The organism is Arcobacter vandammei, from assembly GCF_016106035.1.
Classification (GTDB): Bacteria; Campylobacterota; Campylobacteria; order Campylobacterales; family Arcobacteraceae; genus Aliarcobacter; species Aliarcobacter vandammei.
Genome location: NZ_JADKPZ010000016.1, coordinates 1 through 47325 on the forward strand (window position 1 = coordinate 1; position 47325 = coordinate 47325).

Annotated in this window: 47 protein-coding genes and 1 pseudogene; 14 read left to right on the plus strand and 34 right to left on the minus strand. The window is 28.1% G+C overall.

Annotation, left to right across the window (positions count from 1 at the left end; translation table 11 throughout):
• Positions 1-108: 108 nt before the first annotated feature.
• The 4 genes and pseudogenes from IQC44_RS11570 to IQC44_RS09215 form a co-directional block, all read right to left on the minus strand.
• A pseudogene (locus IQC44_RS11570) lies at positions 109-835 on the minus strand (IS256 family transposase); the annotation flags it as partial.
• Between the two features lie 117 nt (positions 836-952).
• Positions 953-2458 carry a pyruvate kinase gene (gene pyk, locus IQC44_RS09205; RefSeq protein ID WP_198306071.1) on the minus strand — a complete coding sequence of 502 codons (1506 nt, stop codon included), beginning with the start codon at positions 2456-2458 and terminating at the stop codon, positions 953-955.
• A 206-nt stretch (positions 2459-2664) separates the two neighbouring features.
• Positions 2665-3774, minus strand: a complete 1110-nt coding sequence (locus IQC44_RS09210; RefSeq protein WP_198306072.1) for a hypothetical protein — start codon at positions 3772-3774, stop codon at positions 2665-2667.
• 9 nt (positions 3775-3783) lie between these two features.
• On the minus strand, positions 3784-5241 hold the full coding sequence (locus IQC44_RS09215; protein ID WP_198306073.1) for an MBOAT family O-acyltransferase: 1458 nt from the start codon (positions 5239-5241) through the stop codon (positions 3784-3786).
• A gap of 200 nt (positions 5242-5441) precedes the next feature.
• On the opposite strand from IQC44_RS09215, the gene IQC44_RS09220 reads away from it, so the two are divergent.
• Positions 5442-5897 carry a hypothetical protein gene (locus IQC44_RS09220; RefSeq protein WP_198306074.1) on the plus strand — a complete coding sequence of 152 codons (456 nt, stop codon included), beginning with the start codon at positions 5442-5444 and terminating at the stop codon, positions 5895-5897.
• On the opposite strand, the gene IQC44_RS09225 is transcribed toward IQC44_RS09220, so the two are convergent.
• From IQC44_RS09225 to serB, 4 genes are read right to left on the minus strand one after another with little or no spacing between them, the layout of a single operon-like run.
• Positions 5894-6748 carry a nucleoside-specific channel-forming Tsx family protein gene (locus tag IQC44_RS09225; protein ID WP_198306116.1) on the minus strand — a complete coding sequence of 285 codons (855 nt, stop codon included), beginning with the start codon at positions 6746-6748 and terminating at the stop codon, positions 5894-5896. The two genes, IQC44_RS09220 and IQC44_RS09225, sit on opposite strands and share 4 nt — an antisense overlap.
• A 31-nt stretch (positions 6749-6779) precedes the next feature.
• Entirely contained in the window at positions 6780-8132 is a 1353-nt protein-coding gene (locus tag IQC44_RS09230; protein ID WP_198306075.1) for a class II 3-deoxy-7-phosphoheptulonate synthase, read from the minus strand.
• Between the two features lie 58 nt (positions 8133-8190).
• Entirely contained in the window at positions 8191-9183 is a 993-nt protein-coding gene (locus IQC44_RS09235) for a transaldolase (RefSeq protein WP_198306076.1), read from the minus strand.
• A 3-nt stretch (positions 9184-9186) separates the two neighbouring features.
• On the minus strand, positions 9187-9813 hold the full coding sequence (gene serB, locus IQC44_RS09240; RefSeq protein WP_198306077.1) for a phosphoserine phosphatase SerB: 627 nt from the start codon (positions 9811-9813) through the stop codon (positions 9187-9189).
• A gap of 79 nt (positions 9814-9892) precedes the next feature.
• Here serB and IQC44_RS09245 point away from each other — a divergent pair, with 79 nt between their 5' ends.
• From IQC44_RS09245 to gltS, 3 genes are read left to right on the plus strand one after another with little or no spacing between them, the layout of a single operon-like run.
• Entirely contained in the window at positions 9893-10807 is a 915-nt protein-coding gene (locus tag IQC44_RS09245; protein ID WP_198306078.1) for a methylenetetrahydrofolate reductase, read from the plus strand.
• A gap of 8 nt (positions 10808-10815) precedes the next feature.
• A complete protein-coding gene (gene ruvX / locus IQC44_RS09250) occupies positions 10816-11205 on the plus strand; it encodes a Holliday junction resolvase RuvX (protein WP_198306079.1) in 390 nt (129 codons plus the stop codon).
• A gap of 21 nt (positions 11206-11226) precedes the next feature.
• Positions 11227-12456 (plus strand): sodium/glutamate symporter, encoded by a 1230-nt coding sequence (gene gltS, locus IQC44_RS09255; RefSeq protein ID WP_198306080.1) that lies wholly within the window; start codon positions 11227-11229, stop codon positions 12454-12456.
• A gap of 26 nt (positions 12457-12482) precedes the next feature.
• Here gltS and IQC44_RS09260 read toward each other — a convergent pair whose 3' ends face one another.
• The 4 genes from IQC44_RS09260 to IQC44_RS09275 all read right to left on the minus strand — a co-directional run bounded on the left by IQC44_RS09260 (position 12483) and on the right by IQC44_RS09275 (position 14821).
• Positions 12483-12836 carry a DsrE family protein gene (locus tag IQC44_RS09260; RefSeq protein WP_198306081.1) on the minus strand — a complete coding sequence of 118 codons (354 nt, stop codon included), beginning with the start codon at positions 12834-12836 and terminating at the stop codon, positions 12483-12485.
• A gap of 20 nt (positions 12837-12856) precedes the next feature.
• Complete coding sequence (locus IQC44_RS09265) at positions 12857-13447, minus strand: FmdE family protein (RefSeq protein ID WP_198306082.1); 591 nt, start codon at positions 13445-13447, stop codon at positions 12857-12859.
• Between the two features lie 151 nt (positions 13448-13598).
• The gene (gene acpS, locus IQC44_RS09270; protein WP_198306083.1) at positions 13599-13952 is read right to left on the minus strand and encodes a holo-ACP synthase; all 354 of its coding nucleotides are present in this window, start codon (positions 13950-13952) and stop codon (positions 13599-13601) included.
• Positions 13949-14821, minus strand: a complete 873-nt coding sequence (locus tag IQC44_RS09275) for an Abi family protein (RefSeq protein ID WP_198306084.1) — start codon at positions 14819-14821, stop codon at positions 13949-13951. Before IQC44_RS09275 ends, acpS begins: the two co-directional genes overlap by 4 nt.
• A 184-nt stretch (positions 14822-15005) precedes the next feature.
• Here IQC44_RS09275 and IQC44_RS09280 point away from each other — a divergent pair, with 184 nt between their 5' ends.
• Together IQC44_RS09280 and panC are read left to right on the plus strand one after the other, a co-directional pair.
• Positions 15006-15965 carry an ABC transporter permease gene (locus IQC44_RS09280; RefSeq protein WP_198306085.1) on the plus strand — a complete coding sequence of 320 codons (960 nt, stop codon included), beginning with the start codon at positions 15006-15008 and terminating at the stop codon, positions 15963-15965.
• Between the two features lie 36 nt (positions 15966-16001).
• The gene (gene panC, locus IQC44_RS09285; RefSeq protein WP_198306086.1) at positions 16002-16820 is read left to right on the plus strand and encodes a pantoate--beta-alanine ligase; all 819 of its coding nucleotides are present in this window, start codon (positions 16002-16004) and stop codon (positions 16818-16820) included.
• Positions 16821-16838: 18 nt separating this feature from the next.
• Here panC and IQC44_RS09290 read toward each other — a convergent pair whose 3' ends face one another.
• From IQC44_RS09290 to IQC44_RS09300, 3 genes are read right to left on the minus strand one after another with little or no spacing between them, the layout of a single operon-like run.
• Positions 16839-17282 carry an META domain-containing protein gene (locus tag IQC44_RS09290; RefSeq protein WP_198306087.1) on the minus strand — a complete coding sequence of 148 codons (444 nt, stop codon included), beginning with the start codon at positions 17280-17282 and terminating at the stop codon, positions 16839-16841.
• A complete protein-coding gene (locus IQC44_RS09295) occupies positions 17279-17836 on the minus strand; it encodes a type II toxin-antitoxin system VapC family toxin (protein ID WP_198306088.1) in 558 nt (185 codons plus the stop codon). The genes IQC44_RS09290 and IQC44_RS09295 overlap by 4 nt, the downstream gene beginning before the upstream one ends.
• Positions 17826-18143: a hypothetical protein gene (locus tag IQC44_RS09300; protein WP_198306089.1), complete on the minus strand. Its 318-nt coding sequence runs from the start codon at positions 18141-18143 to the stop codon at positions 17826-17828. Before IQC44_RS09300 ends, IQC44_RS09295 begins: the two co-directional genes overlap by 11 nt.
• Before the next feature lie 204 nt (positions 18144-18347).
• Between IQC44_RS09300 and rimO the strand changes: the two genes are divergently transcribed.
• Both rimO and tilS read left to right on the plus strand, forming a co-directional pair.
• Positions 18348-19688, plus strand: a complete 1341-nt coding sequence (rimO, locus tag IQC44_RS09305) for a 30S ribosomal protein S12 methylthiotransferase RimO (RefSeq protein ID WP_198306090.1) — start codon at positions 18348-18350, stop codon at positions 19686-19688.
• Positions 19688-20665, plus strand: coding sequence for a tRNA lysidine(34) synthetase TilS (gene tilS, locus IQC44_RS09310; protein WP_198306091.1), 978 nt, complete (start codon positions 19688-19690; stop codon positions 20663-20665). The genes rimO and tilS overlap by 1 nt, the downstream gene beginning before the upstream one ends.
• Here tilS and pyrC read toward each other — a convergent pair.
• From pyrC to IQC44_RS09325, 3 genes are read right to left on the minus strand one after another with little or no spacing between them, the layout of a single operon-like run.
• Entirely contained in the window at positions 20655-21677 is a 1023-nt protein-coding gene (gene pyrC / locus IQC44_RS09315; RefSeq protein ID WP_198306092.1) for a dihydroorotase, read from the minus strand. The two genes, tilS and pyrC, sit on opposite strands and share 11 nt — an antisense overlap.
• Positions 21678-22016: a P-II family nitrogen regulator gene (locus IQC44_RS09320; RefSeq protein WP_198306093.1), complete on the minus strand. Its 339-nt coding sequence runs from the start codon at positions 22014-22016 to the stop codon at positions 21678-21680. It lies immediately after the preceding gene.
• Positions 22017-22069: 53 nt separating this feature from the next.
• Complete coding sequence (locus tag IQC44_RS09325; protein WP_198306094.1) at positions 22070-23254, minus strand: ammonium transporter; 1185 nt, start codon at positions 23252-23254, stop codon at positions 22070-22072.
• 222 nt (positions 23255-23476) lie between these two features.
• On the opposite strand from IQC44_RS09325, the gene IQC44_RS09330 reads away from it, so the two are divergent.
• From IQC44_RS09330 to IQC44_RS09340, 3 genes are all read left to right on the plus strand, one after another.
• A complete protein-coding gene (locus tag IQC44_RS09330; RefSeq protein WP_198306095.1) occupies positions 23477-25405 on the plus strand; it encodes an ankyrin repeat domain-containing protein in 1929 nt (642 codons plus the stop codon).
• Positions 25395-27848 carry a [protein-PII] uridylyltransferase family protein gene (locus tag IQC44_RS09335; protein ID WP_198306096.1) on the plus strand — a complete coding sequence of 818 codons (2454 nt, stop codon included), beginning with the start codon at positions 25395-25397 and terminating at the stop codon, positions 27846-27848. Before IQC44_RS09330 ends, IQC44_RS09335 begins: the two co-directional genes overlap by 11 nt.
• Positions 27849-27940: 92 nt before the next feature.
• The gene (locus IQC44_RS09340) at positions 27941-29257 is read left to right on the plus strand and encodes a cation:dicarboxylate symporter family transporter (protein WP_198306097.1); all 1317 of its coding nucleotides are present in this window, start codon (positions 27941-27943) and stop codon (positions 29255-29257) included.
• 37 nt (positions 29258-29294) lie between these two features.
• Here IQC44_RS09340 and IQC44_RS09345 read toward each other — a convergent pair whose 3' ends face one another.
• From IQC44_RS09345 to panB, 4 genes are all read right to left on the minus strand, one after another.
• Positions 29295-29765: an ion transporter gene (locus IQC44_RS09345; protein WP_198306098.1), complete on the minus strand. Its 471-nt coding sequence runs from the start codon at positions 29763-29765 to the stop codon at positions 29295-29297.
• Positions 29766-29863: 98 nt separating this feature from the next.
• Positions 29864-30898: an AI-2E family transporter gene (locus tag IQC44_RS09350; protein ID WP_198306099.1), complete on the minus strand. Its 1035-nt coding sequence runs from the start codon at positions 30896-30898 to the stop codon at positions 29864-29866.
• Positions 30895-31923, minus strand: coding sequence for a Holliday junction branch migration DNA helicase RuvB (gene ruvB / locus IQC44_RS09355; protein WP_198306100.1), 1029 nt, complete (start codon positions 31921-31923; stop codon positions 30895-30897). Before ruvB ends, IQC44_RS09350 begins: the two co-directional genes overlap by 4 nt.
• Positions 31923-32732, minus strand: coding sequence for a 3-methyl-2-oxobutanoate hydroxymethyltransferase (gene panB / locus IQC44_RS09360; RefSeq protein ID WP_198306101.1), 810 nt, complete (start codon positions 32730-32732; stop codon positions 31923-31925). The genes ruvB and panB overlap by 1 nt, the downstream gene beginning before the upstream one ends.
• Before the next feature lie 101 nt (positions 32733-32833).
• Between panB and trpA the strand changes: the two genes are divergently transcribed.
• The 3 genes from trpA to IQC44_RS09375 all read left to right on the plus strand — a co-directional run bounded on the left by trpA (position 32834) and on the right by IQC44_RS09375 (position 34742).
• Positions 32834-33574: a tryptophan synthase subunit alpha gene (trpA, locus tag IQC44_RS09365; RefSeq protein WP_198306102.1), complete on the plus strand. Its 741-nt coding sequence runs from the start codon at positions 32834-32836 to the stop codon at positions 33572-33574.
• Positions 33575-34312, plus strand: coding sequence for an arginyltransferase (locus IQC44_RS09370; protein ID WP_198306103.1), 738 nt, complete (start codon positions 33575-33577; stop codon positions 34310-34312).
• An 85-nt stretch (positions 34313-34397) separates the two neighbouring features.
• On the plus strand, positions 34398-34742 hold the full coding sequence (locus IQC44_RS09375; RefSeq protein WP_198306104.1) for a hypothetical protein: 345 nt from the start codon (positions 34398-34400) through the stop codon (positions 34740-34742).
• 3 nt (positions 34743-34745) lie between these two features.
• Here the strand turns inward: IQC44_RS09375 and IQC44_RS09380 are convergent, their stop codons facing one another.
• From IQC44_RS09380 to IQC44_RS09435, 12 genes are all read right to left on the minus strand, one after another.
• Positions 34746-35075: a YnfA family protein gene (locus IQC44_RS09380; protein WP_198306105.1), complete on the minus strand. Its 330-nt coding sequence runs from the start codon at positions 35073-35075 to the stop codon at positions 34746-34748.
• Positions 35076-35084: 9 nt separating this feature from the next.
• Positions 35085-36335 carry an arsenic transporter gene (locus tag IQC44_RS09385; protein ID WP_198306106.1) on the minus strand — a complete coding sequence of 417 codons (1251 nt, stop codon included), beginning with the start codon at positions 36333-36335 and terminating at the stop codon, positions 35085-35087.
• Positions 36332-36640 (minus strand): metalloregulator ArsR/SmtB family transcription factor, encoded by a 309-nt coding sequence (locus IQC44_RS09390; RefSeq protein ID WP_198306107.1) that lies wholly within the window; start codon positions 36638-36640, stop codon positions 36332-36334. The genes IQC44_RS09385 and IQC44_RS09390 overlap by 4 nt, the downstream gene beginning before the upstream one ends.
• The gene (locus tag IQC44_RS09395) at positions 36640-36876 is read right to left on the minus strand and encodes a thioredoxin family protein (RefSeq protein WP_198306108.1); all 237 of its coding nucleotides are present in this window, start codon (positions 36874-36876) and stop codon (positions 36640-36642) included. Before IQC44_RS09395 ends, IQC44_RS09390 begins: the two co-directional genes overlap by 1 nt.
• A gap of 8 nt (positions 36877-36884) precedes the next feature.
• The gene (locus tag IQC44_RS09400) at positions 36885-37211 is read right to left on the minus strand and encodes a YnfA family protein (RefSeq protein WP_105915742.1); all 327 of its coding nucleotides are present in this window, start codon (positions 37209-37211) and stop codon (positions 36885-36887) included.
• A gap of 1 nt (position 37212) precedes the next feature.
• Positions 37213-38172, minus strand: coding sequence for a permease (locus tag IQC44_RS09405; protein ID WP_198306109.1), 960 nt, complete (start codon positions 38170-38172; stop codon positions 37213-37215).
• On the minus strand, positions 38165-39310 hold the full coding sequence (gene chrA / locus IQC44_RS09410) for a chromate efflux transporter (protein ID WP_198306110.1): 1146 nt from the start codon (positions 39308-39310) through the stop codon (positions 38165-38167). The genes IQC44_RS09405 and chrA overlap by 8 nt, the downstream gene beginning before the upstream one ends.
• Positions 39311-39312: 2 nt before the next feature.
• Positions 39313-39711, minus strand: a complete 399-nt coding sequence (locus IQC44_RS09415; RefSeq protein WP_198306111.1) for an arsenate reductase ArsC — start codon at positions 39709-39711, stop codon at positions 39313-39315.
• 108 nt (positions 39712-39819) lie between these two features.
• A complete protein-coding gene (locus IQC44_RS09420) occupies positions 39820-40179 on the minus strand; it encodes a gamma-glutamylcyclotransferase family protein (protein ID WP_198306112.1) in 360 nt (119 codons plus the stop codon).
• A gap of 61 nt (positions 40180-40240) precedes the next feature.
• The gene (gene tkt / locus IQC44_RS09425) at positions 40241-42163 is read right to left on the minus strand and encodes a transketolase (RefSeq protein ID WP_198306113.1); all 1923 of its coding nucleotides are present in this window, start codon (positions 42161-42163) and stop codon (positions 40241-40243) included.
• Between the two features lie 67 nt (positions 42164-42230).
• The gene (locus tag IQC44_RS09430; RefSeq protein WP_198306114.1) at positions 42231-43010 is read right to left on the minus strand and encodes a sensor histidine kinase; all 780 of its coding nucleotides are present in this window, start codon (positions 43008-43010) and stop codon (positions 42231-42233) included.
• A 48-nt stretch (positions 43011-43058) separates the two neighbouring features.
• Positions 43059-47325, minus strand: a 4267-nt coding sequence (locus IQC44_RS09435; RefSeq protein ID WP_198306115.1) for a VWA domain-containing protein, incomplete at its 5' end; no start/stop codon positions are given.

A 47325-nucleotide genomic window follows, 5' to 3' on the forward strand; every position in this document is an offset into this window, starting at 1 on the left:
TTTAATAACTATCTTTCGTTTCTCTGATAATTCTCTTGGTGTTAATTTTCTAGCATCTATTTTTTCCATAAAACATTATACTATAATTAAGATTATTTATCGGTGAAGTAACAATATATCTTGTACTCCACGATTGTTTAAATCTGTAAGTACACTAAGCCAGAAGTTTGCACCTTCACTTTCACTAAGGTACAAACCTAATATCTCTTTTTTACCTTCCATGTTAACTCCAAGAACAGTGTAAACTGCTTTACTTACATATTTTCCACCATCTTTGATTTTATAATGAATAGCATCAAGCCAAACAAATGGATATAAGGTTTCAAGAGGACGATTCTGCCAAGCTTTTACTTTTTCAATAATCTTATCTGTAATAGCACTTATTGTTGCAGTTGAGATAGATACTTGATATATCTCTTCAATATGAGAAGAAATATCTATATAACTCATTCCAAGTCCATACATAGAAAGTATTTTTTCTTCTATTTCATCAGAGATTGTAGTTTGATGTTTTTTTACTATTACTGGTTCCTTAGCTTGCTGTAGCGACCAAAGGGAGATAAAATGTTCCATTTCTATCTCTTGGAGTATCTAGTTCAAAACTACCATCTGAAGTACCTTTTATAGTTTTAGAATTAAAACCATTTCTTCTATTTGTTTTACCAGCTAAAACATCATTTGCAATATGTGATTCAACTTCTGCTTCAAGTGCAGCTTCTGTTAGTTGTTTTATAAGTGGAGCTAAAAGTACATCTTTACCTGTAAGTCTTTTTCCATTTCTAAATTGATTTAATATTTCATTAAAATCAAAATTTATCTCTTTTTCTTGTTCCATAATCAATCCTTAAAAATTGTATTTTATCAGATTGACACGAAATTTCTAACACTCCCATACTTGTTTAAATTTAAGGATTTACACAGTTATTTTTATACTACCGAAATTCCGTTTATTTTATAGTCCCAAATCTTCTACTGTAGTTGTAATTTTTTGTTTCTTCTCTTGTTTTGTTTTTTCTCTATTCTCTTTAAAGTTTAGATAGAACTCTATTTCACTAGGAGTTAAAATTTTGATAGTATTTGTACTTCCAGGAATTCCAACAGGATAACCAACTGTACAAATATACAATCCATTTTTATTTAATAACTCCCTTTTTTCCAAACTTCTCAACATCTTTTGAATCATTTTAGAAGCTTGAGCCTCTTTTACAGTAGTTACTGGTTCAACTCCCCAAAGAGCAGTTAAGCTTGTAAGTGTCTCTTTATTGTGTGCAAAAGTGTATAAAGGTGTTTTTGGTCTATATCTTGACATTTTTCTAGCAGAATTTCCACTACTCGTAAGTGATAAAATACCATCTGCATTTAAATCATCTGCTAGTTTTGTAACTGTTGCTTGAATTACATCAAACTCATCTAAGTATGTGAAGTTATATCTTTTATCGTGATTATATATTTTTTCTGTTTGGCTTATGATATTGTGCATTGTTTCAACAACATTTGTAGGATTTTCACCAACTGCACTCTCTTCACTTAACATTACAATATCAGTTCCATCTAAAACAGCATTTGCAACATCTGAAATTTCAGCTCTTGTTGCTCTTTCATTTTGTGTCATTGATAAAAGCATTTGAGTTGCTGTAATTACTGGAATTCCTTTTGCATTTGATTTTTTTATTAGCATTTTTTGAATAGTTGGAACATCATAATATGGAACTTCAATTCCCAAATCTCCCCTTGCAACCATTATTCCATCACTTGTTTCAATTATCTCATCAATATTTGAAACAGCATCAAATTTCTCAATTTTTGCTATTAATTTACCTTTATAATCTCCTAAAAGGCTTCTTGCTCTTCTCATATCTTTTGCACTTTGAACAAATGATATAGCAAAATAATCTACTCTATTTTTAACTCCCCAAGCAATATCAGCCTCATCTTTTTTTGTAATAACTTCAATATCAATAACTGTATTTGGGAAGTTCACCCCTTTTCTACTTGATAGTGTTCCATTATTCTCAATTTGGGCTTTTACATTTGGTTTTGTCTCTATTACTCTTGCTCTTATTATTCCATCATATAAATAGATATATTCATCAACTTTGATTTTTTCCAAAATATCTGGATAATTTATTGATACTACATACTCTTTAGGAGCTTTTTTGTACCCAATAATCTCCTCTTTTTCAAAAGTTACAATATCTCCACTTTCAAGAACAAAAGGTTCTTTTAACTCTCCAACTCTTATTTTTGGTCCTGAAATATCTTGTAGAATTCCTACAAGTTTTTTCTTATTTTCCATAGCTTGTCTTATATTGTCCAAAGTCTCTTGATGATACTCGTGGCTTCCGTGAGAGAAGTTAAGCCTAAACATATTTGCACCTGCATCAATTAACTTTTCAATCATCTCTAAACTATTACTAGCAGGTCCTAGTGTTGCTAAAATTTTTGTTTTTTTATCCATAAAATATCTCCTATTTTTTTCAATGGCAAATTATAGCCTATAATAGTTTCTATTTGGTTACAAGGTTTAATTTAAAAAATATAATATAAATTTTCTTTTATTTACAAATTATTTTGTAGTATAGAATTGAGAACTTATTTTTAGATATATTTTTGAACTGAGATTTTAATATCTGTAAGAAATGAATGTAAACTAAGGCAAAATCCTTAGTTCCGAAGTTTTTCTAAATCATACTTTTTTATCTGTTTTCTTAAATTCTCTAAGTGTTCATCAATATTTTCTTTTGTAACTAAAACTCCAAAATCTTCTGGAACTTCAATTGATTTATCATTAAATATTTTTGCCATTACAATTTCTGTTGTTTCAACCCTTAGATGTGAACTATCCCAATAGTTATTTTTATTTGTACTTATTGAATTGTGTCCAGTAAAATCAATATAATTTGTAATCTTCACTAGTTCCTTTTTAAATAATTCAAATTCATCAAAATATCCACCAGCATTTATAGCATCAAAATGTTCACTATACATTGGTGGAATGTATACAAAGAGTTTTATATTATTATGTTTACAAAACTCAATTATTTCCTTGAAATAATTTAAATATTCATATGAAAATTCATAATTCTTATATTGTCCTTCTAGGCTAAAATATGATTTTATTGAATTGTCTTTTTCTTTTTCAAAATTAAATATTCCTTTATTCTCTTCTTCAATATAATTTTGATAATCTCTCATTCCATTATTTAAATAACGAACTTCTTCTTTTTGAAGATTTAATAGATTTTTAATTACTATTTTTATACTTTTGAAAAATGTATCGAAACTAAAATATAAATCTAAATTTGAAATTTTCTCATTATTTATTATTTTATTGTTGAATTCATTAAATTCATTAAAGTGTCTATATATATTTCTATTTTTATTAAATGACATAAAATCTATACCATAAATAAGATATTTTAAATCATTAAAGCTATTTGCATACATAAATAGCTTATTTTGAATTTCTGTAAGAGAAGAAGGATATTCAAGACTAAAAGTTTTTGTGTTTAAATATTTATCTACTACTATTGGGTTCATTACTCCAATTCTTGATGTTCCAAGCATTATTGCTTCAATATTACCCTTGCTTAATATATCAAGTTTGTATCTTGCAGTAATTGATGTATTAGTATATTTTTTTGAATTAAAATTATTTATATTAATAAGGTTATTTAATCCATAAGGATCAACAACATAATTAACTCCACCAACAAATAAAGCACCTAAAATAGATAAACCAAAAACAATTTTTAAAAATCTTTTATTACTCATAATACACCCTTAAAAATTGAAATAAAGAAATTCAGATACTTTATTCATAGATAAAATTCCAAAAATTAAACAAAAAGTTGTGATAAATGCTATTTTATAATCTGCTTTAAAACTATTCATTTTTTCCATTGAGTTTTTAAAAGCTAAAACTAAAATAAATGCTAAAATGAATAATGGTGTTTCACTTAGCGGTAATTGTATTGTGTCAAATGGAGCAAACACAACACCATATTTTTCTAAAAATGCTAATTTACTTGCAAATATTGGGTGAAGTTGAAATCCACTCATCCCAAACATCCCCTTTAAAACCTTAATAGCACTCTCAAAATCTTTAGCTCTAAAAAATACCCATGCTATATTTACAAAGTTAAATGTTATAAACCAAGCAAGGATTTTATTCATTCTAAATCCTAAAGATAGCCAAGCTCTATGAATTGCTAAGGCAATACCGTGTAATGCTCCCCAAATTACAAATGTCCATCCAGCTCCATGCCAAAGTCCACCTAAAAGAAATGTAGTTATTAGATTTATATATGTTCTAGTGTTTCCTTTTCGGTTACCTCCAAGAGGAATATACAAATAATCTCTTAAAAACCTTGAAAGTGTAATATGCCATCTTCTCCAAAAGTCTTGAATAGATAAAGCTTTATATGGAGAGTTAAAGTTAATAGGTAGTTTTATATTAAACAATAGAGATATACCTATTGCCATATCTGTATAACCTGAGAAATCAAAGTATAGTTGAAATGTATAGCTTAAACTTGTTGCCCATGCTTCTATTAGGTTTAAAGTTGTTGCACTATCAAATCCAGCATTTGCCCACACTGCAAAGGTATCTGCAATAACTACTTTTTTAAATAGTCCAATAGAGAAGATAAACAATCCTAGTGCTATATTTCTATAATTTTTTACATAGTTAAACTTACTAGCAAACTGTGGCATCATCTCTTTATGATGTAAAATTGGACCAGCAAGTAAATGTGGGAAGTATGTAACAAATAGCATATAGTTAAATATATTATACTCTTTAGCTTCTTTTCTATAAGCATCTACTAAAAATGCTATTTGAGTAAATGTAAAGAAGCTAATACCAATAGGAAGAATAATATGAGGTAATGGAATATTTGTTCCAAATATTCCATTAAAGTTCTCTAAGAAAAAATCTGTATATTTAAAATATCCCAAAAGTCCTAGATTAAAAACTACTCCAAAAGCAAGGATTGATTTACTTGATAGCTTTTTGATTTTATCACTATTTACTAAAGAGATACCAACACCATAATTTACAAAAATTGATAGCAAAATCAAAGGTACATAAATATAGTTCCAGTATCCATAGAAAAACAAACTAGCAATTACAAGAAATATCTTTGCAGGTAAAACTAATCTTTGATTCATCAAATAAAAATAGATTATAAAGGTAATTGGTAAAAATATGAAGATAAATTCATAAGAATTGAAAAGCATTTGTTCCCCTAAAATGTTTAATAATTAAACAATCTAAAAATAAAGTACTTTATATATTGTTCAATAATTGGATTAATTTCTAAAATTTGGATTGTAGTATATTATTGTTTAATAAATGGATTTTATTCTTAACAAATTAAATTTTTTGTCTAATAATGAAACATTTAAAATACATTCAAACTTATTTAGGAAATAATTGAATGTTAAGAATAAAAGATATTTTGGAAAGATATGAGATAACAAGAACAACTCTGTATAATTGGAAAACAACAAAACCTAATTTATATAATTTACTTCTAAATTCTGATAGCAAAAATGACGAACTTAGAGAACTCACAATAATTTTAGAAAAATATTCAAAAGGGATAAATAGCAATTTTTTTGAAGAAGAGATAAAGTTTATTTTAAAATTAAATTTAGAAGATTTTATTGAAGATATTGAAAAACTTCATACAATTTATATAGAAAAAACATCAAAAGAGTTAAAAGAAAATAGTGAATTTATTTTAGGAATTTATCAAAAAATACAAAATCTAAATTTAGTAGAAAGATATATTTTCATATCAAGAATAAAGCAGGTCAAAAAAAGTAAAATAAAAGAGTTAGAGTTAAAAAGTGCGATAAATCACTATTTCAAAGAGTTTTTAATATCCTAAAATTTATAAGCTATACTAAAATAGTGACCAAATCCGCTAGTATCAGTTTTTCTACCAAATAAATCTTTATTATCTTTCCATTGAGTCATATTTTTATAAGCTTTTAATCCATAACCTAAAAGCCAATCCTTCTCATGATAATAAAGTCCAAAATATCCTTGCAAAGAGTCAGATGTTCTAAACTCTTTTTCAAAGTTATCAGCTTTTAACTTACTTCCAAACTCATAATCAATATAACCTTGAAAAGATACAAATCTATTTTCTCCAAAAAAATGCAGTGGCTTAAACCAGTTTATATGAGCAACATATCCATCAAAACTATTTTCATTACTAGCTCCATAATTTTCATCAATATATCTAGTATAAAAATTCACTCCACTTTTTCCTAAAAAAGGAAGTTCTATATCACTTCCAAGTCCTAGCCAAAGAACATTTAGTCCTTTTCCTGTTGGCTCATCTGCATAATAGTAATCAAAAGCTAAATATAGCTCTTTTAAAGCTTTGTATGAGAAATCTTTATCAAATAAATAATCAAGAGAGATTCGTGGTTCAATATCAACAAAGAAATTATTTCCACCATGTTTATCACTACTTTTACTATTTAGAACATCTATGAAATCTACATAACCATATAAATCCAACCACTCATATCTTCCACCAAATTCAAACTCAACATAAGTATCATCAAACTTAAAAGGTCCGCCTCTTTGATTGATACCTTTCATTAAAATAATATTTGCCCATTTACTGTTTTGAACTTCATCTCTTTTTTGTGCAAATAGAGAAATATTAAAAAAAATTAGTAGAAATAAGATGTTTAAAAAGATTGATTTAGATATATATTTTTTCATTGTATTCAAATAAAAAAGGAGTTCTCCTTTTTTATTTTCTAGCCTCTTTTAGAGTATTTGCTATCATAAATGATAACTCAAGAGCTTGGTCAGCATTTAATCTTGGATCACATTGTGTGTGGTAACGACTAGCCAAATCACTTTGAGTAATAGCAGCAGATTTACTTCCTGTACACTCTGTAACATTTTGTCCAGTCATCTCAAGATGTATTCCACCAGCATAAGAGCCTTGTGCTTTATGTATTTGGAAAAACTGCTTAACCTCTCCTAAAATCGCTTCAAAATCTCTAGTTTTGTATCCATTTTCAGCTTTTATAGTATTTCCATGCATTGGATCACTTGACCATAATACTTTTTTACCCTCTTTTTCAACTCGTGCTAAAAGTTTTGGAAAATATTCAGCTATTTTTTCATTTCCCATTCGCACAATTAAGTTTAATCTTCCAGCTTCATTTTCTGGGTTTAAAGCATCTATTAATTTGATTAATTCATCTTCTTTCATAGATGGTCCAACTTTACAACCAATTGGGTTTTTAATTCCTCTAAAATACTCTAAGTGAGCTCCATCTAAATCTCTTGTTCTATCCCCAATCCAAAGCATATGAGCAGAACAGTTAAACCAATCTCCTGTAATTGAATCTCTTCTTGTAAGAGCTTGTTCATAGTTCAATAAAAGTGCTTCATGTGAAGTAAATAGTGTTGTTTGATTTAGTTGTGGAGTGTTTTCACTTGTAATTCCACAAGCTTTCATAAATGCTAAACTCTCACTAATTTTTGTAGCTATCTCTTCATATTTAGCCCCTAAAGTATTATCTTTTACAAAGTCTAAATTCCATAAATGAACTTGATTTAAATCAGCCATTCCACCTCTTGCAAATGCTCTTAAAAGGTTCATAGTTGCTGCACTTTGATTGTATGCTTTTAAAAGTTTTTTTGCATTTGGCTCTCTTGCATCTTTTGTAAAATCCATATCATTTATAATATCTCCTCTATATGAAGGCAAAGATATTCCATTAACTTCTTCAAAATCAGCACTTCTTGGCTTTGCAAATTGTCCAGCAACTCGTCCTACTTTTACAACAGGACAGCCACCAGAGAAAGTAAGAACAACAGCCATTTGCATCATAACTTTAAAAAGGTCTTTAATATTTTGAGCATTAAAAGAGTTGAAACTCTCAGCACAATCTCCACCTTGAAGTAAAAAAGACTCACCATTTACAACATTTGCAAGTTGTTTTTTAAGATTTAAAGCCTCTCCTGCAAAAATAAGTGGAGGATATGAAGCCAACTCATTTTCAACATTTTTTAATATATTTAAATCACTATAAGTTGGTTGTTGTTTGATTGGAAAATCTCTCCAAGAGTTTGGTGACCAGTTTTTCATATTTTACCTTTCTATTTTATTATTGGAAAAATTTTATCCAATAAATCTTAAATTCAAATTAATGTTTTAGCTTTGATAAAAGCTCTTTAAATGACACTTTAAAAGCATCTAAACCATCTTTTAAAAGTTGTTCATAAACTTCACTCATTTTTATTCCATTATGCTCTAAAGAAGCTATAAATTTATTGCACTCATCTTCGCTTAAAATTTGGCTTTGATCTTTTTTACCATCTCTTAACCAATCTTCAATAGTTCCAAGTGGTGCGGTATTTACAGAGTTTGGATAGATTAAATTATCTACATAGTAGCTAGGACTTAACTCATTTCCTTTTACTCCTGTACTTGCAAAAAGTGTTCTAATATTTGAATTTTCTAGTTTATTTACTTCATGGTAACACTTTGTTGCATTTACAATTCCAAGTTTTGAAGTTTGTAACATTTTAGCACTCAAACTTGTATCAAGAAGTCTATCAAACCTTGAAACAAAAACTGAAACAACACCTTTTGTATCTTTGTTTGAATCTTTTATTCCCTCATCAAGTGCCATTGCACATTTTTTTGCTTGTTCTGGAGAAAAAATCAAAGTAGCATTTATATGAATTCCTCTACTTGTAAGCTCTCTCATAGCAATATATCCAGCAGGAGTTGCTGGAATTTTTATCATAACATTGTCAGAATTTAAACTTTTATAAATTCTTAATCCCTCTTCAATAGTTCCTGCTGCATCATCGCAAAGTGTTGGATCTACTTCAATTGAGATAAAACCATCATTTGTATTTGCTTTGTGAAGTGGTTCTAAAAGTGTTGCAGCTCTTTTTATATCAGTTAATGCTAACTCTTCATAAATCTTTTTTTGGTCATTTGCTTGAAGAATATCAAGTTGTTGTTTATATGCAACAGAGCTTGTAATTGATGCTTCAAAAATAGCTGGATTTGAAGTAGCACCTTTAATTGTACCGTCGTTTATAATCTCTTGAAATCTATTTTCCAAGAAATCTCTTTCAATAAAATCACACCAAATTGAGTAGTTTATATCTTCAAATTCTTTCATTTCCTAAGCCTTTATATGTTTTAAAATTTCTGTTAAATCTTTTTTATCTATTATGATATTTGCCTCTTTTTTCAGTACCTCTTTTGCACAAAAAGCAACTCTTGTGTCAGCCTCAGCAAACATAGACAAATCATTTGCTCCATCTCCACAAACCAAAGTGTTACTTCTTGAAACACCTAAAAGCCCTTGAAGTCTTCTTATCATATCACCTTTTGAGTAACCAAACATCATATCTCCACCAACAAGTCCAGTTAAAACTCCATTTTTTTCGTGTAAGATATTTGAAAAATCAGCATCTAGTCCTAGTTTTTCTTTAGCTGGGCTTGTTCCCACTCTAAATCCTCCACTAAAACATACAACTTTGTAATCCATTTTTTTCAATTCACTTACAATCTCTTTTGAGCCTGGCATTAAAGGTAAATTTGCACAAATATCAATAACTTTTTTGTACTCCATACCTTTTAAAAGTGCTACTCTTTGAATTAATGATTCAAAAAAATCAAGTCTTCCACTCATAGCTTCGTCTGTTATTTTTTTAACTTCATCGCCCAAACCAAACTCTGCGGCTAAAATATCAATTGTTTCACCATCCATTAAAGTTGAGTCAAAATCAAATACTGCTAATTTCATAAATATCCTAAAATTAAATATTAAAAGGTATAATATTAGCTAAATTTAACTAAATAGTTTAAAAAAGGAATATTTTTTTATGTTTGAAACATTAATTCAAAAGCTTCAAGAAGACAAATACTTAACACTTGAAACAACACCTCAGCATGAACCATCTATGCATAATATTATTGAAAAAATCAAAAAATTTAAGCTAGATTCTAAAGTAGATGGTTTTACTTGTACAGATAATCCTCTAGCAAAGTTAAAATACTCTTCTATTTTAGCATCACTTAAACTTCAAGTGGAGTTTAAAAAACCAGTAATTGCAACTATGACGATGAGAGATAGAAATAAAATTGCCTTACAATCAGATTTGCTAGGAGCAAATGATTTTGATATAAGAGCATTTTTAGCACTAACAGGAGACCCTGCAAATATGAGCGATCAACCAAATACAAAAGGTGTTTTTGAGGCAAACTCTTTAATGCTTTTAAAGATGATTAAATCTTTCAATTATGGTATGGATTTTGCAGGTCGTCCTTTTAAAATTGAGCCAAAACAAATCTATCCATTTGCAGTTGTAAACTCTTATGCAAAAAACTTTGGTTCACTAGAGAAAAAAATGCATCTAAAGATTCAAAATGGGGCTGTTGGAGTGGTTACTCAACCAGTTTTTGATATTGAAAATGTAAAAAAACTTTTGGAAAATTTTGAAAATGCAAAAGAGGATGTTGAGGGAGAAAAAAGAAAAGCACAACTAATTCTTGGGCTTTTCCCAATAACAAAACTAAGAACTGCTCTATTTTTATCAGCTCAAGTTCCAGGGATTCATGTGCCTCAGTTTTGGATTGATGAACTAGAGAAAGCACACAATATCAGTGAAGATGAAGAATATAAAGTAGGAATGGAATTAAGTAAGAATTTATACAAAGAGATAAATAAAATTCATCCAAAAATACACCTTATGACTTCAAACAATAAGTTTGATGTTGCAGCTGAAATTTTAGACTAGGGTTTAAATTGAAATTAGCTTGTATTGATGTTGGATTAAAAAGAATTGGAGTTTCTATTTGCCTAATAAACAATATTGTAACTCCACAAAATGCAATTATTAGGAAAAATAGAAATCAAGCTGCTCTTGAAGTGAATAGCTTTTTAAAAGAGTGGCAAATAGAAAAGCTAATTATCGGGCTTCCTAGCTCAAATGAAGATACACAAAACAGGATTAAACACTTCACAAATTTACTTGAACTTAAAATTCCTTATGAATTTCAAGAAGAAAACCTTAGCTCAACAGAGGCTGAGGAACTTATCAAAGGTGAAATAAAACATAAAAGAGATGGAAGAATTGACTCCATTGCTTCAAAAATTATCCTAGAAAGATACCTATCAAAAAATAATTCAATATAAATTTTAAAAGGATATATTATTATGAATATTATATTAAATGGTTATTACACCTTAATTGCAGCTGTTATAGTTTTACTTATAGGTAAATTTTTGGTAAATAAAATTAATTTTTTAAGAAAATACAATATCCCTGAGCCAGTAGCTGGTGGACTTGTTGCTGCTATTTGTACAACTTTAGTTTATAATTTTTGGGGTCATAGTATTACAACTAGTTTTGAACTTCAAACAAGTTTTATGCTTATATTTTTTGCCTCAATTGGACTTAGTGCAAACTTCTATAAATTAAAAGAGGGAGGAATATCTCTTTTTATTTTTCTTTTCGTTGTTGCATTTTTTATAATTGTTCAAAATTTTGTAGGAATTTCTTTGGCTACACTTTTAGGAATTGACCCACTTATTGGGCTTATTGCTGGTTCTATTACATTAACTGGTGGGCATGGAACTGCTGGTGCTTGGGGAGATATTTTAGAGACAAAATATGCAATAGAAGGTGCAACAGCTTTAGGAATGGCAGCTGCTACTTTTGGACTTGTAATGGGTGGAATAATTGGAGGACCTTTAGCAAAGTTCTTAATAAATAGATATAAACTTGCAAATGAAACTTCAAAAAAAGAAGAAGATGGTACTAAAGATGAAAAAGTAATTGATGAATTTGTACCATTTGAGTATCCAAAAGCCGTAAGATTAATCACAACAAATAGTGCAATTACGACTTTAGGTCTTTTTGCAGCTTGTTTAGCCTTTGCTGATTTTATGACAAATTTTACAAAAGGTTCATCTTTTGAGTTACCTACTTTTGTTTGGGCTTTAGGTGGAGGAGTAATTTTACGAAATGTTTTAGAAAATATATTAAGAGTTGAAATTTTTGATAGGGCAATTGATGTTTTTGGAAATGCTTCTCTATCACTTTATCTTGCTATGGCTCTTCTTTCTCTTAAACTTTGGCAATTATCAAATCTAGCTGGTGCTTTAACTATTATCTTAGTTACTCAAGTTATTGTAATGATTTTATATGCTTATTTTGTAACATTTAGAGTTATGGGTAAAAACTACGATGCAAGTGTTCTTTCTGCTGGACATTGTGGTTTTGGTTTGGGAGCAACTCCAACAGCAGTTGCAAATATGCAAGCAATTACAAATGTATATGGAGCTTCACATAAAGCATTTTTAATTGTTCCTCTTTGTGGAGCATTCTTTGTTGATTTAATAAATGCTTCTATAATTCAAGTAATATTGAAGTTTTTTGCTTAAGAAAAAAGGCTAAAAAGCCTTTTTTTCTAATATGTTAAAACTTGTTTAGCATTTATTGTCCACTCGCCCAATAAATCCAAACTTCCTCTTATATCTTCATTTAAATATGGCTCATTTTTATATTCACCAGATCTTTTTAAACTTGTCCCACAAGCCTTAATAGGAACACCTAAATCTAAAATTTCTTTTATCATAGCTTGTAAATCTATATCATAAGAGTCTGGTTTTTTTGCAATTGCCCTTACTAAATCAACAGCATCACTAATACAAAAGATTTTTACCTCTTGTTTCATTTCAACAAGTTTTTTAACAAGTCTTAATGCTCCATAAATATTGTCGCTTCCATCGTATGGTTTTGTACTTAAAATAAACAGTGTCATGAAATCTCCTTAATTTAAATTTATACTATTTTTACAACCACATCTTTGTGATTTAATAAAATCTCTTTAACTCTTTGTTGCCAAGCTTTTCCAAAAGTTTCAAGCTCTTCATTTGTAGCAGTTCCTTGAACTCCTTTTTGCATTAAACTTCCATCAAAAGGGCTTAAAACAACATTTGATAAATCATAAGCTACTTCTACACTTTTGTAGTTATCAAGTCTTGTAAATCTCATTTCACCCTTTATAGAAGCTTCATATTTAAGTAAATTATTTCTAAAATATTTACCTTGAAGACCTTTAAATCCATCTTCTTCTTTTGCACCTGTTATAAATGAAGCAACATTTGCTAAAACTCCAGTTGTTCCAGCACTTTTTGCATCTCTTAACTCAACTTTTATTTCACCTCGAACTGGTAATTCATCTTTATATAACTCTTTTAAAGCTTTTAAAGTCATCAAATATGCACCTGCAACCGTTGGGCAAGAGTGACCACTTAGCTTTACAACATCTTTAAAACTGTAAGTAAAATCTTCATCAACTCCTAAAAAAGAGCCAAGCTTATCTTTTAAAACTATGCTTTCAACACTATCAAAAAAATCTATATTTTTCATTTGCACCCTTTATAATAAAATTTGTAAGTAATATTTGCAAGGTGAGTTTTTTATGGAGAGATTCAGGGGCAAACCCACTCTTGCAGCTCTTAGTTAATAGAGTTCCTAATTTTAGTATAGAACTTTTTATTAAATATTGATTTATATCAAACTATTTTTTTAAAACATTTACCACAACAGCTATTGCAAAACCACCATCGTGTGTAATACTTAAGCTTGATTTTTTTATTTTAAATTTTTTTCGTAAAGCTTTGCTATACTTTATTTTTGGAGCATTGTTTTTATCTTTTTTTATTTTAATATCATAAAAAGAGCAAATCTCTCCTATTCCTGTACCTATTGCTTTACTAGCAGCCTCTTTTGCTGCCCAAAATCCAGCTGCATTTTGAGTAGATTTTATAAAAACTTTTTCATCTTCACTTAAAAATCTATCATAAAATTTATCACCAAATTTTTCATAAAGTTTTGTTACTCTATCGATGCTTACTATATCTATTCCTATCATTTAAACCCCATTTTTTTATTATTTATATTATATTTTAAAATTAGATTATCTAATCTTTTTTTCCAAGAGTTATCTACATCAATTTTATTTAAAAGATATTCACACATTACTAAAGTATTAAAAATATATTTTCTGCTATTTTGATTAAAATCTTTATTTAACTCTTTTGGAAATTTTGGCAAAATAAAATCAACAGTAAATTTTTTATTCCAAAGTCGTGAATGATGTGCAACTGTATTTCTAACGGTTGTTAAATGGTGCAAAAATGAGCTTAATATTTTTTCATCCAAATCATAAGACTTTGCAATATACTGTTTATACTTTCTATCTTTTATACTAGAAAACCAGTGTGAAACTTGACCTAAACTCATAACTTCAACACATACCCAAATAGGTGGTAAATCTTCAATATATTTTTCTAAATTGTGTTTTATAAAAATTTCTCCTCTATTTCTATTTATTTCATTTTTTAGTTTTGATAAATTATCATAATATGATGAAGATAGGAAAATATCCTGATTTAATAAAGGGTGTGAGCCAAAATATTTTGATAATATATGTGCTAGTTTTGTTCTAATTGATATTTCCACTCTTTCAATTGCCTCAAGAAGTAAAATTCTAAGCTCTCTATCAAATGTATAAATATTTAAAATGTCTTCAAAATATGTATTTGGAAAAAATATATGATTTTCATGATTTTTTTCAAAAATCAACCAATAACCTGCAAGTCTATAGTAATTTATATTTTCTAAAATATTTTTTGCATTATCTTCATTTTGAAATTTCATTCCACGAGATTTTAACTGTTTTATCTGTTCTTCTATTGATAAAAATGGTTTTGAATAAGATTGTTTTTTTGTAGGATTCAAAAAGTAACTCCTCGGGGTGAGCATTGTAAAGAGGCTTGAGGAGTGTTATTGCAAAAATTGTAACTTAAGTATCCTAAAAATTTGCTTTCCATATTTTTAATCATTTTTCCACTTTTATTGAATTAAACCTATTATAACTAACTAAAACTCAAATATTAAACCTATCTTTTGTATAATTTATCTTATGAAGCTATTTTTTAAAAAATTATTATACTTAATTGTTATGCTATTTATTATTAGCCTTATTTCATTTATTGCTATAAATGCTGCACCAAACTCATTTTTTGCAAGTGGAGAGTTAAATCCAAATATCACTCCTGAAGCAATAGAGGAGTTAAAAGCAATTTATGGGCTTGATAAACCTTTATATATTCAGTTTTTTTCGTGGATTTTTTCTATATTAAACCTTGATTTTGGAATATCTTTTGCAAGTGGTGTAAAGGTAAAAGATGAGATTTTAAGCCGTATAAATGTAACTTTGACTATAAATATTATCTCTATGTTTTTGATTTTTATTATCTCACTATATTTTGGAATAAAGGCTGCCATGAGCCAAAATGGGTTTTTTGATAGATTTACAAAACAACTTTCACTTTTAAGCTTTTCAATGCCATCTTTTTATCTAGCACTTATTTTGGTTTTGGTTTTTTCTATAAAGTTTGAACTTTTTCCAATAGCTGGACTTCACTCTGTAAAAAATGATGGAAGTTTTGAATATTATTTGGATTTTGCTTGGCACTTAGCATTGCCAATATTTATAATAGTTTTTGGTGGAATTGGAAGTTTAATTTTATATATTAGAGCTTTGACTTTAGAAATATTAAAAAGTGATTATATTTTCTTTGCAAAAGCTAGAGGACTTAGTCAAAAAACGATTTTAAGATACTATATTTTGCCAAATTTATATCCACCAGTTATTACACTTTTGGGGCTTTCACTTCCAGGAGTAATTGGTGGATCTGTGATACTTGAAACTATATTTTCAATAGATGGAATGGGCTTACTATTTTATCAAAGTGCATTAAGCCACGATTATCCAGTGATTATGGGAATATTAATTATTGGGGCATTTTTAACACTTCTTGGAAATATAATAGCTGATTTAGTACTACTTAAACTAAATCCAAATTACAATGAAAAATGATAAAAAACAAAGAATTAATTTAAAAAAGGAAAAAACTTGCAAGTTATAAAAACTATAAAAGAGTTACAAGATATTAGAAAAAGTTTAAATGGAACTGTTGGTTTTGTGCCAACTATGGGGGCTTTACACGACGGACATATAAGTTTAATAAAAGAGGCTAGAGCAAACAATGATTTTGTAATAGTATCTATTTTTGTAAATCCTACTCAGTTTTTAAAAGGTGAAGATTTAAGCACCTATCCACGAAAAGAGGAAGCTGATATAAAAATTTGTCAAATGTGTAAGGTTGATTTTCTTTTTATGCCAGAGATTTCTACTATGTATGAAAAGAGTGAAGTTTTAATCAAAGCTCCACAAAATAGCTATGTTCTTGAAGGATTTACAAGACCAGGGCATTTTGATGGAGTTTTGCAAGTCGTACTTAAACTATTTAATCTAACTCAACCAACAAATGCTTATTTTGGGAAAAAAGATGCACAGCAACTAAGCCTAATTATGCAAATGGTAAAAAACCTATTTTTACCAATAAATATTATTCCTTGCCCAATAATAAGAGAAAATGATGGCTTAGCTATGAGTAGTAGAAATGTATATTTAACAAAAGAGCAAAGAGTTGAAGCCCTTAAAATCTCGAAATCAATCTATATGGCTGGAAATTTAATCTCAAAAGGTGAAAGAAGTGCAGCCCTTGTAAAAAATAAAATCTATGAAGTTTTAGCTGGACTTGATGTTGAGTATGTAAAAGTTGTAGATAATAGTTTTTATGAAATTGATGTAATACAGCCACAAAATACGATTATTTTGGTTGTTGTACGATTTGGAAATACAAGGTTGCTTGATAATATTTGGATGTAATCTAATTAGAAAAGAGTTTTACTCTTTTCTAAACCTTGCTATATTTTCGCCATTTTCATTATAAAGTTCTAAAATATTATTTTCTAGTTTGTAAGTTTTTGTATTTTGTAAAACATTTAAAAATGCCATTTCAGTATCCATATTTTGACACATCATCATAGTGCTTCCAACTTGACCTAGATTTATTTCATTATCTTTTATTTTATAGCTTCCAAAAAAGTTGTTACAACCTAAGTTTCCATGCATTTTAGAATCTCTTTCAAAACTAATAAATGCTACTTTTTCACTATTTTTTACAGCAATATTATTTAATTCAAGAGCTTGAAATTTACTATTTTCTAAAACTACTTTTTCCACAATATCTTTTTCCTCTATATTTTTTGTATTACAAGCACTAAAAAATAGACTTGAAACAAGTGCAAACAAAACAGTTTTTGCTTTAAAATTTTTTAACATTTTCATTTATTTTTCCTAACAAAATTTATAATATTATCAATAACACCTTTTTTCTCTTGAGTATTTTCAGTTTTATTTTCAGGAGTATAATTTTCTAGTTTTGGATTAGTTCTTATCAGTGGAATATCTAATTTTGGGAAGTTTTCATCATTTGTAATTATAGCCTTACAATCATTTTCTAAAGCACTAAAATATTGTAAAACATCTTCATAGTCTGCATTGTTTATTTTACAAAACTCTAAAGCTTTAATTACTGTATTTTCTTTTTCCTCTAAAATTTGCCACATATCTTTGTCATTATAGAAATTCAACATTAATTCTGCTGTTTCACTTCTTAAATGCTTTTCCTTATTTGTCATTGAAAAAAATATAGTTACTAAAGTTGAGCTAGTTAATAAACAAATATTATTTTCATCTTTCAATAGTTCTGTAATGTAGTTTTTTGAATTTTGAACAGTATCTTTTGTTGTATCGTTATCTAGTCCTCTAACTCTAGTATAATCAGGTTTATGTAAAAAATCAATTAAAACATTCACATCTATAAAATACTTATTTTGCATATTTTATAAACCTTGCTTCTTCTAATTCTTTTCCTCTTAAAGCAGGAATACCACTATCTGTATATTTTTTTAATCTCTCTTCTCTGCTTAAACTTTTATTTTCTTGAGATACCTCAATATATTCAACATTTTCAACTTGTTTAACTCTTATTCCTAATTTATTTAATAAATTTGTTACTAAGTTCATTGTATCTTTTTCATTTTCTGAAATTTCAAAATAAAAACCTTTATTCGCAACTGCTCCCATACTAACCCCTTTCATTTCATTTTTTATACTTTCTAAAGCTTCATTATTTACTGTACTCATCTTGTACACCTCACTTTATTTCTTTAGTATATTTTACCTTTATATAATTAAAAATTAATTCATTCAATCTATAATTTTCAAAAATTAGAATAGTGTTAATTTTGATTTTGTAAATTATCATACAATTTTTTGCCTTATTAATTTGTATAAATGTCAAGATATGATAAAATCGCGAAGAATTTAAAATAAGATTATGGGAAAAAGATGAAATTTAGTGAAGCAAAACCTAAAAAAAAGTTACACATGGTAAGCCTTGGCTGTACAAAAAACTTAGTTGATAGTGAAGTAATGCTAGGGCGATTAAGAGATTATGAGCTAACAGATGATGAAACACAAGCTGATTTAATTATTGTAAATACATGTGGATTTATTGATAGTGCAAAAGAGGAGAGTATAAATACTACTTTGACTTTGCATAGTGAAAGAAAAAAAGATTCAGTTTTGGTTATGGCTGGGTGTTTAAGTGAAAGATATAAAGATGATTTACAAAAAGAGTTAAGTGAGATTGATATTTTTACAGGTGTTGGAGATTATGATAAAATCGATAAACTTGTAAATGAAAAAAGATCTAATTTTTCAAATGAAGTATTTTTAGCAAGTGATGAAAATGAAAGAGTAATAACAGGTTCAAACTACCATGCTTATGTAAAATTAAGTGAGGGCTGTAATCAGGTTTGTTCATTTTGTGCCATTCCATCATTTAAAGGAAAACTTCATTCAAGAACATTGGCTTCACTTGTAAAAGAGGTAAGTTTACTTGTAAAAAAAGGTTATAAAGATTTCTCTTTTGTATCTCAAGATTCATCTTCATATTTAAGAGATTTAGGGCAAAACGATGGATTAGAGCAACTAATAAGTGAAGTTGAAAAAATAGATGGGGTAAAAACGGCTAGAATTTTATATCTATATCCAAGCACAACAACTACAAATTTAATAGATAAAATTGCAAACTCTAAAGTTTTTGTAAACTATTTTGATATGCCACTTCAACATATTTCACAAAATATGCTAAAAATTATGAAAAGAGGAAAAGGAGCTGAAAAACTAAAAGAGCTTATGCTTTATATGAAAAATGTTCCAAACTCTTTTGTAAGAACTACTTTCATTGCAGGTCATCCAGGGGAGCTTGAGGCAGATTTTGAAGAACTTTGCAACTTTGTTGAAGAGTTTGGATTTGATAGAGCAAATGTTTTTTCCTATTCAGATGAAGAAGGAACGGTTGCTGAAACTAGAGATGATAAAATAAAGCAAGAGTTAATAGATGAAAGAGCTGAGATTTTGGGAGATATAATTTCACAAACAACTCAACAATCGCTAGAAAATGATATTGGAAAAGTTTTTGAAGTTTATATTGATGGAAAAAGTAACGAACACGAATATTTGCTAAGTGCTAGAAAAACTATTTGGGCACCAGAAATTGATGGTGAGATTTATATAAATGATAATGAAGATGAAATCGATATTGTTTTTGGTGAGATTTATGAAGTAGAAGCAACAGAACTAGCTGGTGATAAATTACTTGCAAAGGTGTTAAGAAAGCTATAATGAAACTAGATTTTAAAAAGATAGAAAAGAGTAAAAATCTACTTGCCTTTTCAGGTGGAGTTGATAGTATGGCACTTTTTTATCTTTTAAAAGATGCAAATATTGATTTTGATTTAATTATTGTAAATTATAATGCAAGATTAGAGTCAAAAGAAGAGCTAGAGTTTGCTATAAATTTAGCAAAAAAACACAATAAAAAGATATTTGTAAAAGAAGTTGAAGCTAAAAACATATCAAACTTTGAAAAAGTTGCAAGGGATATAAGATATGAGTTTTTTAAAGAGATTTGTGAGAAAAACTCTTATGAAGTTTTAATAACTGCACACCAACTAAACGATAAGCTAGAGTGGTTTTTTATGCAACTATCAAAAGGAGCAGGACTTCTTGAACTTTTGGGAATGAGTGAGTTTGAAGAAAAAAGTTCTTACAAAATTTATAGACCACTTTTAAATATTTCTAAGAAAAAGTTACAAGATTTTTTAGATAAAAACTCTTTAAAATATTTTATAGATAGTTCAAATTTTGATACAAAATATAGAAGAAATTACTTTAGAAAAGAGTTTGCAAATAGATTTTTAGATGAGTTTGAAAGTGGAGTTAAAAATAGTTTTGAGTTTTTAAAAAAAGATTTAAACTCTTTAAATATAAAGTTTGAAGCAATATTTAGCAAACTTGAACTTGAAGTTTTTGAAAATCTAAATGATGATAACTTAAATCTAAGAGTTATTGATAAGAGTCTAAAAAAAAGAGGATTTTTATTAAGTAGCAAAGAAAGAGTTGAAATTTTAAGACAAAAAGAGCTTACAATTTCGCATAAAATAAATATATCAATAAATGAAAAATATATTTTCATAGCTCCAAAAGTAGAAGCAATTTTACCAAAAGAGTTTAAAGAGTTTTGTAGGATTAAAAAAATCCCACAAAATATAAGAGCTTATATCTTTTTAAAAAATATATCTCTTGATTTTATAAAATAGAGTCTATACTCCAAGCTAGAGTTTTTCCTGCATACATAGGAACTACTTTTTCATCTTTATACTCATAAATTGCTGGAACTATAAAATCTTTTTTTACTAGATTTATATTCTTTTCACTCAAATTTAAACCATAAATTTTTTGTGCATTGTTTGATACAAAATCATTTAAATTTTCTAAAGCATTGTGCTTTTCAAATAGTTCAACTAAAACTTGAAGTGCAATTGGTGAAGTGAAAACCCCAGCTGCACAACCACAGCACTCTTTTTTATGTTTTGGATGAGGTGCACTATCACTTCCAAACATAAGTTTTGGATGAGCTTTTAAAGCAGCATTTAATAAAGCTGTTCTATCCTCTGGTCTTTTTGCTATTGGTTTACAAAACAAATGAGGGTCAAGCATTCCACCTGCAACATCATCAAGAGTGATTAACAAATGGTGCAAAGTTACAGTTGCATATAAATTTGGGTACTTATCAAGTAAATCTACAGCATCTTTAGTTGTGATATGTTCCATAATTATTTTTAAATCTGGAAAAGCTTTTGCAATACTTTCATAAATTGGCATAAACTCTTTTTCTCTATCCATTACAAAACCATTTGTTTCACCATGAATACAAAGTGGAATTCCAAGCCGACTCATATTTTCCAAAGTAGCTCTTAAAACTTCAATATCCATTGAAGAAACTCCTGTTTCAGAGTTTGTTGTAATTCCAGCTGGATATAGTTTTATTCCAATAATCTCATTTTTTACACTTTCTAAAAACTCAAAACTATAATCATTTTGGAAAAAAAGTGTCATATATGGAATAAAATTATCATCATTACTAGCTTCAATGATTCTTTGTTTATAAGCTAATAAATCATCTTTTTTTGTAATTGGAGGAACTAAGTTTGGCATAACTAAAGCACCACTAAAAGTTTCAGAAGTAAGTGGAGCAACAAGTTTTAGCATATCATTATCTCTTAAATGTAAGTGCATATCTAAAGGTTGATTTATAGTAAATTTATTCATCTATATAGCCTCCTCATCTTGTTCACCAGTACGTATTCTTATAATTTTTTCAATAGGTGAAACAAATATTTTTCCATCTCCAATATTACCAGTTTTTGCAGCTTCAATAATTATAGTTAGTGTTTTTTCAACATCTTCATCTGCTACAATTAGCTCTATTTTTATCTTTGGTAGAAAATCAACAACATATTCAGCCCCTCTATAAAGCTCACTATGTCCTTGTTGTCTTCCATATCCTTTTACCTCTGATACAGTCATTCCTGCAACTCCTGCATGAGCTAAGGCATCTTTAACCTCTTCTAATTTAAAAGGCTTTATTATAGCTTCTATTTTTTTCAATTTTAATCCTTTTTTTAGTCCAAACATTTTAACAAAAGTTTATTAAACCAATATTATGAAAATGCTCTTTTGAATTCTGGATAAGCTTCTAGTCCACACTCCTGTACATCCAAACCTTGTATCTCTTGCTCTTTTTTTACTCTTAGAGGTAAAAATTTATTGATTATATACAAAACAAGAAATGAGCAAACAAAAGCAAATATTGCAACCACTATAATCCCTTTTAATTGTCCAAAAAATGTTATATCTTCTCCATTTGAGGCAAAAATTCCAACAGCTAAAGTTCCCCAAATTCCATTTACTAAGTGTACAGATAAAGCTCCAACAGGATCATCAATTCTTAATCTGTCAAACATAAATACACCAAGAACAACCAAACCACCACCAATTGCACCTATTAAAATAGGAGTATAAATATTAAATAAATCAGCTCCAGCTGTAATTGCAACCAATCCACCTAAAGCTCCATTTAAAATCATTGTAATATCAAATTTTTTATACATAATTTGCATAATAATTGCAACCATAATAGCACCACTTAAACCAGCTGTATTTGTATTTAATATTGTAAGTGCTACCAAATTAGCATTATCTTTTGAAGTTATGCTTCCAACACTTCCTCCATTAAATCCAAACCAACCAATCCATAGTAAAAATGCTCCTAAAGTAACAAGTGGGATATTTGATGCAGGAATAACTCTAATTCCTCCATCTGCTGTATATCTTCCTGATCTAGCACCTATTATTAAAACAGCAGCCAATAATGCCCAACCTCCTGTACTATGAATAATAGTTGAACCAGCTAAATCATGCATAGATAATTCTAAAAATGTTCCTGCTAAAAAGTTTGAACCCCAAGTTATATTTACAACAGTTGGATATAAAACTGCTGCCATAATAACAGTAAATATAGAAAGTGGTATAACTTTGGCTCTTTCACCAACTCCACCACTCATAATATTTATAACTTTCCCAACAAAGGCCATCTGAAATAAAAATGCAGCATACATACTCATATTATCACTTCCAAAATCTCCGAAAGCTAAAGAGTAACCAAAAAGTAAAAATGATAATGAGGCGATTGAATAAATAAGAATATTAATAGTTAAAACAGCAGTAACATTTTTTGTTCGTACAATTCCAGCTTCTAACATAGCAAAACCAGGAACCATAAAAATAACTAATGTCATAGCAAACAGTGCGTAGAGTGTATCAATAATAAATGGCATTGAATCCATAAAAACCGTCCTTTTAGAGTATAAACCCAGCGCTGGACGATCGGTATGGTATCTAAAAAAAACTTAAAAAAAATTTATATTTGAGTATTTAATCAACAAATTATAAAATTTATCTATATTTTCTATAATTTTAAGCATATTTAAAGTTTATTCTTCTTCTAATTAATACTTGAATTATCATTTTTAGATTATAATAAGAGAAAATATAGCATTTAGGAAAATATGTTAAGTAGTATATTGGCAAAAGATAAAAATTTTACTCAAGAAGATTTAATAGAAGAGCTTTTTAATTCAAATAGTAGTAGCGAAAGATTAGATTTAATCTACAACTCTTTAAAAATTGATTTAAACTCTTTGGAAATAGATGAAGAGCCTATTTTACATCTTTGTTGTAAGAAAGATATTTTTGAATCTGTGTCTTGGCTACTTAGTAAAAAAGTTGATATTTATAAGCAAAATGCTCAAAAAGAGACAGCTGCATTTTATGCCATTTATTCAAGAAATAGTGCTATTTTACAACTTCTTGTTGATTATGGTACAAATATAAATCATCTAAATATCTCAAATAGATCTATTTTACAAGAGGCCTTAAATAGTGCAAATGGTTCTGTTATTAGATACCTTTTACAAACCACAACAATGTTTAATAACATAGATGTACACGGAAACAATCTTCTTTTTGATGCTGTTTTAAATCCAAATGAAAATACTTTAAAACATCTAGCTTCATTAAAACAAATAGATATAAATCATATAAATAAAGCTGGAAATACAATTTTACACTTGCGAAATATTTTAGAGAACAACAACTTAGCACAGCTTTTAATAAGCCTTGGTGCGAACCCTACTATTCCAAATAAAAAAGGTGAAAGCCTTTTATTTTATTTGGTGCAAAAAGGGGAAAGTAGTATAAAATTAATAAAATATATATCTAGTATGAAGTTTGATTTTAACTTAAAAAATAGCTCAAATAGAACAATTTTAATGGAGGCAGTTGCAACTTTTTTACAAATTTCTGATAAAAACGAAGATAAAAAAGCTGGTCAATATAGGCTTATTTTGGAACTTATGAATTTAAATATTGATATAAATATAAAAGATTCAAAAGAAGAAACAGCATTTTTTTATGCTTTAAGAAGTGAAAACAAAGATTTAATCCTAGAATTTTTTAAAAATTTTAAAATAGATTTAAATGAAGATAATAGTGAAGGAATTAGTCCATTTTTACATCTTATTTTAGGCGGAATAAGAAATAAAGAGTTAATAAAACCATTTCTTGACAAAGGCGCAAACCCAAATCTAAAAAATATAAATAAAAAAAGTGTTGTTGAGATTTTAATAGATATTATTTTACATATAGAAAATAACCAAAAGCTAGATGATAATTATAGAAAACATATCCAATTAAATGGGCAATATAGAACTATTTTAGAGATAATTTTTAGATATTTTAGTATAGATGTAAATGCTTTAAACTATAAAAATGAGCCACTATTTTTTAGCTCTATTTTAAATTTTAATTTTAAATTATTTGCTATATTAAAAACAAGAACAATTAAATTAAATCAAAAAGATAAATCAGGAAATAATATTATTTTTAGATTACTTGATGAAAACAATAAGGATTTAATAAAAGATAAAAAACTATATTTAAACACTATTAGAACTTTAGTTAATGCTGGAATTGATATAGATGAAAAAAATAGTGATGGTTTTACACCTTTACATATTGCTATTACACAAAAGTGTGAAGATACAATAAAATTGATTTTAAATCTTCAAGCTGATTTCTTCGCAAGAGATAAAAATGGAAGAAATATAATGCACTTAATTGTTTTAAATAATGCTTCAAAATATTTTAACTTTATTCATAACATAAATAAAGGAATAGTTGAAGTTGCTGATATTTACGGAGTAAAACCAATAAATTATGCTGCTTTTATGGGGAAATATGAACTAGTTCTTGCTATGATAAATGAAAATATATCAATAGAAAACAGTGAAAGAATACATCCAAATATTTTAAAGTTTTTATCAAGATACCACTTAAATCTTCTATCATTAAGTCAAAAAGCAAAAAATGAGATGGATAAAAAAAAGATAGAAGACCTTATTTTGAATATGAAAAAAGAGTTTAAAATTGCACAATAATCTTAAAAATGAGTTTGAAGTTGCAAAGCAATTTAAGGAAGAATATAAAAATTATTTAATTTCACAAGATATAAAAATAACAAAAGAATTCTTTTTAAAACAGACAAAAGAGACTGATTATTTTTTACTTAAACTATATAATTTTATTTTAGAAAAACACTTTTTAGATTTTAAACCAACATTAAACCAAATACCAATTTGTTTTGTTGCCTTAGGCTCTTATGGAAGAGAGCAACTTTGTCTATATTCTGATATTGATATTATGATTTTATACAAAGATATAAAAGCTTACAATAGCGAAAAAATCATTGAAAATTTTGTATCTTTTGCTTGGGATTGTGGTTTAAATCTTGGTTTAAAAGTTGTAAAAATAGATGATATTTCAAATATATCACTGGAAGATATTACTATAAAAACCTCTCTTTTAGAATCAAGATTTATCTTTGGATCTTTTAACTTATACTCAAATTATGAAAAAATACTTGAAAAAATAAGGCTTGAAAATCAGAAAACCTTCTTAGAAGAAAAACTTCTTGAACATAAAAATAGACTTCTCAAATACCCTCTTTCAATGCAAGTAAATCTAAAAGATGGATACGGTGGAATAAGAGAAGCAAATATGCTTTGGTGGGTAGCAAATGTAGTATTTGGAGTAAAAAAAACAAAATATCTAGTAGGAAAATCTTATAATAAACAAGAGTATAGAAACTATAAAAACTCTTTAAATTTTGTATTTCTAACAAGAAATACTTTGCACTTTATAGCCCAAAAAAAATTAGATATTATAACTTATGATATTTTGCCAAAACTAAGTTTGGCTATGAATTTTCAAAATGAATTTTTATTTATGAAAAGCCTTTTTCAAGCTCTTCATACTATTCATAATTTTAGTTCAAATATGGTAAAAAAACTATCTTCTAGTATATTTTTTGATAAAGAAAGCATAAAAAAACTAAAAAATTATAGATTTAAGAAAAATATTTATATCTATGAAGATACCGTTTTTACACCAATAAATAGAAAAAGTATAGGACTAAAAGCCCTTTTAAAAGAGCTTTTAAATCTTCCTAAAGATATAAAAAATTTTGATAGAACTTATATATATTTTGCAAGTAAAACAAAAATAGAAGAGATAGATAAAAAACAGCTTTTTAATCTTTTATCTGATACTAATTTATATATTTTTTTAAAACTTTTATACAATACAAATCTTATAAATTTTGTAATTCCTAGCTTCAAACAAATTACAAATCTTGCTCAATTTGATGGTTTTCATATTCATCCTGTTGATATTCACACTTTAAATACTTTAAAATTTTCATACAATATAGAAGATGTTTTTGTAAAAAATTTATATAAAAAATTTACAAATGAACAAAAAATAATGCTTAGGCTTTTGTGTCTATTTCACGATATTGGAAAAGGTAGAAAAACTGATCATCATATTTTAGGTGAGATGATTTTTAAGAGATTTTTAAAATATTTAAATTTTGATGAAGAGTTTATAAAAACTGCTACAACCATAGTAAAGTATCACAATCAAATGTCAAAAACAGCATCAACAGAAGATATTTATTCTCAAAAAACTGTATTAAATTTTATTGGTCTTTTTAGAAATATAAAAGAGATTGAGCTTTTATATGTTTTAACATATTGCGATATAAGTGCTGTTGATAAAAAATATTTTACCTCATCAATATCAAAATTACTTTTTGAGCTTTACAATCAAAGTATTTTGGCATTTTCAAATAAAGATTTAATAAAAGAGAGTTCAAGAAGAGCTGTAAGATTAAATAAAATTAAAACTTTTGAAAAGTATCAAAAACTTCCAAATTCAATAAAAAGAAAAATACCTCAAATAGCTTCAAACCAAATATTTTTAAGGCTCAAAAGTGAAGATATTTTGGATATTGCAATCAAATCAAAAGATGTTGAAACATATATTTTTAAAATTATAAATGATGAGTATTTGAAGCTTAGAATTATTAGAAAAATACCTTTAAATCTTGGTTATTTGCTTGGAAAATTACAATATTTAGATATGAATAGTATGAATATTTTTAAACTTTATGATGAGAAAAAAGCCTTTGAAATCTCATTTTCAAAACCAGCTTTAGAAGAAGAACTCTATTTAATAGAGGAAATTATTAACTCATCTTTTGATATGAGCAAATCTATAAATTTGAAAAAACCAATGATTTTAAAAAATGATATAAAAATCGACCTAAATCATAGTGATACTTTAGCTTCAATGAAGATAAATACAAAAGACCAAAAAGGGCTTTTTGCCTATATTGCAAAGGTTTTTGATGATTATAATATTGATATTGAAAGTGCAAAACTTATTACAACAAAGGGTTTTACAAAAGATTTACTACTTATAGAAAAGAATAAAAATTTTCACCAAAATATTGCAACAATCTTAGAAATTCTTACAAGCTAAACTTCTTATTAAAACTACTTGTAATTTTTGGTAAATATAATTTAACCTTTTTTAGATATAATTTAATCTTATTCAAAAAAAGGACGCAAACTTTGGAAGAATCAATTAAGAAAAGAAAATGGGTGGACTATACTTTAAAAAGTCTAGCCTTTTGGGTTATTCTTGGAATAATCGCAGGAATTATCGTAGGTTATATAAATCCTACTCTAGGAGTTGAAGCAAAACCTGGAATTGACTGGTTTATTAAAATCTTAAAGTGGCTTGTTGGACCAATTATTTTTCTTACAATTATTTATGGAATTGTAAGTCTTGAAAACTTAAAAGAGCTTGGAAGCCTTGGATTTAAGGCATTTATCTATTTTGAGATTGTAAGTACTTTTGCTTTGGCTATTGGTGTTATTTTTGGAAACTGGTTTAGACCAGGAGATGGAATGAACTTGGATGTTTCAGCACTTGATGCAAAAAGTGTAGAAAAATATACAAGTGTAGATCCAGATAAGGTTGGAGATATTTGGGAGATTATGAAAAATGCAATTCCAACAGACCCAATAACTCCATTTTTAACAGGTCAAACTCTACAAGTTTTAGTTATGGCTTTAACAATAGCAGTTTTAGTATCTTTATTTGGTGGGAAACATAAACCAAAAATTTTAAAACCAGTTGAAGTTGCACAAAACTTTTTCTTTAAAATTCTAGTTTTTATTATGTGGTTCTCTCCACTTGCAAGTTTTAGTGCTATGGCATTTTTAATTGGTAAATTTGGTATAGGTTCACTTATTCAAATGGGTAGTTTACTTCTTGTTATGCTTGTTTCTGTTTTGGCATTTGTTTTTGTTATTTTAGGAATTATTACAGCTTTCTTTAAAATTAATATCTTTAAATTTATGAGATATATTCAAAAAGAGGTTCTTATTGTATTTGCTACAAGTTCAAGTGAATCAGCACTTGCACCACTTATGAGAAGACTTGAAGCTGCTGGGGTTAATAAATCTGTTACTGGTTTAGTTTTACCAACAGGTTATTCATTTAATCTTGATTGTACAAATATATATCTTGCTTTATCAATAATATTCTTATCACAAGCATTTAATCTTCCTTTAACTATTGAACAACAACTATTTATAATTGTTATTTTAATGCTTACATCAAAAGGAGCTGTTGGAGTTACTGGTAGTGGATTTATAGTTCTTGCTGGAACACTTGGTGCTATGGGTGGAGCTATTCCTATGGTTACTGTTGCTGTTTTACTTGGAGTTGATAAATTTATGAGTGAATTAAGAGCCGTTGGAAATCTTTGTGGAAATGCAGTTGCAGCTGTTGTTGTAGGTGTTTGGGATAAAAAAGTAGATATGGAAAAATTCAAATATGCTTTAGATAACCCAAATAAAATAGAGAGTTCTATTGGTTAAGTTAATATTGCTTTGAGATTTAATCTCAAAGCAATATCTATCTTTTTAATAAATCTTTTGCACAATTTCCCATAAAATCCTCAAGTTCCACATTTGCACCATTTACAAGCAGATAATCTCTACTTCTTCTTTTGTTATACAAAATAGAGTAAATCAAAGCTGAACTACCTATTTCATCAAGAGAATCTATATCTAAACCGCATTTTAGTAGTATCTCAATAGCTTTTGTATCGTCTAAACAAACAGAAAAGTTAAGTGCATTTAGGTGAAAATTTACTTGAGAGCTAACTCTTAAATCAAACAAATCTCTAATATATTCATATCTTTTATTTAAAATCGCAAAATATAAGATATTTCTTCCCTTACAATCTCTATAGTTAATATCTAAGATATTTAACCTAAATAGTTTTATAATAGTTTCCCACTGATTTGCAGCAAGTAATCCATCAAAAACATCTTTTGAATCCTTAAGACTTAGTTTGTTGCTTAAAAGAATATTGTTACACAAAGTTTTTCCTTTTTAGAAATGATAATGAGTATCATAATATATCAAAGATTAAAATTTATTTAAATTTTAACCTTTTTTAAAAGAAATATGAAAAAAAACTATTTTAAATTACCAGAATATTTTTTCAGTAAGAACATAATAGATATAAATAGGCTAACTAATGCAGGTCCAATAATCATTCCCCAAAAACCAAATGTTGAAAGCCCTGCAACTATTGCAAAGAAGATTATTAAAGAGTTTATTTTTGTTGGTGTTTTTACAACTTTTTTATTTATGTAGTTTATGATTAGTGGTTTTATAAAAGTATCTGCTATTAAAGAGATAACAATTATTGAGTATAAAGCTATTGCTATTGCATTTGTAATTGAACCTGTTGTTCCTTCATAAATTGCAAGTGGTAACCACATAATAACTCCACCAATAACTGGAATTAAAGATGCAAAACCATATAAAACTCCAAATAAAAGGGCATCATATCCAAAGAATTTAAGGAAAACCCCAAACAAGAAACCTTCAAAAATAGCAGTTACCAAAATAGAGTAAAAAACTACACTCATAACACTTGAAGATTCATTAAAAAGAATATTTGCATCATCATTTTTTATAGGAATTAACTCTTTTACAAATTTTGCTATTTTTGTTGAATATAGTGTAAAGAAGAAGAAAAATATTAAAATCATAATCATATCAAACATAAATTTTGCAGAATTCTTACCCAAAAATGTACTTATTGATACAATTTGCTGAACACTCTTTCCTATATCAATTTGAGAAATAATATTTTTAAAAAAATCATTTAAAAATGGAAACTCTATAATTATCCCATTTACTATCTCTTTTGATTCATTTAAATTGTTTATGAGTAATGTTTGATCTACTTGATTAAAAAATGTTGCAAAAGAGATTATGCAATACAAAATAGGAATAAAAAATAGTGCTGTCATTCCCAAAGTAATCGATACTGTAGCCAATACTCTATTTTTTAAATTTCTCTCTATTTTCAAAGTTAATGAACTAGTCGAAATTGTAAGCAGAATTGAAACAATTATTGCTTTTAAAAATGGATTAAATAGTTCTACCAAAAAAAATAGTAAAACTAAAGCAAGTGCTATTAAAAAATATGCTGGTTTCAAAATAAGCTTCCTTGCTCATCATCAAATTTTTGTTTTGGTGGAGTTAATCTAAACATCTCATAAGATTTTATACTAGCAACTCTTCCCCTTGCAGTTCTTTCTATATATCCATTTGCTAGTAAATAAGGCTCTATTGCATCTTCTATTGTGCCTTCATCTTCACTTAAAGCTGCAGCTATAGTTGAAAGTCCCATTGGTTTTCCTCTATTTGAAATAAGAAGCTCAAGAAGATTTATATCCATCTCATCAAAACCATTTTCATTTATTCCTAGCTCATTTAGTGCATATTGGCAAGTTTTTAAAACTATTGATTTATCCCCAGCAACTTGTGAGAAATCTCTCACTCTTCTTAAAAGTCTTAAAGCAACTCTAGGAGTTCCTCTGCTTCTTTGCGACATCTCTAAAGCTGCATCATTTTCACAAACAATTCCTAGTTTTATTGATGCTTTTTGAATGATTTTTGCTAGTTCTTCGTGTGTATAAAACTGCATTCTAAAGTGCATTCCAAATCTCTCTCTAAGCGGATTTGAAAGCATTCCAGCTCTTGTTGTTGCACCAATTAGTGTAAATCTTGGTAAATCAATTTTTACAGTTTGAGCTGCAGGTCCACTACCAATAATTATATCAAGCCTATAATCTTCCATCGCTGGATATAAAATCTCTTCAACAGCAGGGCTTAAACGGTGAATTTCATCTATAAATAAAATATCTCCCTCTTCAAGGTTTGTTAAAATTGCTGCTAAATCTCCGCTTTTTTCAATCATGGGTCCTGCTGTTACCTTGATATTCGTATTCATCTCATTTGAGATTAAATATGAAAGAGTTGTCTTTCCTAATCCTGGAGGTCCATAAAAAAGTATATGGTCAAGTGCTTCAGCTCTTTTTTTAGATGCATCAATAAAAACTCTTAAGTTTTTTTTGATTTTCTCTTGCCCTATATAATCATCCCAATTTGAAGGTCTTAAGCTTTGTTCACTGTTTTCTTCTTCAAAAGATACAGTTTCTACTTCAACTAATCTTTGCATTAATATTCTTCTTTAATGCTTGGAAAACTTTGATTTTGTACATCTTCTCTATATTGATTTACAGCATTTTTAACAAGTTCTGCACCGTTTAAATAGTGTCTTACAAATTTTGGTTTAAACTCTTCAAAAAAGCCTAGCATATCAGACCAAACTAAAACTTGCCCATCTGTGTCTTTTCCAGCACCTATTCCAATAGTTGGTATTTTTACACTTTGAGAGATTTTTTTTGCAACATCACTTAGGACACCTTCAATAACAATAGCAAAAGCTCCAGCTTTTTCAACTGCAAGTGCATCACGAATTAACTGTTCTTCATCTTCTTTTGTTTTTCCTCTTACTTTATAACCACCCTCACTTCTTACATATTGTGGCATAAGTCCAATATGTGCCATAACGGCTATTGAGTTGCTAGTTAAATGCTTAATTATTTCAGCTTTATCTTCACCACCCTCTATTTTAACGGCACTTGCATTTGTATCTTGATAAACTTTTGCACAGTTTTTTAGTGCAATATCTTTATTTATATAAGTTGCAAATGGCATATCTGTAATCACAAAAGCATCTTTTGCCCCTGCACAAACAGCTTTTGTGTGGTAAATCATCTGCTCTAAAGTGGCACTTAAAGTATCATTTTCTCCAGCAAAACTCATATTTAAACTATCACCAACCAAAATCATATCAGCACTATTTTTAAACAAATTCGCAAATAGTGCATCATAGGCTGTAATAACTGTTAATTTGTACTTATTTTTAGCCTCTTTTATCTTTGTTATATTCATTTTTTCAAAATTGTGTTTAATTATACTCATATTAAAAATCCTAAATTCAATTAGTTTTGATTATAGCCAAAAATATATTTTAATTCGGTTTTGGATAAAATCTATCCAATTTAAAAAATAGGATTATTATTTTGAAAAAATTAGTTGCATATATTACTACTTCTTTCCCAAACAACGAATTTACAATAGATTTAGCATACTCTTTAAAAGATAGTGGAGTTGATACTCTTGAACTAGGAGTTCCTTTCTCTGATCCTGTTGCTGATGGTCCAGTTATTGAAAAAGCAAACTTACTTGCATTAAAACAAGGTTTTAAATTAGAAGATTTATTCTATGTTTCGCAAAAAATCGCAAAAGATGTAGATACTTTATGGATGGGGTATATGAACCCATTTTATCACTATGGAATGGAAGAGTTTTTGAAAAAAGCAGAAGAGTTTGGTGTATCTGGAACAATCATTCCTGACCTTCCTTTTGAAATGGCACAAAAATATGAGCCACTTTTTAAAAAATACAACAAAACAAATATAACTTTTGTAGCACCAACAAGCCCAAAAGATAGAATAAAAATGCTAGTAGAAAACTCTCAAAAATTTATCTATATGGTTGCTTATGCTGGAATTACAGGAAGTGGTAAAAGTGAAGATTTAAGCTCAATTATTAGTAGTGTAAAAGAGTTTACAAATACTCCTTTATATATTGGTTTTGGGGTAGATGAAAAAACTTGTCAAGAAAAATCAAAAAATGTTGATGGTGTGATTGTTGGAAGTGCTTTTGTAAAACATCTACTAGATGATAGTTTAAACAATAATGAAAAAATTAAAAAAATATCTTCTCTTGCAAAAGAGATTAAAGATAAGATAAATAGCTAAATGCATATTTTTAATCAAGATTTAGAGTTTTTTGAAGAAAATCGTACTTGCTCATATTTTAGTGATGAAATATCAGATATGAGGTATCAATACCTTAATAATTGTGATATTGAAGATTATCAAAAAAAGCTAGAACGAGGTTGGAGAAGATTTGGGAAAATCCATTTTGTACCAGAGTGTAAATCTTGTACAAAATGTGTATCTATGAGAATTGATGTAAAAAATTTTGAATTCTCAAAATCTCAAAAAAGAGTTTTAAACAAAAATAAAGATACAAAACTATACATAAGACCACCAAGTGTTACAAAAGAGCATTTAAAACTTTATGATAAATATCATAGTTTTATGAATGAAAAAAAAGCTTGGCCATATAGCCCTATTGAAGTTAATGACTATATAAAATCTTATGTAGATGGAAATACAGAATTTGCAAAAGAGTTTTTATATGTAAGAGACAACAATCTAATAGGTGTTGCCTTAGTAGATGTTTTACCTGAATCTATCTCCGCTATATACTGTTTTTATGACCATGATTATGACTATTTATCTATTGGTAAATTTTCTATTTTAAGCCAAATAAAAATAGCTAAGGAGTTAGATATTCCATACATTTATTTAGGATATTGGATAGATAAACATCACTCTATGGGATATAAAGAGGAATATAAACCTTTTGAAATCTTAAAAAATCGTGCAAATTTTAATCAAGTAGCTATTTGGGAAAAATATAAACATTGATTAGAATCTACTTTAACTTATTGTTGTTTTTATAAAATAAATTAGAAAAGTTTAAATAGAATTAAAAAAATAATTAGGAATGAAAATGATAAAATATTTGATTTTACCTTTATTTGCAATCTCACTTTTTGCAATTGAAAGTGAAAAAAGTATTGAATATAACCCAAAAGTTGAATGCTTAGTTTTAGAAGATGAAAATTCGATTTTATGTAAATTTGAAGTAATAATTGACCCAGCAGAAGACCAAACAATCTCTATAAAATGGATAAATCCAAATGAAGAGATAAGCAGAACAAGAGATATAGTAGTTCCTGCAGGAGATAGTTCAGCTTATGATTTTAGATACCTTGATGGAAGGGAAAAAGGTATTTGGAATTTTAAAATAATTTATAATGATAGAGAGTACTCAAATAGCTTTGAGATTAAATAATTTCTAAGCTTTTTGATTACCAAATAAAATTATTGCAACTCCTATAAAAACTACTAAAGAGCCTACTATATCCCACCTATTAAACTCTTGTTTCTCCACAAAATATAGCCAAAAAAGTGAAGATATAATATAAACTCCACCATAAATTGCATAAGCTCTTCCTGCAAACTCCAAATTTACACGAGTTAGTAAATATGCAAAAGTTATCAAAGAAACAAAACCAAGAACAAAAAAATAGTAAGATTTATCTAGTTTAAAATATAACCAAAAACTATAACAACCAAGTATTTCAAAAAATGCTGCTAAAAAATATAAGCTAAACTCTTTTATCACAAATTATCCTTATAAACTTAGTAATACTACAAATAAAACTGGAATTGTAACAATAAATCCAAACTTACTATAAGTTGCAAAAGAGATTTTTACCCCTTTTTTCTCCAAAACATAAAGCCAAAGAAGTGTTGCTAAACTTCCAAAAGGAGTCATTTTTGGTCCAAGATTACACCCAATAATATTTGCATAAATCATTGAACTACTTCCAATATCTTTTAAAGCTATATCCATAATCATAATTGTTGGCATATTATTCATAAAAGCACTCAAAAATGCTGCTATAAAACCTGTTCCTAAAACAGCAACAGCTTCACCTTTTTGTGCTAAATAGTTTAAAATTTGTGATAATTCATCTGTAAGCCCAGCATTTTTCAAGCCATATACAACAATATAAAGCCCAATACTAAACCAAACAATTTGCCACGGAGTATCTTTTAAAATCTCTTTTGCTTTTACACTTTTTGCTAAATTTACAATAAAAAGAAAAATTAAAGCACCTCCAAGAGCAAAAAAAGAGATAGGAAGTTTGTAAATATCGCTTAAAAAATAGCTTAATAGTAAAAAAGCCAAAAATACCCACGAAAAGTAAAATAGTTTAATATTTTTTATAACACTTTTTGGCTCTTGCAAAAGATTTATATCTACAATTTTTGGAATATCTTTTTTCAAAATTAGATATAAAACCAATATTGAAACAAAAACACTAACCAAAAATGGTACAAACATATTTAAAAAATATTCCAAAAAGCCTATTTGAAAATAGTTTGCTGTTACAATATTTGTAAGATTTGAAAACACAAAAGGTAAAGATGCACTATCACTTATAAATCCACTTGCTAATAAAAATGCCACAATAGTTTTAAGATTTAGTTGCAAAACTCTCATTTTTGCTAGGATTATTGGAGTTAAAATAAGTGCTGCTCCATCATTTGCAAAGAGTGCTGAAACTAAACTTCCCAAAATTATTGAGTAGATAAACATTTTTGTTCCACTTCCTTTTGAAAACTTTGCCATTTTCAAAGCACACCACTCAAAAAAGCCAATTTTATCTAAAACCAAAGATAGAATAATAATCCCAATAAATGCCAAAGTTGCATCCCAAACTATTTTTGAAACCTCTATAACATCGGCAAAATCTACAACACCAAAAAGCAGGGCAAAAATAGCTCCAATAACTGCACTTGTACCTATTTTTATATTTTTTGGCTGAATTATTACAAATAAAAGTGTGATTAAAAAAATAGATAGTGGTAAAATCATATTTCACAAGCTCTTTTTAGCTCTGGAATTTCTAGTTTTAAATAGCTAATCTCTTTTAAAATCTCTTGTCTAAAAATATCAAGTGGAGCTTTAATACTATAATATGCCCACTTTCCTCTTCTTTCAACTTTTAAAAATCCACCATCTCTTAATATTTTTAAATGTCTTGAAACTCTTGATTGAATCATATCAAATGAGCTTTCAATATCGCAAACACAAACTTCTTTATGAGTATTTATAAAATTCAATATTTTAACTCTAGTTTCATCATTTATAGCACCTATTGTTTGTAAAAAATTATCCACTATTTTCCTTTTAATAAATTAATAATTTCATCAATACTTAATAATTTTCCACTACTTTTAACAATACCATCAACAACCAAAGCTGGAGTACTCATAACACCATAATTCATAATCTCAACTATATCTTCTACTTTTTTAACTTCGTGAAATCCACCAATTTGTGCAACTGCTTTTTTTACAACTTCTTCTAAAGCCTTACATTTTGTACAACCTGTTCCCAAAATCTCTATTTTCATCTTTTATCCTATTTTTGATTTCCAATTAATATAATACTTGCACCTAGAATACAAATACCTGCGCCAATTATATCCCAACGATTAAAACTCTCTTTTTCAATAAAAATCAACCACAATAAAGAAGCTACTATATAAATACCTCCATAAATTGCATAAACTCTTCCTGCATGTTCTACATCAATTTTTGTCAAAACATAAGCAAAAAGAATCAAAGAAATAACTCCCAAAGCTATCCACCAAGGAGTTTTTTCAGCTCTAAAATATAACCAAAATGCAAAACATCCTAATATTTCAAAAAAAGCTGCAATAAAAAATATTCCTAAATTTCCAATCATTTTATCCTACTAAATAATTTAATAAATATCCAACAATAAGTATTGAAAAACCAACGATACTAAAAAATATTGCTATTAATTTTATAGATAATATTCTTTTTAAAATCATAGCTTCAGGAAGACTTAGAGCAACTACTGCCATCATAAAAGATATTGCTGTTCCTATCAAAACACCTTTTTGAGTCAATACTTCAATAATTGGTAAAACTCCCAATTCATTTGAGTACATAGGAATTCCAGCAAGAACTGCAATTATTGGAGCATACCAAACATCTCCACCTGCATATTTTGCAATAAAATCAGCAGGAATATATCCATGAATAAATGCACCAACACCCACTCCAATTATTATATATAAATATATTTTTTTAAATATATCAATAGAGTAATACCATGACTCTTTAGCTCTATGTTTAAATAAAGTTTTATCATCAGTGTAACTTATATTATCTAAAGGTTTAACTTCAATTAAAACCTCTTTTTCCATTTTCATAGCACCAATAATAAGACCAGCTATAATTGATATAATTACTCCAAAAACTACATAAAGTATTGCTACTTTAAATCCAAATATTGAAGCTAACAAAGCAAATACAACAGGATCACTAAGTGGTGCTGAAACTAAATATGTAAAAGCTACACCTAAAGGAATTCTAGCTTGTAAAAATCCTAAGAAAAGTGGTATTGCACTACATGAACAAAAAGGAGTTATTATTCCAAATATTCCAGCTAAAATATGTCCTACAATTTTACTTTTCCCACTTAAATAAACTCTTATTTTTTCCAATGGAAAATAGCTTTGTATAAATGTAATAAAGTATATTATGCTTATTAGCAATATAAATATTTTTACTGTATCAAATATAAAAAAATGTACAGCATCCCCAAGTTGAGTACCTTTTACAAATCCTAATATATCAAATACAAATATAGAGCTTAAATTTACCAACCAATCAAACATATAAACTTCCTATAAATCCATATACACAATAAAATAAAATCAAAAGTAATACAGATATTTTAAATTTTCTAATCACAAAAAATCCAAGTATTGCAAAGAATAAATCATAAATATTTAAAATTCCACTTGGGATAACAATTGTAATTAAAACACTAAACAATATTGCAACTACACTTGCATTTATTCCCATAAGAATTTTTGAAATAGTAGGATTTGTTGAATAACTTTCAAAGCTTTTGTAAAAAGCTAAAATCAAAAGAAATCCTGGTAAAAAAATTGCAAATGTTGATATAATTGCACCTAAAAATGGTGATTCTTCAAAAGCGACAACTCCAATATATGAAGCAATAGTAAACATAGGTCCTGGAACTGCTTGAGCTAGTGAGTAAGCAACTAAAAAACTATTTTCATCTATATTTATATTGCTTTTAATCAAAGGAAGAACAACATGCCCTCCTCCAAAAACCAAACTTCCAACCTGATAAAAAGAGTTAAATAGACTTAATAATTTATCTTGATTTGCAAAAAATGGTAAAATTATCAATAAAATGAAAAAGATAAATAAAGGTAAAATATATGGTTTTTCATATTTCATTTTATTACTATCTTTCTCTTTTATAAAAAATAGAGCTACTAAACCAGAAACCACTAAAACTAAAATTTGACTAAAAAAACTTTGATTAAAAATCAAAAATAGAGTTGCAAAAACAAAAATTATTTTACTTAAAGCAGTTTTACAAAGTGTCTTAAACATACTAAAAGTTGCATCTGCAACAATTACCACAGCAAATAGTTTTAATCCACTCATCAAAGCATAAATAACACTACTATTTTCATATATATTTTGAAAAGTTGCAGCTAAATATAAAAGTAAAAAAGATGGAGTTGTAAATGCAATAAAAGCTAATATTGCACCAATCATTCCACTTTTTTTTAATCCTATTGTAAAGCCAACTTGAGAAGAGCTAGGTCCTGGTAAAAACTGACTAAGTGCTACGATTTTAGAAAACTCTTCATCATTTAGCCACTTTAATTCTTCAACAAATTTTTTCCTAAAATAACCAATATGAGATATTGGTCCTCCAAAACTAAAAAGACCTAAGATAAAAAAGTGCCAAAAAATTGATATATTTATCATTATTATTTTAAAGCCTCAACTACTTTTGGAAGTAAAATTTCCTCAATCTCTTTGTATGTAGCTTCAAATGCTTCAAAACCTTTTCCATCTGGATCTTCAAATCCAACATGAATAACTTTTACAGCTTTAGGAAACATTGGACAAGTTTCGTTTGCATGGTCACAAACTGTTACAACTAAATCATAATTGTTATTTATCACCTTATCAATAGTTTTGCTATGATAATTATGATTCCAAATCCCTTTTTCTTCTAAAAGTTTTTTAGCATTAGGATTTACTTTTCCACTAGCTTTTACTCCTGAACTATCTGCAATAACTCCATTTAGTTTGCTATTTATTAATGCTTCAGCAATAATACTTCGACAAGAGTTTCCTGTACACAATATCAAAACTTTTTTCATTTTACCTCTTTTTTGTAATTTTTGAAGTATAACAAAAAATATCTTTATATATCAAGATATATTGATATGTTTATATTAAATATTTATAGAAAAAAATTTCACTTTTATTTAATAGTTTACATCATCCTCTAGTATTTCATCTTTTAGAGTGTAAATAAAAGTCTCAATTTCAAGTTCATTATCATCTCTAGTTGCAACAACTGGCATTCGTATAAACTCTTCACCCTCAAAAATATCTAGCTTTTCCCAGTGGTTTATTAAATTATCAGAGTAAAATAAGAAGCCGTGAATTGTGTCATTTCCCATTTCAAGCCTAATTCCAGGATAGCCCATTCCTGCACTCCAACCAGCATCTATTAGCTTTCCTTTTACAGTTGCTGGGACAAATTTTCCTACAATATTCTCTAAAACATAAGCATTTGGGCAATTTGGCATAAGTGTGCCATATACAAAAAGTGTCTCTTTCAAGAGTTTTCCTAAGTTTAAGTAGTTTTATAAAAAGAGAAGAGAAAACATCTCCCCTCTTTTTTTATTTGTTATTTTTAAAATCTTCTTCTATTTTTGCTTGAAGTTTTTCTATTGTAAATCCAAACTCATCAAATAAAACTTCAGCTTTCCCACTAGCTCCAAAACTATCCATTCCAAATACAACATCTGCATATTTATAATATTCTAGCCCTCGTGCAGCTTCAACTGCATAAACTCTTGTTTTTGGATCAATAATTTTATTTATATACTCTTTACTTTGCTCTAAAAGTAAATCAAAACAAGGAACAGAAACTATATTTGCAATTATCCCATTTTTTTCCAAAGCACATGCTGTTTGAAGTGCAAGTATAACTTCACTTCCACTTGCCATTATTGTAATATTTGCATTTTCTCTTTGTTTTAGTAAGTATCCACCATTTGAAACATCTCCATAAGCTTTTTCATCTTTTAAAACTTTTAGTCCTTGTCTTGAACAAACAAATGCAGTTGGAGCTTTCATTTTAAGAGCAACTTTCCACGAATCAATATTTTCATTTGCATCTGCTGGTCTAAATGTATAGAAGTTTGGTAAAGCTCTAAATTGTGATAAATGCTCTATTGGTTGGTGTGTTGGTCCATCCTCTCCAACTCCAATGCTATCGTGAGTCCAAATAAAATGTTGTGGAATACTTGCAAGTGCTGCAATTCTAGCACTTGGTTTTAAATAATCAGAGAAAACAAAGAATGTCGCACTATAAACTCTAAATAATCCGTATAAATTCATAGCATTTGTTATAGCTGCCATTGAGTGTTCTTTTATTCCAAAGTGGATATTTCTTCCATTTGGAAAATCTCCCATACCTTTTAGCTCTGTTTTATTTGATGGAGCCAAATCAGCACTTCCACCTAAAAATCCTGGAATTGATGCAGCAATTGCATTTAATATTTTATGGTTTGAATCTCTTGTAGCAACACTACTTCCCTCTTCAAAAGTTGGGTAAATAACACTATCAAAATCTGGATTTTGTAACTCTTCTATTTTTTTCTTAATATCAGAGCTTAAACTATCATTCCAAGCATTTTGCGAAGTTGAACCAATAATTAATTTATCAAAAGCACCTTTTACTTCAGCACTTACAAAGAAATCAACTTCAGGGTCAAATCCAGCTTTTAATTTTGCTTGTTTTATCTCATCAACTCCTAGAGGAGCTCCATGTGAGTGATGACTTCCCTCTAAAGTAACTGCACCTTTTGCTATTACAGTTTTTGCGATAATCAACACAGGTTGAGTTGCATTTTTTGCTTGAATTAATGCTTTATCAATTTGATCAAAATTGTGTCCATCTATTTCTAATACTTCAAAATCAATAGCCTGAAATCTTTTTTTAACATTTTCACTCCAAGCAATACTTGTATCTCCCTCTATTGTAATATTATTTGAGTCATAGATGATAACTAAATTATCAAGTTTTAAATGTCCAGCAGTTGCACAGGCTTCATACGAAATTCCCTCTTGTAAATCTCCATCTCCACAAAGACAGTAAACTTTATGATTTATTACATCTTTCCCTAACAAATTTTGAGCATATTTTGCTGCACTTGCAAAACCTACTGCATTTGCTATTCCTTGACCTAATGGTCCTGTTGTTATCTCAATTCCGTGAGTATGACCATATTCAGGATGCCCTGGTGTTTTTGAACCTGATTGTCTAAAGTTTTTCATATCATTTATAGATACATCAAATCCCCAAAGATGAAGAAGTGAATAAACAAGTCCAGTAGCATGTCCACCACTAAAAACCAATCTATCTCTATTTAGCCACTTTTCATCAGCTGGGTTTACATTTAAGTGTTTACTTAAAACTGTTGCAATATCAGCCAATCCCATAGGAGCTCCAGGGTGTCCAGAATTTGCTCTTTGTACCATATCAGCAGCTAAAAATCTAATAGTATCTGCTTGTTTTTGTAATAGTTCTTTTGACATAATTATCCTAATTTTGAGAATTTATTTTGATTATTTTTGATTATCTTGGATTATATCGAAATAGTGTTTAATTTTTTGGAAGAATGATTTCAAAACAAGCACCAGCTTTTTTATTTCTAGCACTTATTTTTCCATACATATTTTGTTCTATTATCAACTTTGACATAAAAAGACCAATTCCAGAACCATTTTGTTTATTGTATGTAAAAAATGGCTCAAATATCTTGTCTATTGGTTTTACTTTTATACCACCTGCATTATCTTCTATTATTGTGTAGATTAAATCATTCTCTTCATAAATAGTAATTTTTATATATGGATTTTCTATTTTTCTTGCTATTAGCTCATCTTTTGCATTGTTTATAATATTTATTAAAACTTGAGAATACTCATTTTTATAGCCAATAAGCTCTGGGTTCTTTTGTAAAATAATATCTAGTTTTATATCATTTGCTTTTAGTGATGCACTTATAATATTTACAGTTGAATTTATCTGTTCAAGAAGATTAAATTGTATTTTCTCTTTATCTGTTGAGAAAAAGTCTCTAAAATCATCAATAGTATCAGACATAAATTTTGTAATACTATTTAATTTCTCAATAGCTTCCAAAATCTCACTATATTCTACTTTTTTATTTAAAATGATTTTAGCCTCAATTGGTAAAAATACGGAATTTATCTCCATTAGTGGTTGTCGCCACTGATGAGAAATATTTCCTATCATTTCACCAAGTGAAGCTAATTTTGCTTGTTGAAAAAGTATTTTATCTTTCTCTCTACTTTTATTTACTTCTTCTTCTATTCTTCTTTCTAGTTCTAAAAAATCTTCAATTTTTGTTTGTCGCATATTTTCCCTATTTTATATAAGTGAAGAAAAATCTTCACTTATATTTTATTAGATATTGTGTGTATCTATATCATCATCAATCAGAAGTTTAACATTGCTGTTATGTGAATAAACTTTGTAATCTTTACCATCAATTTTTTGATTTCCACTTTGTGTCCAATCATTTTTATCTAACTCAACAATATCGCCTTTATCACCTTTTATTATAAGTTGTTGTTTATTTAAATCAAGAATATCTTGTAAATCAACTTTTAACTTATCTGTTGTACTAGAGTTTTCAAGGTCTATCACATCTGTTGTTTTTGTAATAACTTTTGTTAAATCAATATCATCTCCCATTAGTTGTTGAACATTTTCAGCTTTTCCTGTAACAACTTTAACATCAGCCTCAATATCATATTTAACTTTATCTCCATTGTTATCACTTGCTTCAACTGTAAATACTTTTGTCTCTTCTGTAAACTTAGAAGATTTAGCATAGTATCTATAATCTCCTGTTTCAAAATCAATTGTTAGCTTGATATGATTATCTCCTGCAACTATTCCGTTTGATGGGAATGTATCTTTTGTATATACTTTTCCTTCAAATGTAATAGTATCAGCTGTGATTTTTCCATCTCCACCAATAACATTATCTAAGAAATTACCCTCAACTAAAAGCTCTTGAACTGTATCTTCTAAAGTTTGGCTCAATTGTGTAGCACTAGAAATAATTGTTACATCATTTGATACTGCATTTAAGTGTGTATTTAAAGCACTTGTTCCTATTCCAATTGCATAAGATTTATCAAAATTTAAATTCTTATATTGGCTAGATAATTCTGCATTTACACTATTTGCATTTGATTTTATTACCCATTCCCCTTTAGAATTTTTAGTCATTCCATAATTTGGTAAACCATCACTTACAAAATAAGAGATAGTTTTACCATCATTATATGGAACTGGTGTACTATTCATTGCACCTATAACTTTTAATAAAGCATCATCATAGTTTGTCATATTTATTGTAGAAATTTTATTTATTAACTCTACTGCTTTTGCTGCATCTACCCAAACTCCCTTAATTTCTGCTGTATTACTAAATGTTGTTAAGAATACTTTAACATCTCCTAATTGTGTATATTTATTTACCAAATTAACCATAGCAGCTTTTGCTAAAGTTATAGGATTCCCATTCATACTTCCAGAGTTATCAATAGTTAATACTAAATTGTATTTAAATGCATTCATCTTAGCTTGTTCAGACTCACTTACAGCATAAAGTGTTGCATCACTGTCTATTGCTGTTTTTGTGTTTTCAGGAAGAATACAATTTGTATCTCCTGTAGCTGTTGCAGTGATTTTTAAATCAACATAGTTTGTACCAGCTGGAACAGTCATTTTTACATTACTATAATCAATTGATTTATCATCTTCTGAAATTGTAACTTCCCAAACACCATTTCCTAAATTCTTCATATTTGGTAAATCAAAACTTGCACCATCTGGAACATTACTTATTGTTACACTTAAAGTTCCTTTATCTCCTGTTAATGCTGCTTCAAAATTAACATTATAAACTTCATCTGTAATTACTCCCCCATTGTCTACTACAACTTCACTGTACTCTATAGAGTGAATGATATAGTCATCATTTGTCCCATTTCCAGAGAATCTTATTTCATCAAATAAAGAGCCATTTGAAGGTTTTAAGTTAAATGGTCCATCTATAGTATCTGTTAAACCTTTTTGTGTTGTAGTTCCAACTAAAACTCCATCTTTATAGAATGAAATTTTTGCAGTTTCACTTGAAGCTAACCAAGAGAATTTAACATTTACATCTGTAACTTTATTATCAAATTTAACTCTCAATTCTTCTGACTTACCATTTAAATATCCAATTTCAGATTCATCTCCTGAAGAAGCACCTTTTACACCAAATCCTGAAACATTTGTTCCCGCAACTATAGATATTTCACCTTTAGTTCCATTTAGATTATATGCTTCAAGTGTATAACCTTTTGTTGTTACTGTAGCATTTTTATAATCTATAGTAGAAGTATTTATTACATCAATACTCGCTGTTGGAGCCATAACCTCTGTAGCAACTTTAACTTTTAATCCAACATCAAATGAAGTTAAATCTCCATTAGAATCACTTGCATTTACTTTAAATCCAACATCTTCTACACTAAATTTAGATGATTTTGCATAGTATTTATACTCTCCAGTTGTAAAATCAAATGTCAATTTAATCTTATTATTTCCTGTAATTACCCCATTTGCTGGGAATGTAGATTTAGTATAAACTATACCATCTACAACTATGCTATCGATTTTTATAGCTCCATCTCCACCAATAATATTATCAGAAACTGTTCCTGTATATATTAGTTCTTGAACAGTTCCTTCTAACGCATCGCTTAATTGATTTGCATTTGAAATAATTGTTACATCACTTGAAACATTATTTAAGTGAGTATTTAGTTCATTTGTTCCAATTCCAATTGCATAAGATTTATCAATATCTAAATTCTTCCATTGGTCTGATATTGCTTTAGTAACATACTCAGTAGCAGAACCATTTCCTTTTTGTACCCATACTCCATTAGAATTTTTTTCCATTCTAAATGTTGGATTACCATCACTTACAAAATAAGAGATAGTTTTTCCATCTAGTGGAGCTGGATTACTATTTAATGTAGCAATATTTTTTAATAATGCATCATCATAGTTTGTTCCACCACCAGCAGTTATTCCATTGATTAAGCTAATTGCTTCAGTTGGGCTTACCCAAACTCCTTTTATCTCACCATAATTATTAAATACATTTAATAGTACTTTTACATCACCTAATTGTGTATATTTATTTACTAAATTAACCATAGCAGCTTTTGCTAAAGTCATAGGTGTTCCATTCATACTTCCTGAGTTATCAAGTGTAATTACAAGATTATATTTAAACTCTTCCATACAAACTTGGTTACTCTCTCCAACCCCATAAACCGTTGCATCACTAGCTACTGAATCTTTAGATTTTCCATTATCACAACTTTCACCACCTTCTGTAGCTGTTGCTGTGATTTTTAAATCAACCCATCCAGAACCATTTTTAACATTTGTTAAAAGTAATTTATCTTTAACATCCATTGGATTATTTGAATCTACTTTTACTTCCCAAACTCCATTTCCTTTATCAACTAACTGATATTTATTTCCTGGACTTGTAAGAATTGCACCTGCTGGAACACCACTAATTTCAACTGTTAATGTTTCACTTCCATCTCTATCTACTAATGAAGCACTTATATCAACTTCATACTCTTCTATTGTAGAATTTTGAGTAGTTACATCTCCTATAGTTTTTCCATCTGCAAAAATAATACCATCTATATTATTTATATATAGAGTTCCTACTTTTATAGTGTGTTCTTTATCTGCCCATTGAGTAATTGTTCCATCCATACCAGTTTGACCTGAATGAGTATTTACATCCCAAGTATAATAAGATGAATCTTTTCCTAAATATAGTGTATCAATTCCAGCACTATCATTTATCACACCACCTTTTAAATCACCCAAAATTGCAATGAAATCATTTCCACCCATTGGTTCAATTTTTGCACCACCACTTATATCACCATTTATAACAATAATATTATTTGCACCTGAAGTTTTTAAGAAATTATTTGCATCTAAGTTTTCATTTACAACTATATTCGTTGCATTTGTTGATGTATTATTTCCAACATTTTTTACTTCAGTATATGTTCCTTTATTTACTAAAATATCTGTAATATTGTATGTATTTCCTCCAACCTCAACAACAAAACTACTTGAACTACTTGTAGATGTTTTTGTAACATCAATAGATGTTGTTGGAGCATCTGCTACAGCATTAATAATTATTTCAGTAGTATTTTCAACTGTAGCCCATTTACTTCCATCATGAACTAAGAACTCAAAGTTTCCATCAACATCAGTGTGTAGTGTAGGTTTAAATACCAGTTTTCCACTATCAATATCTGCTCTACTTATCTCTTGTCCTGCTGTTATAGCTACACCATTTAATAATAATTGTCCATTTGTTGGTAATTCAACTATTTTAACTTTAGTTATAGTTGTTAAAGGTGTACCAAAGTCATTAATACTTAATTTATACTCTGTATCTTCACATATTGTAAAACTATCATCTGTAGATAATTTGAAATCGTTATCAAGAATTGTACTTGTTGCTGTATCTTGTGTTCCAACTTTTATATTCTCAAACGATGTTACATCTTTATCTAAGTCTGTGATTTTTACTACTAAATCTTCACTTCCTTCTGCAAAC

Coding starts and splice junctions, on each gene's coding strand:
- pyk (WP_198306071.1), bottom strand. CDS start 2,458: ATGGATAAAAAAACAAAAATTTTAGCAACACTAGGACCTGCTAGTAAT.
- IQC44_RS09210 (WP_198306072.1), bottom strand. CDS start 3,774: ATGAGTAATAAAAGATTTTTAAAAATTGTTTTTGGTTTATCTATTTTA.
- IQC44_RS09215 (WP_198306073.1), bottom strand. CDS start 5,241: ATGCTTTTCAATTCTTATGAATTTATCTTCATATTTTTACCAATTACC.
- IQC44_RS09220 (WP_198306074.1), top strand. CDS start 5,442: ATGTTAAGAATAAAAGATATTTTGGAAAGATATGAGATAACAAGAACA.
- IQC44_RS09225 (WP_198306116.1), bottom strand. CDS start 6,748: ATGAAAAAATATATATCTAAATCAATCTTTTTAAACATCTTATTTCTA.
- IQC44_RS09230 (WP_198306075.1), bottom strand. CDS start 8,132: ATGAAAAACTGGTCACCAAACTCTTGGAGAGATTTTCCAATCAAACAA.
- IQC44_RS09235 (WP_198306076.1), bottom strand. CDS start 9,183: ATGAAAGAATTTGAAGATATAAACTACTCAATTTGGTGTGATTTTATT.
- serB (WP_198306077.1), bottom strand. CDS start 9,813: ATGAAATTAGCAGTATTTGATTTTGACTCAACTTTAATGGATGGTGAA.
- IQC44_RS09245 (WP_198306078.1), top strand. CDS start 9,893: ATGTTTGAAACATTAATTCAAAAGCTTCAAGAAGACAAATACTTAACA.
- gltS (WP_198306080.1), top strand. CDS start 11,227: ATGAATATTATATTAAATGGTTATTACACCTTAATTGCAGCTGTTATA.
- IQC44_RS09260 (WP_198306081.1), bottom strand. CDS start 12,836: ATGACACTGTTTATTTTAAGTACAAAACCATACGATGGAAGCGACAAT.
- IQC44_RS09265 (WP_198306082.1), bottom strand. CDS start 13,447: ATGAAAAATATAGATTTTTTTGATAGTGTTGAAAGCATAGTTTTAAAA.
- acpS (WP_198306083.1), bottom strand. CDS start 13,952: ATGATAGGAATAGATATAGTAAGCATCGATAGAGTAACAAAACTTTAT.
- IQC44_RS09280 (WP_198306085.1), top strand. CDS start 15,006: ATGAAGCTATTTTTTAAAAAATTATTATACTTAATTGTTATGCTATTT.
- IQC44_RS09290 (WP_198306087.1), bottom strand. CDS start 17,282: ATGAAAATGTTAAAAAATTTTAAAGCAAAAACTGTTTTGTTTGCACTT.
- IQC44_RS09295 (WP_198306088.1), bottom strand. CDS start 17,836: ATGCAAAATAAGTATTTTATAGATGTGAATGTTTTAATTGATTTTTTA.
- IQC44_RS09300 (WP_198306089.1), bottom strand. CDS start 18,143: ATGAGTACAGTAAATAATGAAGCTTTAGAAAGTATAAAAAATGAAATG.
- rimO (WP_198306090.1), top strand. CDS start 18,348: ATGAAATTTAGTGAAGCAAAACCTAAAAAAAAGTTACACATGGTAAGC.
- tilS (WP_198306091.1), top strand. CDS start 19,688: ATGAAACTAGATTTTAAAAAGATAGAAAAGAGTAAAAATCTACTTGCC.
- pyrC (WP_198306092.1), bottom strand. CDS start 21,677: ATGAATAAATTTACTATAAATCAACCTTTAGATATGCACTTACATTTA.
- IQC44_RS09325 (WP_198306094.1), bottom strand. CDS start 23,254: ATGGATTCAATGCCATTTATTATTGATACACTCTACGCACTGTTTGCT.
- IQC44_RS09330 (WP_198306095.1), top strand. CDS start 23,477: ATGTTAAGTAGTATATTGGCAAAAGATAAAAATTTTACTCAAGAAGAT.
- ruvB (WP_198306100.1), bottom strand. CDS start 31,923: ATGCAAAGATTAGTTGAAGTAGAAACTGTATCTTTTGAAGAAGAAAAC.
- panB (WP_198306101.1), bottom strand. CDS start 32,732: ATGAGTATAATTAAACACAATTTTGAAAAAATGAATATAACAAAGATA.
- IQC44_RS09370 (WP_198306103.1), top strand. CDS start 33,575: ATGCATATTTTTAATCAAGATTTAGAGTTTTTTGAAGAAAATCGTACT.
- IQC44_RS09375 (WP_198306104.1), top strand. CDS start 34,398: ATGATAAAATATTTGATTTTACCTTTATTTGCAATCTCACTTTTTGCA.
- IQC44_RS09385 (WP_198306106.1), bottom strand. CDS start 36,335: ATGATTTTACCACTATCTATTTTTTTAATCACACTTTTATTTGTAATA.
- IQC44_RS09395 (WP_198306108.1), bottom strand. CDS start 36,876: ATGAAAATAGAGATTTTGGGAACAGGTTGTACAAAATGTAAGGCTTTA.
- IQC44_RS09400 (WP_105915742.1), bottom strand. CDS start 37,211: ATGATTGGAAATTTAGGAATATTTTTTATTGCAGCTTTTTTTGAAATA.
- IQC44_RS09405 (WP_198306109.1), bottom strand. CDS start 38,172: ATGTTTGATTGGTTGGTAAATTTAAGCTCTATATTTGTATTTGATATA.
- chrA (WP_198306110.1), bottom strand. CDS start 39,310: ATGATAAATATATCAATTTTTTGGCACTTTTTTATCTTAGGTCTTTTT.
- IQC44_RS09415 (WP_198306111.1), bottom strand. CDS start 39,711: ATGAAAAAAGTTTTGATATTGTGTACAGGAAACTCTTGTCGAAGTATT.
- tkt (WP_198306113.1), bottom strand. CDS start 42,163: ATGTCAAAAGAACTATTACAAAAACAAGCAGATACTATTAGATTTTTA.
- IQC44_RS09430 (WP_198306114.1), bottom strand. CDS start 43,010: ATGCGACAAACAAAAATTGAAGATTTTTTAGAACTAGAAAGAAGAATA.